Origin of the sequence: Desertivirga arenae, assembly GCF_017355785.1 — a bacterium.
In the GTDB taxonomy this organism is placed as follows: domain Bacteria; phylum Bacteroidota; class Bacteroidia; order Sphingobacteriales; family Sphingobacteriaceae; genus Desertivirga; species Desertivirga arenae.
Window position 1 is genome coordinate 1 of the sequence record NZ_JAFEWE010000021.1, and the last position, 57,671, is coordinate 57,671.

Here is a 57,671-nt window from a genome sequence, read left to right on the forward strand (position 1 = left end):
AATTCCTCAACAACCATCCGCTTAAATACTTCGCTGTACTTTTTCGACGAGCTTTCTCTTTTTTGTTTAATTACCTGATAACTCATATGTTGACTTTGTATTAGTCAACTTTTTTCAGGACGAGACATATTAAAAGAAAAGCCCGCTAATTAGCGGGCTTTTTTATATCTCAAAGTATCAATAGAAAAGTTCCTTACTCCCCTAGTTTAATTTGTATGGAGCTACCATAAAGAACTCTGGAATTTTAACTTCAAATGGTTCGTCATCGACAAGACGTTTCATTTCATAGGTGCCTTTCATACTTCCCATGTCCGTTTTCAGATTACAACCCGAAACGTATTCATGAAACGTACCAGGATCTATTACCGGCTGCTGCCCTACCACTCCCTCTCCTTCTACCTCCCTGTGAGCACCATTTGAATCAAATATATACCAATGTCTTCGCATTAGCTGTACACTATAATCGGTAAGATTTTCAATGCTAATTTTGTAGGCAAACATGTAATGATCGTTTGCCGGGTTTGAATATTCGGGCTGATAGATCGTTTCTACTGATACCTTTACGCCTTCAGTAATGTGTGTTACCATAACGTTTTCTTAATTTGATATTTATGGTTATTCAAAAATCAAGCCATCTCTGTTTCGAACTTGTTTTTTATTTCCTCAAGTATTTCTTCAATAAGTTCTAATGTATCTGCAGAAACTAATCGCATTCTATATTCTTTAAAGTTTGGAATGCCTTTGAAATAATTAGAGTAATGCCTCCTCATTTCAAATATCCCTGTTTTTTGTCCCTTCCAGGTAATTGATTTCTCCAGGTGAGTTCTGCAAACTTCTACTCTCTCAGCTAAGGATGGACCCTGAAGAATTTCTCCGGTTTTGAAAAAATGTTTAATTTCTCTGAATATCCATGGGTACCCTATGGAGGCGCGACCAATCATAATCCCGTCTATTTCATACTCCAGGCGCCAGTTTGCAGCTTTCTCCACAGAATCAACATCCCCATTACCGAAAATGGGAATTCCGATACGAGGATTTCGTTTTATTTCTCTTATTAAAGTCCAGTCTGCTTGTCCTTTATACATTTGAGATCGGGTACGTCCATGGATTGTAAGTGCTTTAATCCCTACATCCTGCAGCCTCTCTGCTACCTCATACACATTTTTTGTATTATCGTCCCAGCCAAGTCGGGTTTTTACAGTAACAGGAAGATGAGTAGACTCAACTACAGCTTTTGTCATCTTCACCATTTTATCAATATCTTGTAGTAAACTTGCACCCGCACCTCTGCAAGCAACATTTTTTACGGGACAGCCATAATTAATATCAATCAGATCAGGATCAGCTTTAGTAGCTATCTCCGTCGCAATCCTCATAGTTTCTATGTTACTTCCAAATATTTGAATTCCAATAGGCCGCTCGTATTCAAAGATGTCAAGCTTTTGTATACTTTTTGCTGCATCTCTGATCAATCCTTCAGAAGAGATGAATTCGGTATACATCATATCCACTCCGTTCTGCTTACACACAAACCTAAAAGGTGGATCACTTACATCTTCCATTGGAGCCAACAATAATGGGAATTCACCTAAATCTATATTTCCAATTTTTACGGACATGGGCTATTTTTAAACTACTATCTTTGCCTGATTTTATAATTGAGTTTGATATTGATTCTTGCCAGAATCAATACTTAATCCTCGTATTAAATTTGTCTAATTCGCAAAATTACAAATAATTACCTGATGATAGCTGAAAGCACTTCAAGTACTCGTCATCCTTTTGTTTCTTTATTAGGCCTGTTTCTATGGGTAGCTTTAGGAATGATAATATTTACTGTGCTGGGTATAATAGCTTGCGGAGTAATTTTTGGATTTGGCGATATTCTTAATATTAATAAAGGAGTTGGAAGCAATATAAATGCCCTTAAACTAGTTCAACTATTCTCATCTATAGGCACCTTCATTGTACCAGCTTTTGTATTTGCAAAGCAGGAAAGCAAGGATTCTTTCGAGTATCTGAATTTAAATAAGAGAACCGATCTTTTAATTCTCATCTCAGCGGTTGTTATTTTCTTCTCATTTACTCCATTTATAGAATGGACAATAGTTCAAAATTCTAAAATGAAATTACCAGGGTTCTTGAGTGATCTAGAGATCTGGATGAGGCAGAAGGAAGATGAGATGGCAGTTTTGACCCGGCAATTCCTGATAATGAAATCGCCTTCTGATTTGTTAATTAATCTTTTAATAATTGCTATCATCCCTGGTATCGGTGAAGAACTACTATTCAGAGGGTGTCTTCAAAAGATCTTATCAAAGTGGACAAAAAATTATCATCTTGGCATCTGGCTGGCTGCAGTAATCTTTAGCGCTATTCATGTTCAATTTTACGGGTTCATTCCTAGAATGTTATTAGGCGCCTTGTTTGGTTACCTTTTTCATTGGGGTAAAAATTTGGTAATTCCCATGATTGCACATTCTATTAATAACGGTACTGCCGTAATCGGGGCCTTCATTTTGCAAAAAAACGGGGAGTCTTTAGATAAAATAGATGAGCAAAATAGTTATCCCCTATACGTCGCTATCTTAAGTTTTATTGTAGGGGTAGGATTACTAGCTCTTTTTAAAAGTCAGCTTGAAAAAAAATCGATTGGCAATCAAACCGGCACCGATGTTTAAAAAGGTTTGAAAAATCCTTTTATTGAAAAATCTGGCTTTGACAGAAATATATATTAGATGAGGAATGATTGGATAAAGATTTATACTTCGAATGATTTTTATAAATCAGAATTAGTAAGACAAATATTGGTTGAACATGAAATCGAAGCAGTGTTATTAGACAAACAAGGCTTTCCATATAAAATTGGAGAGGTGGAGATTTACGTTCATCCGAACAATTTCCAGGAGGCTTTAGAAATAATTATTAAAAACGAACTATGAAGACAAGGGCTATAACAGGATTCTTCTTTGTATTAGTGATGCTGGCATCTGTATTAACCGGAGAAAAAACTTTTGTCCTTTTTTTTCTGGTATTGAGCTTATTATGTGTTAATGAGTTCTATGGTCTGGTGCAATCTGATGATGTAAAACCTCAGAGGTTTTTGGGAATAATTTTAGCAGCTGCTACATTTATTCCTGTTCTTGTTTACTTACTTACACGTGAGGGATTAGGGTATATCCTCATAAGTGCTCCGATTGCTATTATAACCTGTATAGCAGAACTTTATAAAAAATCAGAAAGGCCATTTCATAACCTTGCCTATACTTATTTTGGAGTAACTTATCTAATAATGCCTTTTGCTTTTTTTTCAGCATTAGCATTTTTAGATGGAACTTATAACTTTCATCTTCCACTAGGTTTCATGCTATTGCTATGGGCTAGCGATACAGGTGCTTATCTATTTGGAGTTAAACTTGGCAAGAGTAAATTATTTGAAAGGCATTCGCCTAAGAAGTCCTGGGAAGGTTTTTTTGGTGGGCTTTTCACCAGTTTATTAGTTGCGTTTATTTTAAGTACTCAGTATATTGAAATACCTACAATTCACTGGGCTATAATGTCACTACTAATTGTGGTTGGCGGAACTTTTGGCGACCTGGTTGAATCAATGCTTAAACGCAGTGTTGGAAAGAAAGATTCAGGTTCTATTCTTCCCGGTCATGGTGGTTTACTAGACCGTTTCGACGGATTATTATTTGCAGCACCTCTTGTTTTTGTATATTTATATTTTACCCTTTCTTTTTGATTAAATAATGACCAATACTCCGGAAAAAACTGAAGAGCAAATAGAAGAGCAATCATTGATTCAAAAAGACCGGTCCCTACTATATATGGGCGTTATTTTAGGTGTCATTATTTTGATAATGGGTTATCTGACTTTTTTTGTCGACGAGCCGTTAAAGCTATTCAGGGGAAAGGAAGAAGCTAATAAAACGGAAGATGTAAAAGAAGACGGAGATTCAAGTATCCTTGACGAGAGTTCTTCAATGAGTGACGAGGAAGTAAGGTCCTCACTTGTTAAATTCATCGAAGCATATTATTATGATGAGAAACGAGGTTATTTTGATCCTCCAAGCTACTTCGCCAGTATAACTGAAACTTTTTATAACTACCATAACTTAACCTACAGCAGGCTCAAAGATCTGTATTGGCAGCGTCGCAAGGATATGGAGAACTTGAAAAGGATATGGATCGTATCCTCTTTAAAGTTCGAACGCCAGGGAGATAGGATAGTAACCACCCACTGGGTTAAGGAAAACTATTTCAGGCCGTCAACCCGTGATCTTTACTCTGCCCACGTTCAATATGAATTTGTGATTGATGCGGATGGTAAGATTGTTTCTTTAAGAGATGTTGATGTTAAGAACGAAGAAGTTCATCCTATCCAACCTGATAGTATGGATTTGGCTCCCGTGGGCGCTGTAAGTCCTCAACAGGGAGCTATTACAGAACCTCCCGCTGCTGTGAATAATGAGAATAAAGTATTTAATACCAATGAGGTAGACGTTCAACCTGAATTCAATGGGGGGCAGAAAGAGTTGATAAAATATGTATCGTCCAACATCAAATATCCCGTTACTGCTCGTCAGGCCAATATACAGGGTAAAGTAATTGTAGCTTTCGTAGTGGAAAAGGATGGTTCTCTAAGTGATATAAAAGTTACTAAGGGAATTGGCGGTGGATGTGATGAAGAAGCTGTAAGACTAGTTCGTAACTCCCCGAAATGGAAGCCCGGAGTGCTAAAAGGAAGTACGGTTAGAACTAACGCCAACCTGCCTATAACATTTCAAACAGGTCAATAATCTAAATAATAAATGGGTTAAGATATACTTAACCCATTTATTTATACCATTACTCCTCCTGAAAGTTCTTCAAGTATAGAAATAGCTTCATCCAGACTTCTGATATCTTCGAAAGCTATTCGTAAAGTTGATTTTACTTCTTTTAAATTACATCTTCTTGGATGTTCTTTTACAAACTGAAGCACTCTTCCAAAAGCTTCACTCTCAAAGTATGAAGACTGTTGGTCAGAAACGAAATATCCTTTCAAAGAGTTCTTTTTGAAGGTAACTTTCTCAAATCCGATTGCCTTAGAAAGCCATTGAAGTTTTAAGGTATTTAAAAGTTCACGTACCTGTTTTGGAAGAGGTCCAAATCTGTCTTGTAATTGCTGGGCAAATTTATCCAGTTGCTCTTCATCTTCAAGCTTTGAAATATCGGTATAAAGGTTATAACGTTCCGTAATATTAGTAACATAACTATCCGGGATCAAAACTTCCAAATCAGTGTCGATTTGAGTAAAAGACACAATTGGGCGAGGCTTTTCGTCTTTAAACAAATCCTTGAACTCATCATCTTTTAGTTCCTGTATTGCCTCGTCCAGAATTTTATGATACATTTCAAACCCTATTTCTGCTATAAATCCGCTTTGTTCTGCACCTAATAAATTTCCACTTCCGCGTATATCCAGGTCCCGCATCGCAACGTTAAAACCACTTCCCAGGTCAGAGAACTCCTCAATCGCACTTAAACGTTTTCTGGCTTCAGGAGTAAGGGTTGATATTGGAGGACTCAGAAGATAGCAAAACGCTTTTTTATTTGATCTTCCTACCCTTCCCCGCATTTGGTGCAAATCACTCAAACCAAACATGTGTGCATGATTTATCAGGATAGTATTTGCATTTGGAATGTCAAGTCCTGCCTCAATAATTGTAGTTGCAACCAGCACATCATATTCCGCATTGATAAACTTAAGCATTACATCTTCTAATTCATCTCCCTCTAATTGCCCATGGGCGATTCCAACCCGAGCCTTTGGAACAAGCTTCTTAATTAATCCTCCTAGTTGAGCAAGATCCTGAACGCGGTTATGAATGAAAAATATTTGTCCATTTCTAGCAAGTTCAAACTCAACAGACTCTTTAATAAGCTTCTCATTAAATACATGCAGTTCCGTTACCACGGGCTGACGATTAGGGGGAGGAGTTGAGATGATAGACAAATCTCTTGCTCCCATTAATGAAAAATGTAATGTTCTTGGAATAGGTGTTGCTGTCAAAGTTAAGGTATCGACATTAGCACGGAACTGTTTAAGTTTCTCCTTCACACTAACTCCAAACTTTTGCTCTTCATCAATAATAAGCAGACCCAGATCTTTAAATTTAACATCTTTGCTTACAATTCTATGAGTACCTATGATAATATCAATTTTTCCGTCAGCTAATTTCTGAAGCGTTTCCTTAATCTGTTTGCTTGTTTTAAAACGATTAACATAATCGATATTGCAAGGGAAATCTTTTAAACGAGAATTGAATGTTTTGAAGTGTTGTAGGGCAAGGATTGTAGTTGGAACCAGGATAGCAACTTGCTTACTATCAGCAACTGCCTTAAATGCTGCACGAACTGCGATTTCTGTTTTCCCAAAACCCACGTCTCCGCAAACAAGACGGTCCATGGGGTGAGGCGATTCCATATCTTTTTTCACATCCGCTGTAGCCTTTTCCTGATCTGGTGTGTCTTCGTAAATAAATGAAGCCTCTAGCTCGGCCTGCAAATAGGTATCAGGATGAAAGGCATTACCAGTTTGGGCCTTTCGAACAGCATAAAGCTTGATCAGATCCCTTGCTATGTCTTTAACTTTTTTTTTAGTTGTTTTTTTAAGCTTTTCCCATGTATCAGTTCCAAGTTTATTCATTCGGGGAATAGTCCCTTCCTTTCCTGAATATTTAGAGATCCTGTTCAATGAATTAATATTCACGTAAAGCAGGTCGTTATCCGCATATATCAAGCGAATCATCTCCTGGGTTTTACCGTTGACCTCTACTTTTTCGAGTCCTGCATACTTTCCGATACCATGATCTATATGGGTGATGTAATCACCTGGCTTTAATTCCCTCAATTCCTTTAGGGTAATAGACTGAGAGCGTGAATAACCTTTCTTGAGCTTATATTTATAGTAACGATCAAATATCTGATGATCAGTATAACAGGCTATCTTTTGCTCATAATCAAGAAAACCTTCACGAAGGGATAAGTGAATCGGAGTAAACTTTACAGTCTTGTCAATATCATCAAAAATAGTGTACAAGCGTTCTGCCTGTTTCACTGAATCAGTGAATATGAAGTTGCTTATTTTTTCAGATTCGTTTTGTTTAATATTGTGTATCAGTAGGTTAAAATCTTTGTTGAAAGAGGGTTGAGGCTTAATTTCAAATTGTATAATTTCTGTAGCCTGATAGAAAAACTGTTTGCCAAATTCTACTATGGCAAAATCTCTTAATTGATCTGCCAGTAACTTCTCGTCCGTGAAATTGAACTTTGGATCGATCCATTCTGGGTTCTGCTGCTTGTCTGAGGCAGAGAGAGCTTTCCAGAGCTCGTTTGCTTTCTTGTAGCCGTCTTGCAGAATATCAAGGGTAAATTGAACATCTTTAAACCAGATGGAAGTGTCCTTATCAATGTATTCCAGCAAGGAGATATTATGTTCAGTTAAAAATTTAGATTGAACGTTAGGCACTATTGTAATACTTCTAACAGTTTCAATACTTAATTGCTCTTCTACATTGAATGTCCTGATACTTTCAATATGATCGCCAAAAAATTCAATTCTGTAAGGGTGATCATGAGAGAAAGAAAAAATATCCACAATTCCTCCCCGTATTGAAAATTGTCCGGGTTCGTAAACAAAGTCAACTCTTTCGAAGTCGTATTCAATTAAAAATTCATTTATAAAATCAATATTTAACTTATTTCCGGTCGAAATCTCCAGCGTGTTTTTTTCAAGAGAATCTCTGTTAATTACCCTTTCTGCAATGGCTTCAGGGTAAGTAACGATAAGCTTTCCAAATTCTGTAGCATGGATCAACTCATTAAGCACCTCTGCTCTTTGTAACACATTACCCGGATCAGGCTGAGTGAAATCAAAAGGTTTCCTATATGAAGAAGGGAAAAGAAGTATTTCTTTATCCATCAGATTTTCCAGGTCGCTAAGAAAATAGGCTGCCTCTTCCCTGTCGGGAAGTACAAATACCATGTGACTATGCTGAAGGAAGTAGAAGGTAGAAGCTACTACTGCATCACTTGATCCAACTAAACCTTTTACATGTACCCGGGGGCCTTTGCTTGCGTTAAGAGCAGAAGCAAGGCTTTCGACCTTTCGGTCATTTTTATATAGATCTAAAATATCCCTTACGTTCACAATACAAAATTCTGAAACAAATATACAAGCTGTGGTTAAGCTATTATGAAAATACTCTCCAGCTGCTTTTGTTTTACATCATTTAACTTCATTAAATTAAATCAAATGTAAATTGTTATATCTGTACGGAAGATAAAAGGAACAAATTCCTTAACTCATCTGTTAGAAATTTATCGACCAATGATGATTTAAAATTTGTTGTTATGAAAAACGCATTTAAATATGGTTCTATTATTGGGGTAATCAGTGGTGTTTGGATCTTTATTCTGCATCTGGCGGGTGTGTATGAAAACTCTTACCCAAGTGCCGATAAGGCTAGCTGGTTAGAATACTTGTCGATTATCATTCCTGTTACAGGTTTATATTTAGGGATTAAGAATTTCAGGAACCGCATAAACGGAGGACGGATGGAGTTCTTCGAAGGAATCTTCGAAGGCTTTAAAATAATGGTTTTTGGGGGGTTGATAGCTTGCTTTTTTGCAGCGGTTTATATTTCATATGTAGCACAGGATTTACAAATGGATTATATGGGAAGAGTTGGAGCAGCTGGTGTTATAGGCATTTTATCTACTCTTGTTATTTCTTTGCTTTTAATGAATAAGCAACATAATTTGTAGGTTAGCGATATTTGTTGATGAATTCTGTTGCTTATTTCTCTTTTTATTAATCTTATAATCCGCTTGTTCAGGTGGTTTAACTAATTATTACATTTGCGGATTATGGAATATATTAATAATCCTCAGGCTTTAACTCCTTTTTTAATTGCCACCCTTATCAAGTTGGTAATTATGGTTCTTTTCTGTCGTACTCAGGTAAGAACACTTGAATTAATTGAGCCTGAAAACCGGACCGTTCAACCTTGGTTAGTTTGGTCGCTTATCATACTGGAAAGTATACTTAGCTTTTTTGTGGTAATAGGTATGTCTAGATCGATAGCTAATGAATTAAAGAGCCGTAACTTTGAAGAAGAAGCTAATCCAGCACTAACTCCCGGACTTTTATATGCTGCACTGGGACTTATTTCTTTCATCATTCTCGGGTTAGAAATTAATGGTATGAAGGTTCCATCTTCTTACGCGCCTGTGGTGGCCGTTATAGGATTCAGTCAGATCTTTTTTATGGTTCAATACTGGTCTAAAGTTACCTGGTATAAAAAAATATTGGAGAATGATGACCAGGAAAACTATGGTGTTGAGGATAAGAACAGAGACGAAGAATAATGAAGTTACTTGAACTTACCTCCTACCTTGAAAGCCTCGCTCCTCTTGGTTATCAGGAAGAATATGATAATTCAGGGCTAATTGTTGGAGACCCGGAAACAGATATAACAGCAGCTTTAATATCTTTAGATTGTACAGAGGCTGTAGTAGATGATGCAATTAATAAGGGATGTAATCTTATCATCTCGCACCATCCTATCGTCTTTAAAGGTTTAAAGAAGTTTAATAATAGAACGTACATAGAAAGGGTAGTTATCAAGGCAATTCGTAATAATATTGCTATTTACGCTATTCATACAAATCTGGACCATATTTCTGGTGGTGTTAATGCTAAGATATGTTCTAAACTAGGTTTATCGAAAACAACGATCCTATCACCTAAAAAAGGAATATTAAAGAAGCTGGTAACATTCTGTCCTCTAAAAGAGGCTGATAGAGTACGTGAGGCCCTGTTCCAGGCAGGTGCAGGAAACATAGGAAACTATTCAGAATGCAGCTTCAATTCAGAAGGTTTTGGAACGTTTAAAGCTGGAGAAAATACAAATGCTTTTGTGGGCGATAAAGGGATCCAACATCATGAGCCTGAGGTCAAACTTGAAACCATTTTTCCCGAGGTATTTGAAAAACCAGTCCTCTCCGCACTATTCCGTGCTCATCCCTATGAAGAGGTTGCCTATGATATATATCCTTTGGCTAATTCGTACCAGGATATTGGTGCGGGAATGATAGGAGTGTTAGAAGAAGATATGGATGAACTGGCATTTCTAAAGCATGTTAAAGAAAATCTTAAAACGAAAGTTATCAGACATACAGCCCTACTTGGTAGAAGAGTAAAAAAGGTAGCTGTATGCGGAGGATCAGGCAGTTTTTTACTTAACAAAGCTATTTCTGAAGGAGCTGACGTGTTTATAACGGCGGATTACAAATATCACGAGTTCTTCGATGCAGAAAGTAAAATTGTAATTGCAGATGTGGGACATTTTGAAAGTGAGCAGTTTACACAGGAATTATTGTTTGAAATTATTCAGAAAAAATTTTCTAACTTTGCACTCCATTTAACAGAAGTAAATACAAACCCCATAAATTATCTAATTTAATGGAACAAACTGTCGAGCAAAAATTGAAAGCTCTGTTCGAGCTTCAAAACATCCATACAAAAATTGACAAGATAAGACAAGTTCGCGGAGAACTTCCAATGGAAGTATCTGATTTGGAAGACGAAGTTGCAGGTCTTGAAACCCGTATAAATAAAATAAAAGCAGAGCTTGACGATCTTGAAGATTCGATCGTAACACGTAAAAACATGATTCGTGATGCGCAGGCTGCCGTTAAAAAATACGAAACACAACTTAACGATGTAAAAAACAATCGTGAATACGATGCCATCTCTAAAGAAATTGAAATTCAGGGCCTGGAAATTCAGGTCTGTGAGAAGAAGATCAAGGAGCATGGTTTCGAGATAACTAACAAAACTCAGGTATACGACAAAGCATTAGCAGATCTTGAAGAAAGAAAGAAAGATCTTGATGCTAAAAAAGCAGAGTTGAATAACATCACGTCTGAAACTCAAAAAGAAGAAGACGATTTAAGTTCGAAGGCCAAAGAAGCTGAAAGTGATATTGAAGAGCGTTTGCTTGTTGCTTATAACCGTCTTCGCAATAATGCGAAGAATGGATTAGCTGTTGTAACAATTCAGCGTGATTCTTGCTCCGGATGTTTCAATCAAATTCCACCGCAGCGTCAGTTGGATATCCGTCAGCACAAAAAAGTAATTGTGTGTGAACATTGCGGCCGTATTTTAGTGGACGAGGCAATTGCCGGAGTTAAAGAAGAAGAAGCATTATAATTAAATCCAAATAAACGAAAACAAGCGGTTACTCATCAGTGCCGCTTTTTTTATGTCCTAGAATTTAGTTATTGTTATTACACGATCACTTGAGTACTCCGAAAACTTTCTTCCTGCGTCACTGCTAGCGTGGATCTTACTGACTCTGACCAACTAAGCCAGATGTATTCAGGGCCAATGACTACTAATAATGAATTCATAAAAAAAGGTCTTCAAACGGGGAGAATGAAGACCTTTAACTAACCAATTATAAACCGCTATAAAGATAAAAACAAGAGCTTTTAAAAAAGCCCTTTTAACAATCTTTAACATTCCGAAGTCTTTTAAAGCAAAAAGCCCTCACCGGTCGGCAAGGGCTTTAAGATCATATTTGGTTAGTTGAGCGGCTCAAAAATAACAACAATTATGATGTTCGCAAATTTTTATTAAAAAAGAGTATCAGTTTTAATAAAAAATAAATAAAACATTGGAGTGTCTATTTTTTTGTTAATAGACAATCGATTTCCATATTAATTATTCAAAATGCTTTTCTATTTCTTTACCTATTTCCTCCACTGGTATAGGATATTTTCCATATTGGTAACAGTCGCAAATCCACTCTCCTCCTGAATCTAATTTAATGTTATAACTACCATTACTATCAGTCACTTTAAAAGTTACCTTACCATTTCCCACTGGTTGTATGCGGTACTCTTTATTATCTAGTTTTACGTTGAATTCCATTTTTATAAACCTCCTTGAATAGTTTGCTTGAATTCTAACGGGTATAAATACTTGATGTTTTAAGTATTTTTACTATTTCATATTGTATTTCTACTCGAATTTTAGATGTCACTTATAATAATTACTTATTTAAAAACAATTTAAAGACGAAATGGTTACTGTTTTCTAGTCACGGAAGAGTGGCACTAATGGTGATTTTATGAAAGAAGGGGAAGTCTTAGAGAAGTTTTGTGTTCAACATTAAAAGCGACTACATGAGGAATTTTTACTCTTACCACTAAAATTAGCCCGCATGAGTTTAAGCGGGATGTTCTAAGCCTAAAGTATGATGTACAAGATAGACGCGTTGTCTGTCGTTTGTATTAAACAATTGATATAAGAATACATAAACACAGTTGTTCAACTAATTACACGTTGGATATCTGCTCAAAAACTACGACTCGTATTATTTATTATATGGAACAGGAAATCTTATTAGAAGGGGAACTAAACAGCATTCCTAAGAAAAATGGAGTTAAAGAAGACTCTCTTGACCTTAAAGAGCTTTTAAACGTTCTTTCTCAGGTTAAAAACGGGAAGCTTGATGTTCGTATGCCAGTAAAACAAGCAGGGATAAGTGGGAGGATATGTGAAGTCCTGAATGACATTATTGACATGAGTGAACAGTTTGTAACAGAGATCTGTACAGCTGAGAAGATTATTGGTAAGAAAGGCAATTTATCGAAACGGGTTGAAATGCCTGATGCACGCGGTCAGTGGGCTGTCGGTGTTAAGTCTTTAAATGGCTTAATAACTGACCTTACCTATCCTACCCTTGAAATAGCTGGCATGATTAATTCAGTGGCAAATGGTAACCTTTCAAGACAAATTCCTTTAGAAATAAATGGTCAGCCATTAAAGGGTGAGTTCCTCCGTATAGCAAAAGAATCTAATCAAATGCTCGAGCAGCTTCGACTTTTTACTATGGAGGTAACACGAGTTGCACGTCAGGTAGGAGCTGAAGGTAAGTTGGGGGAACAGGCAAAAATTAAAGGCGTTGCAGGTGTATGGGCGGAGTTGACAGACTCCGTGAATCTTATGGCTGGTAACCTTACTGCTCAAGTGCGTAATATTGCTGCTGTAACAACAGCAGTAGCGAAAGGTGACCTTACCCGTAAGATTACAGTAGAGGCAAAAGGAGAAATTCTTGAGCTTAAGAACACGATCAATACGATGGTGGATCAGCTGAACTCCTTTTCGTCGGAGGTAACACGTGTGGCGCTCGAGGTAGGTACGGAAGGTAAGTTGGGTGGACAAGCGAAAGTACCGGGAGTTGCGGGAACCTGGAAAGACTTAACAGACTCAGTAAACCGTATGGCTGGTAACCTTACATCTCAGGTTCGTAACATTGCAGGTGTAACTACAGCGGTTGCTAATGGTGACTTATCCAAGAAGATCACCGTGGACGTAAAAGGGGAAATGTTGGAGCTGAAGAAAACCATTAATACCATGGTGGATCAGCTGAACTCCTTCGCATCAGAAGTAACGCGTGTGGCACTTGAGGTAGGTACAGAGGGAAAACTGGGAGGTCAGGCGAAAGTAAAAGGTGTCGGCGGGGTTTGGAAGGATCTGACAGACTCCGTAAACCAGATGGGATCTAACCTTACCGACCAGGTACGTAATATTGCGGATGTAACCACGGCGGTAGCGAAAGGAGATCTTTCCCGTAAAATCACAGTAGATGCAAAAGGTGAGCTCTTAGAGCTAAAAAATACGATCAACACGATGGTGGATCAGCTGAACTCCTTCTCTTCCGAGGTAACTCGTGTGGCGAGAGAGGTAGGTACAGAAGGAAAGTTGGGTGGACAAGCAAACGTACCGGGTGTCGGAGGAACCTGGAAAGACTTAACAGACTCCGTAAACCAGATGGCTGGTAACCTGACAGGTCAGGTGCGGAATATTGCCGAGGTAACAACAGCGGTAGCAAAGGGTGACCTTTCCAAGAAGATTACGGTAGACGTAAAAGGGGAAATGCTCGAGCTGAAAGTGACCATTAATACGATGGTGGATCAGTTGAACTCCTTTGGTTCTGAGGTAACTCGTGTGGCACGTGAGGTAGGTTCTGAAGGTAAACTGGGTGGTCAGGCAAACGTACCGGGTGTAGGTGGTACCTGGAAAGACTTAACAGACTCCGTAAATAAAATGGCCGATAACTTAACGTCGCAGGTACGTAACATTGCCGAGGTAACTACAGCGGTGGCAAAAGGTGACCTTTCCCGCAAAATTACAGTAAATGCAAAAGGAGAGCTCCTTGAGCTTAAAAATACAATCAATACAATGGTGGATCAGCTCCGTGGTTTCGCATCCGAGGTAACTCGTGTGGCCCGTGAGGTAGGTTCAGAAGGCCAGCTGGGAGGTCAGGCCAACGTACCGGGGGTAGATGGAACGTGGAAAGACTTAACGGACTCCGTAAATAAAATGGCGGGTAACCTTACTGCACAGCTTCGTAACATTGCGGATGTATCCATCGCGGTAGCGAATGGCGACTTGTCCAAAAAAATTACAGTTGACGTACGAGGCGAGATCCTTCAGCTTAAAGAAACTATCAATACGATGGTGGATCAGCTCCGTGGTTTCGCATCCGAGGTAACACGTGTGGCCCGGGAGGTGGGTACCGACGGTAACTTGGGAGGTCAGGCATTCGTGCCTGGGGTAGCAGGTACCTGGAAAGACTTAACGGACTCTGTAAACCAGATGTCGTCCAACTTAACATCCCAGGTACGTAACATTGCTGAGGTAACAAAAGCGGTAGCATCCGGAGACTTAAGTAAAACGGTAATCATTGATGCGAAAGGTGAGGTATTGGAGCTAAAGAATACTATCAATACGATGGTGGATCAGCTGAACTCCTTTGCATCTGAGGTAACACGTGTAGCTCGTGAGGTAGGTACGGAAGGTAAACTGGGTGGTCAGGCACACGTAAAAGGGGTTGCCGGTACGTGGAAAGACTTAACGGACTCGGTGAACCAAATGGCTTCCAACTTAACGGTACAGATTCGTGGTATTGCGAAGGTGGCAACATCGGTAGCGAAAGGTAACCTGAAACAACGTCTATCCATCAACGCGATGGGTGAGGTAGCACAGCTGACCGACGCTATCAATGAGATGATTGATACACTAGCCGTATTTGCCGATCAGGTAACAACGGTGGCCCGTGAGGTGGGTGTGGAAGGTCGATTAGGTGGTCAGGCGAGTGTACCGGGAGCATCAGGAACCTGGAAAGACTTAACAGAAAACGTAAACCAGCTGGCACAAAACTTAACTGTTCAGGTGCGTTCAATCTCTGAGGTAGCATCTGCAGTAACAAAGGGTGACTTAACCCGGACAATCCGTGTAGAAGCAAAAGGAGAGCTGGAAGCATTAAAAGATACCATTAACCAGATGATTGCCAATCTTAAAGGAACAACCTTGAGGAACCATGAGCAAGACTGGCTGAAATCCAACTTAGCGAAGTTCACGCAGATGCTTCAAGGGCAGCGTGACCGGAACGCAGTAGCAAATAAAGTACTATCTGAACTTGCTGAACTGGTAAATGCCCGCTACGGAGCATTCTACATTTTAGAACAGCCGGAAGCTTCAGATGCCATGCTCAAAATGTTTGCTGCTTATGCGCATGATAATAAACGTACACTAAGCGAATCATTCTCTATTAATGAAGGGCTCGTTGGTCAATGTGCTTTAGATAAAGAAAGGATCTTATTAACGAATGTGCCGGGAGACTATCTGCAGATCAATTCAGGCATTGGAAGTGCAACACCTTCTGCCCTGGTTATCCTTCCGGTATTGTTCGAAAACAATATCAAAGCAGTAATTGAACTAGCGTCATTCGAAACATTTAGTCCAACCCACTTAGACTTCCTCGACCAGTTAACTGAGTCTATTGGTATCGTACTGAATAACATTGAGACGAATACACGTACAGAGGAACTCCTTGCCCAATCTCAGTCCCTTGCAAATGAGCTGAAAGCACAGCAGGAAGAGTTGAGACGTGCTAACGACGAACTTCACGATAAAGCACAACTTCTTGAGAAACAAAAGGAAGAGGTGGAGCAGATCAACAAAGAGGTCGAAGAAGCAAGAAGATCATTAGAAGAAAAAGCCGAGCAGCTCACGCTAACCTCCAAATATAAATCCGAATTCCTTGCAAACATGTCGCACGAGTTGAGAACGCCGCTCAACAGCTTACTCATCCTTGCGCAGCAATTGTTTGAAAACCACGAAGGGAACTTAACCGAAAAACAGATCAGGTACGCTAAGACTATCCACTCTTGTGGATACGACCTGATCCAGCTGATCAATGATATCCTTGACCTTTCTAAGATCGAGTCAGGGGTTATCTCGGCTGACATTATGCCTGTAAGCTTCCGTGAAATTGCTTCGTTTGTAGAAACTACCTTCAAACCAATTTCAGAAACTAAGAATCTTAACTTCGATATTCACATTGAAGAAGATCTTCCGGAAATTATGGAGACGGATATTCAACGTCTTAATCAGATCCTGAAAAACCTATTATCCAATGCCTTTAAATTCACTGAAAAAGGAAGTGTTAAATTAAGTATACAGAGACCAAGTGCATCTTTACGAAATCCGTTAACTGGAGTAGATCATGTGATTGCCTTCTCTATTGAGGATACAGGTATTGGTATATCTAAGAAAACGCAGGGAATTATCTTCGAAGCATTCCAGCAGGCAGAAGGTTCTACCAGCCGTAAGTACGGAGGTACTGGTCTTGGTCTTTCTATCTCGAAAGGTTTTGCGGAGCTCCTTGGAGGTACTATTACTGTGGAAAGCGAGCTTGGAAAAGGCAGTGCATTTACGCTCTTCCTGCCATTAAAGTATAAAGAAGGAACAAAACAGATAGGTGATTATGCAGCAGCAGCAGCTAGTACCTATCCTGCAGTGAACAAAACGACTCCAGAAGTAACAGAGTCGATTGTTGATGATGATAAACATAATATTCATCCTGGCGATAAAGTAATCCTAGTAATTGAGGATGACATTCGCTTCACTAAGATCATGCTTGACAAAGCTCACGATTTCGGTTTGAAGGCTGTCGTAGCTGTTAATTATATTGAGATCTTTGATGCAATCCAGAACTATAATCCAATTGCGATAACGCTCGATGTCAATTTGCCGGAGTCTAATGGATGGAAAATTCTTAAACTGCTTAAGAACGACTATAATTTGCGGCATATTCCTGTTCATTTAATTTCTGGAGAAGATAACAGAGCTCTTGCTTTAAAATATGGGGCAAAAAGTTTCCACCTGAAACCTTTATCCAATAAATCCTTAGATGAACTTCTTTCAGGTATCCTCAACTTTAGTGAGCGTAAAACGAAGAAAGTATTGCTTATCGAAGATGATAAAGAAGAGCTTCAGCGCATCTCTCAATTGTTGGAAAGCGAAAATACACAGGTTGCGACAGTAGAAAGTATGAAAGCTGGCTTGGAACAATTAAAGGAAGATCAGTTTGATTGTATTGTTTTAGATTACAATAAGCCTGATGCGGATCAGATCGCAAACCATCTCAACATTAACCGACAGTTCCAAACTTCAATCATTCTTTATTCCGAGAAAGAAGTATCTTCTGACCAATTGATTCACTTAAAGCGCGTAGCACATAAAATGATTGTGAAGTCACAAGGAACAGAAAAACAATTATTGAATGAAGTTTCCCGAATGCTTCACCTGGACATAAAAGGCCTACCTGAAGATAAGGTTAAGCTTTTGAATGAGGTTAAAGGCGATAAGGATATACTTGATAATAAAAAAGTTCTTGTAGTAGATGATGATGTGCGTAACCTGTTTGCACTAACAGCTGCATTTGAGCGTTCTCAACTGCAGGTGATAACTGCTGAAAGTGGTCGTGAAGCTCTTGAGATACTAAATGACAATAAAGATATTGACATAGTATTAATGGATATTATGATGCCTGAAATGGATGGTTATGAAACAATTCAATGGATTCGTAAGGAGCCAAAGAATAAGCAATTGCCTATTATTGCCGTAACTGCCAAAGCAATGATTGGCGACAGGCAGAAATGTATTGCGTCCGGAGCCTCTGATTACATTACTAAGCCTGTTAAGACAGATCAGTTGTTATCTTTGATGAAGGTTTGGTTATATCAATAGATCGATAAGCAACCTTATAGAATCTAAATTTTCTGAAGGGTTGTTTATTCTCCATTGATAAAAAATGAAACTTGTTTAAACCTGTAGGATAGTATTTTGTCATACAGGTCACCGATAAATATTACCTATGAGGATTAACCTCATAGGTTTTTTAACAATAATAGCAAACACGCACGCGAATTGGCTTCAGATACAATTAAGATTTTATTGGTAGATGACCGTGAAGACAACCTAATGTCTATGGAAATCGTGCTTGAGAAGGAAGGATACGCCTTTTCAAAAGCAACCTCTGGGATGGATGCGCTTAAAATCCTATTGAAGGAAGACGATTTTTCGTTGATCTTATTGGATGTAAAAATGCCAATTATGGACGGCTACGAAACCGCAGAATTGATCTATCAACGGGAAAAGCTTAAGCATATACCTATTATTTTTATCACTGGTCAGGATTACGAAGAGACTAATATTTTCAAGGGATATAAAGCAGGAGCGGTTGACTATATTCGAAAGCCTTTTAATCCCCAGATGCTCCGTTCTAAGGTTGCTGTATTCGCTGAACTCAATCAGAAGAATCAGCTTCTCAAGAAAGCACAGGAAGAGCTAAGGGAATCCAATGAGAATCTAAAGAAATTGAACCTCGATCTAGAGGACCGGGTGAAAGAGAGGACGATTGAGTTGGAAAACCTTAATAAGGAATTAAAAGATCTCAATCTGGCAAAAGACAAGATACTTTCAGTGATCTCTCATGATTTGAGGAACCCTTTTACAGCTTTATTAGCCTCATCTGAGAAGCTTTCAAGAGATATAGAAAAATTAGGTCCATCAGAGGTAAAGAACTTTTCTCAGGTAATTCATCGTACTTCAAAGAAAATACTTAATCAGTTGAATGAGCTGGTTGAATGGGCTAAAACTCAACGGGAGAAAACAAATTTCAATCCTTCCAGGCTCCAATTAGTTAAGGGAGCAAAAGAATCGATAGATGTCCTGCGAAATAATGCCGTACAGAAATCCATCCGACTCGAGAACGCCATTAAAGAAAATATTTTTGTAAATGCAGATGCCTTAATGCTTCGATCCATCTTGCAAAACCTTATAACTAATGCTATTAAATTTACACCTGAGGGTGGTTTAGTACAGGTTAGTGCAAAAGCAAATGAAAGAATGGTGGAAATATGCGTTAAAGATAGTGGAGTGGGAATGAATGATGAGATGAGAACAAGACTTTTTCAACAAGTAGCTCCCTCAATTAGCGGTACCAATAATGAGCAGGGAACAGGTTTAGGATTATTATTGGTTAAGGACTTTGTCACCCAACATGGAGGGACGATCAGTGTTGATAGTGAACTGGGCAAAGGCACTTGTTTTACGTTTACAATGCCTGTATTTAATGAGGACGCAAATATGGCTACAGCCTAAGTTAATTCTAATCAACCTTATTAATAATCCTATTTTTGAGATTATCAACACTTATATTTTTAGGGTTCTCGGTAGTGATCGTTCTTTCACTGGTAGATTCTTATGTTAATAATTTACTATCTGATAAGGTTAATCAAAACATTGTATTTCTTACGCGTTCAGAAGCTGTAATCAGGAATTCAAGTCGCTTGCATAAGAGTATAATCGAAATGCAGAGCGGATTTAGAGGATACTTACTTACAGATGAGCAAGAATTCTTACAACCCTATTTCTCCGGTTTAAAAGTTATTCCTAGACTTTTTAACGAACAACGTGCACTTATAAAGGAATCTGATGTTCAGTCAAGAAAACTAGATTCTATAGCTAGATTGCATCAGGAATGGATAAATTATGCTAACTCACTCATTGAGGCAAAAAAGGAATCTCTGGAAGAAAGCAGGGTTTCCAATCGCTACCAGTACCTTTTCGAAAACAAGCTTCGAAAGCAGGTAGGAAAAAAGATTAACGATAATATCGCCAGTATCTTTCGACGCTTTGATCGACTTGAATATCAAGTAAGGGAAAACCGTCGTGATCAGCTTTTGCTTTCCATTGATCGAACTAAAACCTTTTCGTTCATATTTTCGATGCTCACTGTTGCTGTTGGAGTTATGAGTGGAATTTATATTGTGCTGCTAATATCCCGTCGTATTAAACAGATGGTTAATTTAGCTGAAAGTATTTCTAAAGGACAGTTTATTCTGGTTAAGGACAATAAAAATGACGAATTAACTAGCCTTTCAAATTCCCTGAATATCATGTCAACAGAGCTTAGTAAGAACATTAGCGAGCTTGAGAAGAGAAATAGAGAGCTTAACCAATTTGCTTATGTTGTTTCGCACGATTTAAAGGCCCCTATAAGAGGTATTTATAATGTAGTACAATGGATCGAGGAGGATCTTGGAGAAGAAATATCCTCCGAAATGAGGAAGTATCTTAATATAATTCCTCAGCGCATTAATAGAATGGAAGATCTTATTCACGGTCTTCTGGACTATGCAAGAATTAGCAGGGATAAGCCTGTGAAGGAGGTTGTTGATGTTAATATAATGTTGCAAGGTATAGCCGAAATGCTAGTGCCCGAAAGCTTTCGACTAAACATTGACAAGATGCCAGTATTGTTTACAGAGAAGATCAGATTAGAACAGGTATTTAGTAATCTTATTAGCAACGCTGTTAAATACAGTAAAGGAGAAAATCCTGCCATTGAGATACAGTCTGAAGAGAAGTTGAATGCGTTTCAGTTTAAAGTTATAGACAATGGTATAGGAATCGATCCGCAATATCACTCGAAGATCTTTGAAATATTTCAAACATTACGGGAGAAACATGATAAAGAAAGTACTGGAATTGGTTTGGCTATCGTTAAGCGTATTATAGAAGAAAAACAAAGTACAATAAAAGTAGAATCGGAACCAGGTAAAGGAACAGCCTTTATTTTCACCTGGCCTAAAGACTAATATTTATGGAAGTAAGGAATATATTACTGGTTGAAGATGATGAGCTGGACGTGATCAGTGTGAAGCGCTCTTTAAGGAAGTTGGAACATTCCTATAATTTAGATACAGCATACAATGGAATAGAAGCTCTTGAAATTTTACAGCAGTGTAAGCTGCGTGAAAAACCCCTTCCTGATATTATTTTGCTTGATTTAAATATGCCAAAAATGAATGGTATTGAATTTTTGAAGGCGCTAAGACAGGATGAGAAGTTAAGGGACTTGAAAGTGTTTGTTATGACAACATCCGGAGATGAAGCAGACCGAAAAACCACCGAACAGTTAGGTGTATCAGGTTATCTTATAAAGCCTTTAAACTTTAATAATAATGACAAAAGAACCGATTCGTTGGAAGGCTTTTTCCAATTTCACTTGAGAAAGATTATTGCTCTGTAATATAATAATCACCTATTATGACCCGGTAATTTCTTCATCTTTTTAATTTGAATTTTGCTTTTCCAATCCGTTACTTTGATGCCAGAAAACAACTGGTGAAATAACCTGTAAGGGTTATTATAATCGCCGACTTGTTACTTAAAACATAAATTACACTTTAAAAAACAACTATGTATTCTGCTTTCTTAACTACACACTCTATCATCCGCTTCGCAGTAATTATAGCAAGCGTTCTTTCAATTCTGCTTGCGTTTGCGGGTTGGTTTGGGAATAAGGAGTATACTAAAGGGAACAAGGTATTGAATCTTCTTGCTTTGATTTCAGCACACCTTCAGCTTGTTGTTGGCTTAATATTATATTTTATAAGTCCTATAGTTAATTCAGCAGAGTTTGGAGCTGCAATGAAAAATAGTTCCCTGCGTTACTGGAAAGTTGAACACATGGCAATGATGATTATTGCGATCGTACTGATTACAGTAGGCTATTCAAAATCTAAAAGAGCTTTGGCCTCTGTAGATAAACATCGTACCATCGCTATTTTTTATACCATAGCTGTAATAGTAGTACTTGCAGCGTTGGCTATGAGTGGCAGAGGAATATTCGGAATGACTGTGGCTTAGTTTTCTTAGAGACCTTTAGTATCCTCAGATCGTCCTTTATTATAAAGACTTTGACAAAAAATTTGCTAATTAAAAAATCTTTACATTTTTTTGTATTCATGATGAACGCATTACATACTCAAAACTGGTGGTGGCAAAAAAGTATTTGCGCCGGATAAGGTATGTTTAATAGAGATATCAAGTAAAAGATCTTAATAAATATAACAACCCGACGCTAACAACGTCGGGTTTTTTATTTATCCCTATTAAACACTGTAACCAAAAGAATAAGATTTAGTAATAACAGTGACTTAAGTATAATCTTAACTCTTAAGTCTCAATGCAACCAAAAATGAAGTATATTTTAAATACTACCTATAAAAAACTTCTTGCAGACACCACCACCCCTGTAGCTATATATCTGCGTTTAAGAGATGTTTTTCCTAACAGCATATTACTCGAAAGTTCAGACTATCACAGCCGTGAAAATAGTATGAGTTACGTTTGCTGTGACCCTATCGGGGGAATACTTTTGGATAAGAATTCTTTAATAACCTACTTTCCAGATGGCAGGAAAAATGAAAAATCATCAGAGGGGATTAATCTTCAGGAAGAGGTTACCGCTTTTAGAAGTAGTTTTGAATCTAATTTAAAAGATAGCTTCAAATATATCTCAAGTGGCTTGTTCGGATATTTTGCTTATGAAACTATTGAATTCTTTGAAGATATAACGCTTACAACTGAACGAAAGGGAGAGCGTGATATACCTTTGTTACAATACCATCTGTACCGGTATGTTATTGCAATCGACCACTTTAAGAATGAGATGTACCTTTTCGAATCCAGGGCTTCAGAAGCAGAGCCTTCGGGGTTAGAAAGAATTCAATACTTAATTCAGAATAAGAATTTCCCAGAATATCCGTTTGAGACATCGGGTGACGAGACATCAAACTTCAGTGATGAGGGTTTCGTTGAAGTAGTTAATAAAATGAAGCAACATATCTTCAGAGGAGACGTTTTTCAGATAGTTCCTTCCAGAGCGTTTGCAAAACCATTCCAGGGAGATGAGTTTAATGTTTACCGAGCCTTAAGGTCTATAAATCCATCGCCTTACTTATTTTATTTTGATTACGGAAATTTTAAGCTTTTTGGATCTTCTCCTGAAGCACAGCTTACTATTAAAAACGGAGAGGCCTCCATCTATCCTATCGCCGGAACTTTTCGCCGTACGGGAAATGATGTATTAGATGCAGAGTTGGCAAAAAAACTAGAGAACGATCCCAAGGAGGTTGCCGAGCATGTAATGCTGGTAGATCTCGCTCGTAACGATCTCAGCAGACATTGTAATAATGTTAAAGTCAGGGCATTTAAAGAAGTACAATATTACTCGCATTTGATCCATCTGGTTTCAAAAGTTACTGGAAGCTTACAGGAAAAAGCTCATCCTTTTTATGTTGTGGGCGATACTTTCCCTGCAGGAACTCTTAGTGGAGCGCCAAAGTACATGGCTATGACTTTAATAGACCGATATGAAAACGGTCCAAGAGGATTTTACAGTGGAGCAATTGGTTATATGGGCTTTAATGGCGATTTTAATCATGCAATTATGATTCGTTCATTCATGAGCCGGAATAATGTCCTTCACTATCAGGCTGGGGCGGGTATTGTAGCAGATTCTGATCCTCAAAGTGAACTTAATGAGGTTAATACAAAAGTAGGTGCTTTGCGCAAGGCTTTAGAGCTAGCTGGTTCTATCGTAGCACAGGTGGAAAAGCCCGCCTAAAATTGGGTTAACTGGTTAAACAGGGAAAAGCCTTCCCTTATTAACCAAATAAATTAAAAATATTAAGATGAAGATATTAGTTGTTGATAATTACGACTCCTTTACGTTCAATCTTGTTCATTTACTGCATGAGTGTGGCCATGAACCGACCGTTTGGAGAAATGATAAATTTGAACTTAAGGAGGTAGAACAATTTGATAAAATTCTTCTATCACCAGGTCCCGGTATTCCTTCAGAAGCTGGATTATTGCAGGAGGTTATCAGAACCTACGCGCCAACTAAAAGTATCCTCGGCGTTTGTCTTGGGATGCAGGCAATGGGAGAGGTATTTGGAGGAAGCTTGTATAACCTATCCTACCCGGTTCATGGCAGAGCTACCGATATGCAGATTCTAGACGAAGAGGAACCTTTATTTAAAGGTCTCCCCGGATCTTTTAAGATCGGTCGTTATCATTCATGGGCTGTTAGTCGCGAAGGCCTGCCAGAAACTGTTAAAGTCACAGCAAAAGATGCTGAAGGGGTGATCATGGCTCTGCGGCATATTGAATATGATGTAAGAGGAGTTCAGTTTCATCCCGAATCGGTGTTAACAGAACATGGGAAAGAAATGATAGAGAACTGGTTAGTTCCTCATCCCTAAAGCGCAACTAAATAGCGCCTTGGCTTGTATAGGAGAAAGAAGGGCTGTTAGCAAGATCTTTCCTATAAATATTAATCAATAACAAAAAGGTAATCCGTATGCCCTTCTAAGGGACTAAGGACTCGGTATGAGAACAATTTACAAAGGACAAGGAAATACAATACTAGATAAGATAGTTATTCAGAAACACAAAGAAGTTGCTGAAGCCAAGGCATTAACACCAATTGTAAAGTTGGAAGAAGGTGAGCTTTTTCATCGAGAATGCTACTCAATGCGCCAGTTTATTTTAGACCCTGAAAGGACAGGCATTATATCCGAGTTTAAAAGAGCATCTCCCTCAAAAGGGATCATTAATGATAAGGTATTTGTTGAGGATGTTACGCAAGCTTATGCCGAGGCAGGAGCCTCTGCCCTATCTATACTTACCGATCCTCACTTTTTTAAAGGAAGTAATTTCGATGTCTTAAAAGCTCGCCCTGTCAATCAAATTCCGATCCTTCGTAAGGAATTTATTGTAGATGAATTTCAGATACTTGAAGCAAAAGCAATTGGTGCTGATATTATCCTTCTGATTGCGGCTATCTTAACTCCTGAAGAGGTAACCCGATTTGCAAGGCTTGCAAAGAGTGTGGGATTAAGCGTACTTATGGAAGTGCATAATCAGGAAGAACTAGATGCATGTCTTTGCGACGAACTAGATGCTGTAGGTGTTAATAACCGAAATCTTGCAGATTTTAGTGTTTCATTAGATCATTCGTACAATCTGGTTAATCAGATTCCTGATACTTTTCTAAAAATCTCTGAAAGTGGTATTAGTAATCCAAATACAATCAACGATTTAAGGAAAGCAGGCTTCAACGGTTTTTTGATTGGCGAGAACTTTATGAAGGAGCAAGATCCAGGAAAAGCGATAAAAGAATTTGTAGCGCAGCTCAGTTAATATTAATTTAAAATACATCAATCCTATTATCCTTATCACTGTTTAAATATACATGGGTAGACAAAAATTTTTTGATACAGCCATAAAGCCAGAGCGAGCAGTTCTGGTAGGAATAATAACTCCAGACGAGTCAGAAGAAAAAGAGAAAGAATATCTGGAGGAACTGGAATTTCTGGTAGATACTGCCGGAGGTGTTACAGAGAAATGGTTCACACAGAAACTATTAAGAGCAGACAGAGCTACATTTGTAGGTACCGGTAAACTCGAAGAAATAAAGGCTTACGTAAAGTCAGAAGAAATTGATATTGTAGTTTTTGATGATGAGCTTTCACCTTCTCAATTGCGTAATATCGAGAAAGAACTAGAGGTTAAGATACTAGACCGTAGTAATCTTATCCTTGATATTTTTGCCCGTCGTGCTCAAACTGCTCAAGCCAAAACGCAGGTAGAGCTGGCCCAGCTTCAATATCTTCTTCCCCGCCTTACCCGAATGTGGACCCACTTGGAAAGACAAAAGGGAGGTATCGGTATGCGCGGTCCTGGAGAAAGTCAGATAGAGACCGACCGCCGTATAATACAAGACAAGATTGCATTATTGAAAGAGCGTTTAACTATTATCGATAAACAAAACGCAACTCAACGCAAAAACCGTGGACAGTTGGTAAGAACGGCATTAGTTGGATACACTAACGTTGGGAAATCCACCATCATGAACATGATATCCAAATCTGAAGTGTTTGCCGAAAATAAGCTTTTTGCTACGTTGGATACTACAGTTCGTAAGGTGGTGATCGAAAATTTGCCATTTCTTCTTTCAGATACGGTCGGATTCATAAGGAAGTTACCCCATCATTTGGTCGAGTGCTTCAAATCAACCCTTGACGAGGTTCGTGAGGCGGATATTCTAATTCACGTAGTTGATATATCTCATCCAACGTTTGAAGATCATATTCGTGCAGTGAATGATACCTTAAAGGATTTGGGAGCAATAGACAAGCCTGTTATTACCGTATTTAACAAGATCGATGCTTACAAACCCGAAGGTAGAGAGGAAGGACAGCCAGTAAGTCTTGAGGAATTTAAAAGTACCTGGATGAGCAAGCATAATATGCCAGCAGTCTTTATTTCAGCCCTTGAGAAAGAAAACGTGGAGGAATTCAGATCACTTTTATACGAGAAAGTTAAAGCAATACATCAGCAAAGATATCCCTACGACAAATTATTATATCCTGATATCGAGGGCCAGGAAACAGAATAAACTCCACCTTTTTTAAAGATGGTATTTATCCACAAAAGAATAGAGGAGGCAATCATTTGTCTCCTTTTATATATACTTTAACAAAAAGGAGCAGGATGATGAATTCGAAAGCAACATTCGGCTCCAAATTCTCAAACCATTAAATGTTATTTCATTATGGAATCTAAACGTCAACAGAAGTTTGCAGGGGTAATACAGAAAGATTTAGCAGAGATCTTTCAACGTGAAGGAATGAGATATCTTCCTAATACTCTTGTAACTATTACTAAGGTAAGAGTTACTCCAGATCTAGCCCTTGCCCGCGTTTTTCTAAGCTTTTTCAACAATCAAAATACCTCTCTTTCATTAAATACTATTAAATCTCACTCAAACGAGATAAGATATAAATTAGGTAGTCGTATTAAAGATCAGGTGAGGGTAATACCTCAGCTAGAGTTCTTTGTTGATGATACTAATGAGTATGTAGAGCGAATGGATAAGATCTTTGATAAGATTAGTAAAGAGCCCCGGCAACCAGATCCGGAGGAGTAAAAAATGAAAAGGCACTCCAACGTGCCTTTTTTAATGTTCCTTAGTCTTTGTTTAAATTAAGCCTAACCTAATTGTAGCTGGTCCCTTTATTGAACTTCTTCAATTATCCCAGGTTCTTTCACCCTTCTTCATTTTATTTAATACCTTATGCAGTTCTCCATTTTCATTTTTTTCACCTGAAAGCCTTACTGCCTCGGCTTCCAGGGCAATTGCCTCTTGTTTTTTTCCTATTTTGTAAAGCAGGTTTGCATAGGTGTCCATAAACATAACTTCTCTCGCACTTGATCCTTCCAATGTTTTTTTGGACCAGGCAAGAGCATAGTTCAGCGATTTCTGATCGCTGTTTTTCTGGAAGATCTTCCATGCTACATTGTTAAGTTCATACTTGCTTACCTTTTCTGGATATTTTAAAAAGTACTCGTTGAAAACCTCGCAAAACTTAGCACTTTGGTCTGTCCAGTTGTAGTATGTCTTCTTGGCAGTTAGGAGAAGCTCTGTTGTATATTGAGGATAGGTTGAATTCAGGTCTTTTTCTATTATATCCCAATCAACGTCTTTTTTTACCTCTCCGGCAAATACCATCATTGCTCCATTTTGCTGTGGAGGACTTGTCCTTAGTTTTGGATATACATTTTCCTTAAGTATAATTGATTTAACGATTCCTTCACTGGCTCCCTTACCCAATACAGAGTCGGCTGCATTGGAATTATTCAAAAAAAAGGTGAAGCCGGCATCGGTACTTGATGAAGTTGCAAAAGGTAATAACTTAATAACCTCAGGTTTTGTCAAGTCAGGTTGAGTTGAGAAGTAGTCTTTCGCAACTACAGGAATAAAACCGCTGTCATATGCTTGTCTGGCAGCATTAATGAGTTTATAAAGGAAGTCTGGATCTTTTTTCCCAGCCTCATACTGGCGCTTCAATCCGTAGTATTGCCTGTCAGAATTTAATGCGTCCTTACCCTTGGCAATAAACTCTGAAGCAGGAGAAGAACCTACTGCCCTGTGCACCAATACACCATCAGAATTTAAAAATATATAAGTTGGATAAGCATTAATTTGGTAATCGTTTCCGATTTTTCTTGCGGCGCTGTACCATCTTCTGGTTTCCTCACTATCAGTTTTAGTTGAGTCCATTTGAACCTTGACATTAATGAAATTTAAATTGTAGAATTCTCCTACCTCTTTTAATGGAAAAACTTCTTTAGCCATCTGCTTACAAGGGCCACACCAGGTAGTAAAAGCATCAATAAAAATATATTTCTTCTCAGCCTTTGCTTTAGCCTTAATTTCTTCCCAGTTCTGGTTGTGTGCAAATTGAATTCCTGTGATTTCTTGTGAAAATCCTGAGGTTACAAAAAAGAGTAAGATGAGAGATAGGAGCTTTGTCATAGCTATAGGTTTTAAATGCGTTTTTCTACAATTAAGAAGATGTAATAGGTTTATATAAATGAAAGAAATTTTTCTTATAAAAACAAAACTATTAACGTATTAATTGAAGGGCAAATGTTATTACTAGGCAGGAAAGCAGTCAAGTTATTTTGATCCTTCGTTTTGGACTCCTGCTCGTGAAGGTTATTATTTATTCTAGCCACTCAAAGGCCAGATAAAAAGGAAATGGAGCTTGTTTATTATATACTTCCCATTACTATCATTTCATCCATAGTAGGATTTATACTTCCGCCTCTTGGCTCCAAAGTAACTGCAAAAGCTTGTGCGTTCTTTAGATTTTTCATTTTGATCATACCTGTGCTGTCTGCTTTCATGTCAAACACACCTAAGTCAACGGGTTTTCCGTCTACCAGGGCCCATAACTGGTACTGGTGCTTCTCGTCAGTGGCAGGCATTCTCAAAGAGGCTAGGTCAATCATTACCATTTCCTTTCTTGGACTAAAAGCAACCATCATTTTTGCTTCAGGAGCTTTTGGAAGGCCTTTTAATTCTACCATTTTAAACTCCTTAGGATTCTGATAAACATCCAAGGTATGTTTTACGTCTGATAGCTCTTTTTCTATATAATTTGCCCGGCTACTGAACTTCTGGTTACTGCTTTCGAGAATAGCTATTCGTTGATGTGATTCATTAAGTTGACTCCTCAAATTAACAATTGCCACGGTGCTCAACAACAGTAGAGCTACGGAAGCTGCAAAGGCATACTTATATACATTACTATTACCAGTAGTTCGTTCTGTTGCAGCAGGTAATACTTTAACTGGGGTTTCCTCTTTAAAGACAGTCTCTGTCCCTTGTTTAAAATCCAGAGTACCTAAAACTCGTTCCCTCACATTTTCCCTGGGTTCGAAAGAATGTTTCTCTGCGTATTTTTCTAATGCTTTTTCTATCTCATCAAGCTCATATCGTAACTCAGGATGCTTTTGGAGCATCAATTCAACCTCCTGCCTTTCGCCCGGAGACATGTCCCCTAAAGCGTAAAGCTCCAACACACCACTTTCGATATATGCTTTTAAATCTTCCACTTCTAATTAAATAACTTCCTCAGCGTATTAATTGCTAATCTAACTCTGGTCTTGACTGTACCCAAAGGTATCCCTAATTCTTCAGAAGCCTCAGAATGAGTATAACCTTTAAAATAAACTAGATCAAGAACTGCCTTCGACTCGGGTTTTAACTTATCAACCATTTCTTTAACACCTAGGGTCTCAGGGTTTAAAGTTGTATTGCGCTGATCATCAATTAAATTTACGGAATTTTCGAGATCCTGGTTTTTACTGTTATTACGAAAATCCTTAGATCTTAATTTGTCAACTGCTAAATTCCGGGCAATATTAACCATCCAGGTAAAAAGCCTTCCTTTCGTCTCGTCGAATGAATCAATAGAGTTCCAGATCTTAACGAAAGTTTCCTGCAATAAGTCTTGCCCAAGCTCCTCATCCTGTATTACCCGTAAAATAACACCAAATAAAGATGCGGAATACATATCATATAGTGCCTCTGCTCCTATCCGCTCTTTATCCCGAATAGCTTTGATCAGATCAGCTTCTGGTAATGATATCTTGTGTTTTTTGCTCAATGCTTATAAAAGTTTGCTTTTGACGTCAGCAGTATGCGAATGTCGGTTATTTTTTTTCAGAATCTCTATAAAAAGATTCAAAAAATATTTGAAGTGATTATCCTGCTATTGGAGCCTTTCCTCATTCCATTCCTGGATAAATAAAATTTTCAAAAAAAATTACTATTTCTCTTAACACCGAAATCCAGCCTAAGTTTTTCACCGTAAGTCAATTAAAAATAACCGATCCACTCAATATGAAAAATTTTAAACAAACAGAGGAGATGGCTTTTCTGAACGGTTCGGAAGAGCTACTGGATGCCCGGATGCAAAGGCGTTCCTTTTTGAAGTTTGCAGGCGCTGGAGCAGCAGGAATGGCGCTTGTAGCAGCGGGCTGTAAAAAGGACAATGATAACGATAATGGCATTCGTTTAGGTGAAGGCGACGTTGGTATCTTAAACTATGCCTATGCATTGGAACAATTGGAAGCCGCATTTTATACAAAGGTGGCAGCTACTCCTAATACAGGTCTAAGCTCTGCCGAAGCAGCCCTCTTTGTCGACATTAGAGATCATGAAATTGCTCACCGTGAATTCTTCAAAGCTGCATTGAAAGATAAAGCCATTGGTTCTTTAGAAGTCGATTTTAGCTCAATTAATTTCACCAGCAGAGATAGTATACTTGCCACAGCAAAAGCTTTCGAAGATTTAGGAGTTTCTGCCTATAATGGTGCTGGTAGATTGATCGAGAACGCAACGTATCTGCTGTTAGCCGGTAAAATTGTATCGGTAGAAGCAAGACATGCCGCTTTAATCCGCGACTTAATCTCCAACGGCAGCTTCGCTGATTCTTCAGTGGTAGATAGCAACGGTCTGGACTTATCCAGAAGCCCGGGTCAGGTTCTGGCCATAGCAAAAACCTATATCAAAACCGAGATCAGTTTAACAGGATTACCTAACTACTAATTTGAAAAGCCATGAATTTTCTAAACATATTAGATGAAATTGAGAAAATAGATGCAGACCTGACAGAGCGTTTGAGTCCCCGCAGAAAAGCTATACAAGCATTAACCGGATTTGGAGGAAAAGTGGCTTTAGCCAGTCTTCCCTTTGCATTGGGGTCAATGTTTAAAAAGGCCTATGGCCAAACTTCAACAACATCTCAAATTGTAGATGTACTTCAGTTCGCTCTAACCCTTGAATACCTTGAAGCAGAGTTTTATACAAGGGGTGTAAGTACTGCAACATTTGCTATTCCTTCAGATGCTGCCCGGGGAGCATTAACAACTATACGTGATCATGAGAATGCACATGTTAATTTCTTAAAAAGTACTATTAGTTCTTTAGGTGCAACACCTGTAGCGAAGCCAACTTTTGATTTTACTGCTCGTGGTACATTTCCTACGGTCTTTACTAATTATGATACATTTTTAGCGGTAGCTCAAGCGTTTGAAGATACGGGGGTGAGAGCTTATAAAGGCCAGGCGGGTAATTTACTTGGATCAAATGCAGTTCTTACTGCCGCTTTAAACATTCACTCCGTAGAGGCGCGCCATGCTTCACATATCCGTCAAATGCGTAAGGCTCGTGGAGCTTCTGTGAAACCATGGATAACCTCTAACGATACAGGAGGCATTGGGTCTGCTGTTCAAGCAATATATAATGGAGAAGAGCTTGATACCCAGGCAGACGTAAAAATCACCGGAATAGCAGGTATGAGTATTTCTGCAGCAGCAGCAACAGAATCGTTTGATGAGCCGCTAACCAAAAATCAGGTGCTCGCTATCGTTACTCCGTTTATAGTAGCATAAGTGAGGGATGATGTATAGTTTGGGGCAGCTGCAATTGTAGCTGCCCTTTTTATATAAGTTTAGCACCATTCGGTACCGGCCGTTCTAGGGCCGCAAGTACAATATTCCCATTTTCGTCGGCAAACCCGGTAACTAAAAACTCAGACATGAACTTTCCTATCTGTTTCTTTGGAAAGTTTATCACGCCGATTATTTGTCTTCCGGTCAACTCTTCTTTACTGTAATGTTTGGTGATCTGAGCACTGCTCCACTTTATTCCAAACTCCCCAAAATCCACTTTTACTTTGTAAGCTGGCTTCCGGGCTTCCGGAAAGTCCAATACTTCAAGAATAGTCCCTACCCTTAGTTCAACTTTCTCAAAATCTGCCCAATTTATTTCCTCCATTCTAATTACATAAATGAAAGCGCAATTTGCAATTGTTTACCAAAATGTCAAAAGCTGTTTTTCAATTTTGAATTACTCCATATTCTATCTAAGTTTAGAGTTTTTTAAGTATTAACTTCTACCTTATTTTTTGCTTTTTTAATGTTACGTGTAGATAGTTCGAAGCCTTGTAAGTTAGTTTATTCTTTATGCCAGCACGAGTTTCTGGGTTTTTTGATTGAGCCTCATGTAGTTCAGTTAAATCCTGACGGCGGTTTTTCATTAACCTATCAAAGGCTGTTTTCAACTACTGCTAACGAATTTGCTTCTATTCTTGATGATACAGATAAGAAGCTCATTAAACTTTTGGAAGAGACGGAGCAAGGGAGTATTATAAAAAGGTATTATAAAAAGCCTATACGCCCAATCGTTTACTTTTTAAAAATATTTGATGATAAGCTTTTTTCAGTTATTCGGCCAAAGATTGAAAAACGGCTTATTGAAGCATTGAGCCTTCTTGGAGATAAGCCTTTATATTTAATGAGTAAGGAAGGTTGGCCTGTAGAACGCAAGCTAGCGATAGCTTCAGAGCCTGCCACGGTTCTCTTTCATTTCAGAAGAAGTGAGGAAGAAACCCGGTACTTTCCTACTATTAAGTATCAGGGATTGCGGATCGAATTTATGTTCCGGGATGCCCAGGTGGTTTGTAACCAGCCTGCTCGTTTGCTGCTTGAAGATGTTCTCTATCATTTTGAAGGAGATCTTGAGGGGAAAAAACTTCAGCCCTTTTTAAATAAGCGTTACATTTCCATTCCTAAAGCATCAGAGAAAAACTACTTCGAACGTTTTGTAGCTCCGCTAATTGAGAAGCACCATGTTTACGCGGAGGGCTTTACCATCAACACCGAAAAGTTTGATGCCCGGCCTATATTGAAAGTGGTTTATGTTGAAGGTGGAATATCGCAATTGCAGCTCTATTTCAAATATGACCATTATGTATTTGCTGCCGGTAGTGAGAGTAAGGTTTCGGTAAGGATGGAAAAGAACGGGGACGATTATATCTTCCACCGGATAAAGCGATCTACCAATTGGGAAAAAATCAAATTAGATGAGCTGTTGGCCAGAGGCTTAAAAACTACTTCATCGCTTTTCGTTACCCTCGAGCCAGGACAAAGCAGTTTGGCAGAACAAGATGCTTCGTTTTCTATAATTGACTGGCTGAATGAAAATCATGATGAGCTGGTGGCTATGGGATTTGAATTTGAACAACCAGAAGGGGGCAAGCGGTTTATATTTGGTACTAATAAGATTAATCTTGAAGTGACTGAAAGCAATGATTGGTTCGATCTGAATGCTATTGTTTATTTCGGCACTCATCGGATACCTTTCATTGATTTAAGAAATCATATTCTTAACCGGATCCGGGAGTTTATTCTTCCGTCTGGAGAAATAGCCGTTATTCCAGAAGTCTGGTTTACCCAATATGGCAACCTTTTAAGCTTTGCTGAAAAAGGTGATGAAGGTTTGAAGCTTAAGAAGCACCATTTAGGTCTTCTGGCTGATTTTGCCAATAGTGAATTAGCTAGCATTACTATTGACAGGAAATTACAGCAGTTAACGAACTTCGAGCAGATTGAAGAAGCGGATTCACCAAGAGATTTTAAAGGAACATTAAGACCCTATCAGAAGGCCGGGTATAACTGGTTCCATTTCTTACGGAAATTTAATTTTGGAGGATGCCTTGCAGACGATATGGGATTAGGTAAAACCGTGCAAACGCTTTCTCTACTTCAAAAGGTAAAAGAAGAAAATGCAGATAAAGGTACTTTTGTAACCTCTCTTATCGTCATGCCGACATCCCTGATTTATAATTGGATGAAGGAGGCTGAGAAGTTTGCCCCAACTCTTAAGATCATGGCACACACCGGAAGTTCGCGGTCGAAAGATATCTCTACGTTTGCCCGTTACGATGTCGTGTTCTCTACTTACGGAGTTGCCCGTGTAGATGCAGAAATGTTATCGGGTCTCTTTTTCCATTATATTATTCTGGATGAAAGCCAGAATATAAAGAACCCCTCATCCAAAGCCTATAAGGCTGTAAAGCAACTCAAGTCTCAGCATAAGTTGATCCTCAGCGGAACGCCGGTTGAAAATTCGGTGAATGACCTTTGGGCACAGATGTCATTTATCAATCCCGGGCTTTTAGGATCTCAGCATTTCTTTCAGGAGACCTTTGTAACGCCCATCGAAAAGAAAAAAGACGAAGAAAAAGCCCGGAGGCTACAAGCCCTTATAAAGCCATTTATTCTGCGAAGAACAAAAGACCAGGTGGCAACCGAGTTGCCAGCTAAGTCTGAGCAGGTGTTCTATTGCAGCATGAGTGAAGATCAATTGGATTACTACGAGAAGATCAAATCTGAATATCGTAATGACCTGTTGCAGGCCCTGGAAGATGGAACGTTTGCCAAATCGCAGGTCCAGGTATTGCAGGGATTAACAAAGCTTCGCCAGATAGCAAACCATCCGGCCATGCTCGACAAGGATTATGAGGGCGAATCAGGCAAGTTCGAAAGTGTGGTCAATACTTTAGAGAGTGTTCTGGCCGAAGATCACAAGGTACTTGTCTTCTCTCAGTTTGTAAAGCAGCTCGACATTTATCGTAATTACTTCGATGAGCGGGGTGTGAAATATTCTTACCTTGACGGTTCTACCCAAAACCGTGGAGATATCGTTCAGGAATTTCAGGAGAACGGAGCTATCAAGCTTTTCCTGATCTCCTTGAAAGCAGGTGGTGTTGGATTGAATTTAACAGAAGCAGATTATGTGTTTCTCCTCGATCCATGGTGGAATCCGGCTGTAGAACAACAGGCAATAGATCGTGCCCATCGTATCGGTCAGAAAAAAAGCGTCTTCATTTATAAATTCATTACCAAGGATACGGTAGAAGAAAAGATCCTTGCGTTACAGAATAGAAAGCGCCTAGTGGCAGAGTCGCTCATTACTACGGAAGAAAGTTTTGTAAAGTCATTAACGGCTGACGATATCAGAGACATCCTTAATTAGGAATTTAAGAAAGCCATATACTGCTCTCTGCTGATAAATTCTGCTCCCATACTCTCCAGGTGCTCTGTATGCACCTGGCAGTCTATCAATTGATAGCCCTTATGTTGGCACATCCAGATCAGTGCTGATTTAGAAGCGTTGCTTATCCTGGAGAACATACTTTCTCCACAAAACACCTTTCCTACCCTTACCCCGTAGAGACCACCAACAAGTTCATTGTTAAACCAAACTTCTACAGAATGTGCAAAGCCTGCCTTATGAAGTTTATTGTAGGCTTCCTGCATTTCCTGCAAGATCCAGGTCCCGTCTTGGCCTTCTCTTTCAGCCTCAGCACAAGCCATAATAACTTTTGAGAAAGCCCTGTCTTCGGTAATGGTAAACTTACCCGACTTCAAAACTTGTTTCATGCTCTTGCTCACTTTGACCCTATCTGGAAATAATACAAATCGTTCGTGCGGAGAGTACCACAAGATTGGAGTTTCTTCGGAATACCATGGGAAAATACCAAGATGGTAGGCTTGGAGAAGTCGTTCTTCAGTTAGATCTCCACCCACTGCCAGTAAGCCGTCTTCTTCTGCCAGCTCTACAGGTGGAAATTGAATATCATCGTCATTAAGGCGAAAGATCATTGAATGTTAGCAATGTTTGAATTGGAAGCCTCATCTTTTACAGTTTTCTGCAATTTGCTTATCAGCCTTGTTGCTTCCCAAATTTTTTACAAAGGTAAAATCTTCGCACGCACCTTCCTTATCACCTTGTTTCAATTTCTGATTTGCCTGACGAATAAGCCTGTCTAGAAATTTCTCGTCAAATCCCAGTTGTTCCTTTATTTCGATGATTCTTGCTTCATCATCCGAACTGTAATTACCTTCATTCTTGCGCTGGTAATAGTTCGTTACTACCTTCGTCAAATCTTCATGAGCCCTATAGGCAGCAATTGCCTCCTTGATTTCATCAGCTGACTTAGCTTCACAATTATATTCCCGCAAAGAAAAATTAATTGGAATAGTTAGAAATTGCGTCGTATCAAAACTTGTAGGTACTACCCATTTTCCGGAAGTTAAACGTGTTACCCTAAGGGCCTCGTCATCGAGGTCAATGCCCATTCCTTTAGTAACTTTCGATTCAATAATCCTTCCCTTTTTATTTAAACGAAAGCTTATCTGGATAGTACCCTGCAAGCAATTAAACTTAGAGTATTCAGGATAGATGATCGATCTGCTGATTAAACTGTTTAAGCTGGCCGCTCCTCCCTTAAATTCAGGGATATCCTCTCGCCGAATATTAAGAAGAGAGAGTAGAGCGGTAAGCAGTACCAGTAAATAGTTGATGATCATGACCTAATATACTAATAAACTTAAGATTCTCATAAAAGAGTTTCTTACACGCTGTTACTAGTCAACCTCCGATTCTTAGTAATGATCGTCTATTTTCTAAGACTAAAATCCCCTTTTGGCAGTTCTTCCTCCATACCCGGTATTGGAGGTTGCTCCCTTACCTTATTGGCTATGCTTTTGCCCTGCTTTTTCCATAGATCCTTAAACTTAGCTTGGATCTCAGGACCAGAATAACTTAATGGATTTATGGGTACTTCTCCCACAACAGCCTTTTCCTTTTCCAGTCTGTTGGTGTTTTCTGGCTCTTCCTGTGCAGGAGCCTGCCATCCGCCAATTATTCCACCCGGACTCCAGGCTTTATTATTAACCCGTGTATAGCCATCAAAAGAATCGCAGTTGTAAGCGTAAATAAACATGCCAAGCAAAACCAGGCGGCCTTGAGGGATTGACTGAAGAACCTCTATTTCACCACCTTCAAATCCTTTTCCCTTCTCTATTTTGATTTCTTTATTACTTAGGTAGCTTGCAAGGGAAGTTTTGAAATTGAAAGATATGGCCATCAACCGGATTACATAATGACTTCTAGCAGGTCCGCGGAGATCATTGTCGGTAAACGCGGGAATATTAACCAGTATCCTTCCATCTTCAGTTAATCTAACCTGTGGTTTTACTCTCAGACAATCCTCCAGCGTGGAATTTTTATTAAACTGAAAACCTGAAAACATATCAGGATCGCCATCATGAATATCTCTTTCGCCTCTGCGCTTATGGGTAGCAGTTTTTATACTTTTTAAAGTTAGTGCGGTAAGGCGATTAGCCATTCCGCCGTCATTTGCTTTGTAACCAGGAAAAAATACAGCCCGAAAACTTGCTGCAGTGGTAGCAGCCAGTCCGAACTCCAGACTTGCTTCTCTGCTGGCGAGGCTTTGCTTAACTTTTGAAGGCTTGATTTGTGCAATCTGCATTCCCCGGTAAGAACGGTACAAGATATTGTCTACGGGGCCGTGCAAAATTCCTTTCTTATCAACGATAGCCATAAGGTCTGAATTATAGAGTGAAACAATGTTCGAGCAATATAAAAGCTATTGTCAAAAGAAAAAATGTTTCAAATCACATTTGGGTTTTAACCGCAGTAACACCTGATTATCCCCCGGCTTTATATGTTCGCTGTCTTTTCCCTGCTTAACTTCGGGATAAATCCACATCTACTGATAAAAAGGTGGACTCATCAGGGATATATGGAGGATAAAAGATGCAGACATACAAAGGCAGGGCAAAAGAGAACTAAAAGAGGTTTTAGCGTTGCATACTATTAGATGGAAGATTTATAGGAACTTATTAAGAAAGGTAGAGGTGTCAAGATAACGACGTTCAGCTGCAGTTGAATACTTTAGCTGTGGAATAACAATTTCCGGATTTAGGTAGACAAAAAGGAGCAATGTTTCAGCATTGCCCCCTCTCTGATTTAAATCAATTACTTCTTTTTCGATCTCGCATATTCTTTAACCTGCTTGATCAATCTTAATTTGAAATAAACGATTAAAGCAATAGCCGCGGCGAATGTTGCTACTACTAAATAATTAGTATGCTTAATTCCCCATACAAGGCATAAGCCAAAAGCAAATATTGCAAGGTTATAAACAACGTTTAAAATGATCTTCCCAGTCATTAGTAAACTGGCATATTTGGATCATACTTATCTTTCCAGGCTAAAATTCCACCCTCCAAGTTGTACAAATTATCGTATCCCAATTGTTGCTCCAATTGCATAATTGCTGCAGCACTCCTTTTTCCGCTACGGCACTGTACAATTACAGGCTTGTCTGTAGCAATTTTATCAGATTCAATCAGAATTCCTGCTAATGGAATATTTTCGCCTCCCAGGTTTGATACCTCGTACTCAAACGTTTCGCGTACGTCGATCAGTTGAAAGTCTTCACCGTTATCTATTTTCTGCTTTAATTCTTCTACTGTAATTTCGTTCATCGTTAAGGATTTTGGAGTTCAAATATAGGATTAATACAAATTGTATAAAGGTTTAAGGCTCAGCAAACAATTTATTTTACTTTCACTTGTAACAAGTAGTATCGCTGGTCGTTTTATTAAATATTTATTCTCTACGCTTTCATGAAGAAAATTAACGATTTTTTCTGGTTTTGTTCAGGCGCACATATTGGTACACTTAAACGATTTCCAACAGAACACAATAAATACGTAGGCATTGGTGCCACTATCTTTTTTACAGCCTTATTTGCTGCATTGTCGGGAGGTTATGCTATGTACTTTGTCTTTTCAGGAAGTACTGGTGCCGTATTTTTCGCTTTGCTTTTCGGTGCGTTATGGGGGCTGGCGATCTTCAATATGGACCGTTATATCGTATCAAGCATCAGCAAGAATGCCTCCACAAATAAACAGATTCTTCAGGCTACCCCGCGTGTTCTTCTAGCCATTATGATTGGTATTGTGATTTCCCGGCCGTTGGAATTGAAGATCTTTGACAAAGAGATCAGGCAAAAACTCAAGATCAGTTATCTGGGAGGACAACGATCTAAACTCGATACCTTAAATAGCACTTTTGCTAAAAAATACTCTGCAGAATTAGGTAAGATAGTAGATTTAAGAGCAGAAAGAGATTCTTTAACGAATGATATCAATCGTTCGCGATATCAATTGAATCAGGAGATCTTTGGTGATAAAACTAACCAGACTTCTGGTAAAGTAGGTTATGGTACTTATGCTAAGCAGAAGGAAGCCGTTTTGACTCAAAAAATGACCAGACTGGAAGCTGTAAGGTCTGAAATGGCGAAGATGGAGGAATTGATCACCCGAAGAAAAGAACTGGAAGGTATTGCTTCTGAACGTATGTTTAGTGGGAAGCAACTCGATAGTCTGGCGGATGTGGCTGGTTTTGCTGATCGTAACTGGGCTCTCGGTCAATTAAGTTTTAATAATGATGGAAGCAGGGATACAGGAACATATCTGGCCATTACTTTTATTGGCTTGTTATTTATTCTGTTTGAATGTCTCCCTGTTTTTGTAAAGCTGATGAGCAATAGAGGACCGTATGACATAGCTTTACAAAATGTTGAAGATTCGTCCGTTTATGGTTCGTTTAAAGATAAAGATGCAGATGTTGCGGTGGTTGATGGTGTATATGATACGAAGGTAGAAACGGAAATTGATAAGCAGAAGAAGATAATAAGAGGTCGTTCTGCCCGTGAACTAGAAAATTATTCCTGGGATTAAAATACATTTGCTACTAAATTCACTCCTCTGATCTATATGATGAAACGATTTCTTTCTGTCGTGGGATTTGCTGCTGTTCTTAGCGCTTGTTCTGTTCAAAAGCCTACACAACTTGTAAAAGACAAGGACGTGGAACGCATAATAAAAACACTTTCTGCTGATGATATGCAAGGACGCGGTATTTTTACCCCTGGAATAGATAGAGCGGCAAGTTTTATTGAGGCAGAGTTCAAGGCGATCGGATTAAAGCCACTAAATGGACTCTCCGGCTTTAGGCAGGATTTTTCAATGAACAGGATCGCACCTGCTTCTTATCAGATTAGTATTAACGGAAAAGCGGTAGAGAAGGAAAACGTGTTCTATATTTCAGATAAGCCTTCCTTGAGTTGGAGCAAGCCAACAGAAGTGGAAATCCAGTATATTAAGGCAAATGAATCCTTTACCAGCAGGTATAAAGCAATAATGCAATTGAATAAACCTGTTTTGGTTTATGTAGACGAGGCGCTATTCTCTGCCTTTAAGCGGTTCCGCGACCATTATATGGAAGAAAGGGTTGTAGGTGAATTTAGTCCTGTAGATGCCGTTTTTGTTCTTGGCAATGAAAATTCGGTTGAATCCTTTTCAATTAACCTTACGAACACGATCAGTAAGGCTCCGCTTTTCAATGTAGCGGGAATGCTGCCTGGTAGATCCAAAGCAAATGAATACGTTATTTTTTCTGGTCATTATGATCACTTAGGTGTTATCGAAGCGGTTGAAGGAGATTCTATAGCCAATGGTGCAGATGACGATGCTTCCGGTATTACGGCAGTTATAAGTCTTGCTAAGTACTATAAGCAGTTAAATAATAATGAGCGCACCTTGATCTTTGCGGCCTTTACTGCCGAGGAAGTAGGGGGTATTGGTTCGCAATATTTTTCGAGGCAACAAAATCCGGATTCCGTAATGGCTATGTTTAATATCGAAATGATAGGGAAAGATTCGAAGTTTGGGAAGAACTCGGCCTTTATAACCGGGTATGAGAAATCAGATTTCGGTCAGATCCTTCAGAAGAACCTTCAAGGTACTGAATTCAAATTCCATCCAGATCCTTATCCAGAGCAGAATTTATTCTACAGGAGTGATAACGCAACCCTCGCCGCCCAAGGTGTTCCTGCTCATACGATTTCCACCGATCAAATAGACCAGGATAAGTTTTATCACACAGTAAATGATGAACTTTCTACACTAGACATTGCAAATATCGTCTCAACCATTAAAGCAATTGCCCTAAGTTCAAGAAGCATAGTAGCCGGTACAGATACTCCACGGAGGATTGAAAAACTTAAAGAGTAAGAGACTAGTTTTCGACCAAAGTTTTTCTCATCACGTAATCATTCAAGACAAAATGATGGTAAGGTATATCTACTTCTTCAAGAATTTCGAAACCTATGCGCGTGTAGAAATTAAGTGCAGGATTATTTCGATTTACGTTCAGATCAAGAAAGCTTGCCTTTGCTCCTTTTGCTTCATTCTCTATAAAACTTAGCAGTTTAGATCCTACTCCTTTTCCTTGTTGAGAGCTAAGAATGTAGAGTTTATGGACCTTATAAGCAGGCAGGTTTGGCGTAAATGAGGCAAAGCCAACAGATTCCTCGTTCTCTTCTGCCAGAATAAAAATGGCCCCTGCTTGAATTTGCTGCTTCAATGAGGCGATAGAATAGATGTCAGCCAACATGAAATCTATTTGTTCATTACTTAGTATCCCCTTATAAGCCTGGTTCCAGATTTCTTCTGCCAGTTTATTTACTGTGTCAAGATCTTCCAGACGTGCTGTTCGAATATTCATTTATAATGCTTCTCCTACAAAAGTAAAGGGTTGTTCGAAGGTAAGGGTATAAAAGCCATCTTTCTCTGTCCTATACTTCTGCTCTGTCATTTTTATTAAGCCAGAGGTCTTAAGGTTCTTTACTCCATGTAAGATAGTTATTTCTTCTCCTTCTGCTTTCCACTTACTGAATCCTGAGTTGACTGGGAAGATGCGTTGATGCGGTGTCAAAACCACCAGGTTAATTCTCCCTATGTATAGAATATAGTCTTTTTCACAAAAGCTAGCGTCTATAATGTTTACAGAAGGGTATTGCTCGCCCACCAGATACTTCAGTGCATCTTGAAGGGGATTATTTTCAGTGCGAATGATTAAAGTGCTTTCTTGAAGATGGGTATGAAGCGGAGAGGTAACGATGGCATCAACCTTAATACCCAGGGAATCCACATGTTCGTATTCAGATTGGCTCGCGATAACCGTAGGGCTCCACTCCAGTAGCTGGCCCAGGTGCTCGAAATCGAAGTCAGTTAAATCCATGATCAAAAGGGCAGGTTCCTGCTTATCGCGCACTATATGATGTGATGACATACAACAAATTTATAGAAGAATTTAATAACAGATAAAATTATAATTTGCTGTAAGAATTGCAAACCAGCAGCGACTAACTAATAAAATTGAATCAGTTCAATTCAAACTCTAAAGTATTGAAAGAAGAATTTCTACAGGCGATTGATGAACATCAGGGTATTATCCTTAAGGTTTGCAGAATGTACTGTTCGGATAATTCGGACGCAGAAGACTTATATCAGGATATTCTTTTAGCTCTGTGGAAGGCTTGGCCTAAGTTCAGGAGAGATGCGAAGATCAGTACCTGGATGTATAGGGTAGGTTTGAATCAGGCTATCAGCAGATTAAGGAATTCAAAAAGAAATGTTCCACGTGAATCCTTAAATTTTGTTCATGATACTATTCCGGCAAATGAACAAAATCGCCTGGATATACAATTCGACAAGGAACTACAGACTGCAATAGCAGCTTTAGGTAGGTTTGATAGGGCTCTTTTAATGCTATATCTGGATGAGAAGACTTACAGGGAAATAGCAGAAATTTTAGGTGTTTCTGAAAGCAATGTGGGGGTTAAAATTAATCGCATAAAAAAACAGTTGAAGGAGAAGATTAAGCCTTGATTATGGAGTTAGACGAATTAAAAGCCAGGTGGCAACAGGAATCAGAAAAAAATATAGACATAAATAATCAATCTATGGAACAGTTAGAGACAATTTTGAGACAAAAGACTTCAAGTACGCTTGGTCATATTAAAGAAAAGTACAAAGGGATAATTTCCTATCTAATGGTGGGACTTTTACTTAATATTATTGTAAGTCCTTTTTTGCATTTCCTTTTGGGAGATGAGGGCCCGGTATTCCGCTTAACCTTTAATGGTTTATTCGCCCTGGTTACATTTCTAACACTGGGCTTGATCGTAGTATTTTTTTATTGGCTCAAGTACTCGGCATTTAATACAGAGGTAGCTGATACTGATGTGAGAACGACCTTAGAACAAAAGATCAGAGCATTGAGAAGGTCTTTAAGGCATGAGCTTACCCTCATTATAGGCATTTTTATTAGCATTTTTATTATTGGAAGAGCTAGCTCACAGTATTTAGGTAATGGCAGCTTTAGTGATATTTTCAGGAAAGACATCCTTCTTTCTTTAGGTGCCGGAGTGCTTATTCTTATCTTTTACATAGTAAAAAGGGTAAAGGCATATAATAGTTATATTAGGAAGCTAGAAGAGTATTTAGCGGAGTTTGAGGATAAAGGAAGTTTCTAGTTCAGATAAAGAGCAGCCTCAAAATAAATCCATTTGTTTCCCTCCTTTGGGCGTAAACAAACTTAGATTGTAAGAAGGCATATTTCTTTCTTTTAAAAACCTGTTAACAGAGATTTTAAAAAGTTGATGTATGCTTTCTGCAATTTTTCCATCTCCCCGCATCCTATTTCCCCAGCGACTGTCGTTTAAACTTCCGCCATGACAGCTGGCAATCATATTCAATACTTTCTCTGCCCGGTCCGGATAGGCTTTGTTTACCCAATCGGTAAATATTTCAGCTATAGCTCCATTCAATCGTACCAGAGTAAATATAGCATCCTTAATTCCTTCATCGGCTGCTGCTTTTATTAACGTTGGAATTTCATCACTATTGAGGCCTGGCACTATCGGGGCCATCATTAACCTTACGGGAATATTTTCTGAAGCCAGTTTGTTAATCACCATTAATCTGCTTTGAGCGGTAACCGTCCGAGGTTCCATCTTTTGCCTTAGGCTTTCATTAAGTGAGTTTATAGTCACCGTTACATGCACAAGATTGAGTTTTGCCAGTTCTTTAAGTAGATCGATGTCTCTTGTTATAAGGTTGTTTTTGCTTATAAGGCTTACGGGATGTTTATATTTTAAGAATACCTCCAGGAGAGATCGTGTAATTTTTAGCTTTCGTTCAATGGGCTGGTAGCAGTCAGTATTGCCAGACAGCATGATTGGTTGAGGTTCGTAACCCTTTTTATTGAAGAACTGTTCCAGTAGGGATGCTGCATTTCGCTTTACGATTATTTTTCGCTCAAAGTCAAGACCAGCGCTAAAACCGTAGTATTCATGTGAATTGCGGGCGTAACAGTAGATACAGCCATGTTCACAGCCTTGGTAAGGATTTATGGAAAAATTAAAGTTAAGGTCTGGACTGTTAGAAATACTAACAATACTTTTTGCATCCTCTTCGATCAGTTGGGTTGTAACATTCTCATGCAACTGTTCGTCGAGTCCCTCAATATGCTCAGTGATATATTTATTTTTTAAAAAACGGTTATGAGTATTAACCTGCGCACCTCTTCCCTTAAAATATTCGCTATTATCTTCAAACGGCATTATACAAAATTGCTAATAATATTAGCAATTTGCAATTTAAGTGAGGTTGTTTTTTACCGCATATAAGGCTAATCCAACCCGGCTTTTCACCTGTAATTTCTCGAATAAGCTATCGCGGTAATTATCTATGGTCCTTACACTTACAGACATCTCGTCGGCAATTTCTTTGTAAGTGAGTTCTGTGGCAATGTATTTTAAGAATTCCAGCTCACGCTGATTAAGTTCTGTTTTTGATGAAACAACATCTGCTTCTGGTTTTTGAAGCTGTTTCATCATATGTTCAGTAACAAACTGAGGATAATAATATCTCCCGGCGGCTACTGTATCCAGGGCTGCTTTAAATTCTTCAGGCTCGCTATCTTTGAGTAAGTAGCCTTTTATTCCATGCTTGAGAAGAGTAAGCACCGTTTTTTCATCTTCAGCCATTGAAAGGATGATTGTTTTAATACCTGGCTCGAAGGTATGCAGCCATTTTGCGGTGCTTACTCCATCCATCACGGGCATACTCAAATCCAGGAATAACACTTCGGGTTTTTCTCCTGAATTCAGCTTCTTAATAAAATCGTCGCCGTTACTGGCTTCAAGAATTATTTCATACTCTTTGAAATGTTTGATCAGACTTTTTATCCCACTTCTAAATAGGTTATGATCATCTACAAGCGCAACCTTAATTGGCATTTAGAATTTATTTGTCGGTTTTAATCTCTAAACTAATTTTTGTACCCGACCCAGGAGAGCTTACAACATCCAGTTTTGCCCCTATCAGTTTTGCTCTATAGTTAATACTTCGTAGACCAAGACCCTCTTTTAGGGTGTCAATTTCAAAGCCTTTTCCGTCGTCGGTAATACTTATAGTTAATAAAGATAGTCCATAAATCAATTCCACAAAAACATTTTTTGCTTCAGCATGCTTCAAAATATTGTTTATGCACTCCTGAAAGATCCTAAAAAGGAATATTTCGGTTTGAGGATCAAAGGTATGCGCATCCCCTTCCTGCTGAAATTGTAACTGTAGAGTTGTGCTTTTTTTGAGGCGTTCCACTTCAGTTAAGATAAGTTCTGCAATAGATTTCCCTCCTAAAGCTTCTGAGTGCATACTATGAGCCAAGCTGCGAACATCTTTAATTACTTGAGCAACCAGGTTTTTAGTCTCCTTTAACTCAGGATCGGGATTTAACGCAAGATTTAGTTTGATAACAGAAAGTAATTGTCCAATATGGTCGTGGATCTCTGCAGCGATATTATTCATCGTTTGGTCTTTGATCTCCAACTCAGATTTAAGGAGCTCCTGATTGAAGGCCTGCTCCATCTCCTTTATCTGGTGTTGATGCCTCAAATATCTTTTTTGATAAGAAAGAACGAAGAATACGATCGTGGATACAAGCAGGAACATTAAAAATGTCCCTGATAGAATTATGAGAGTGATTTCCGAGATGTCGCTGAGCATATAAATCCAATACTATATAAACTATACATAATGATATTCAAAATATGAATAATGGTATATAACTGTTTTGCCAGATCCATACTTACATGCATTATATAGTTAAGCAATCCCATAAAAAAGATATTGCATGGATAGAACACAAGTATTCCGGTACTTATCCAGAACATGGGTACGCGCAGCAATGGTTCAGGGTTGTTGTCATTTAGTAATTGATGATAGAATAGTAACACCGTAACAGTAACTAACATGCAGGAAAAGGCAAAGGTGTAGTTATTGAAAGTGTTAAGTCCCTGGAAAAATAGCCAGTTGCTTAGATATATCAGAGCTGTGACTCCAGCAAATAGAAGCAATAAGTTCTTTATTTTATGAGAAAAAAATAAGCGTCTGTATAGAAGAAAAATAGATGAAAATTCAATTACACCAAAAAGGTTAAACATCCAAAGATTATTCTTTAGGAAATGCCCTACAATTTCTACGATTGCAGTAAGAACAAGAAGTAAAGCAAAGCCCTTTAGATGGAAGGGTGACCTTTTAAAATGGTAAAGCCCTATCAAGGCGCTTAGAAAAATTGTGATAAGGTAAATTTGTTTTAACATTCCAGTCTGTTAACAGAGGGGTGGACACATGGCGCCATTGTCATAAGCAATAACGTTATCCTTATCCACCTCAAGTGAATCATCATTTGTTGCAGTTAAAATCACATTATGCAGTCCTACACACTCATCTGGGATAGGAACGCCCTGCCGGTCTTCTGGCACTACGCCGTAATGGATTTCAAGGCCAAATTTATCAGAATTTTCTTCTGTTGCCCCTGCTGCCTTAAATAATTCATCAATGGTCTTTTTGGAGAACCAGATTTTTCTGGTGTCGTCAATACCAAGTTGTTCTTTGATCAGATTTAATCTTTTCTGTTGATACTCATCTTTCATCGCTTGATAAAGCGAAGTGGGAATTGGGCTTCCCGGCTTTCTTTCTGCCATAAAAATTGTTGGGTTAATGAATGTGTAAAGTTATTTTACAGCAACGAAAAAAGGAAAAGGTTTTTTAACCCTGCAGGAATGGATGTTGGGAGGAGGCCATAGGCTGTTAAGGTTCGGGTTTCACGTTCTTAAAATAGGGTGTTTTACCTAATTGATCGATAATGCTTTTAGGCTGAGATTTGTGTTAACGTTTTGCCCTCATCTACCTATTGGCTTAAATTATCCCAACTGTTTTATTACAGTTGGGATGCAAGAGCCTTATTAAACCAAACAATTATTGTTATGAACTGGAAAAAAGGTTTTTACATTTTACTCGGCATTGTTGGAGTAGTATTATTAATGACTAAGATCGGAAACAGCAGCAGTCCTGATGTATTAGACAGGTATTCATTATTCACTACTCACGCTAAAGCTAAGTAGTACTTCTTTAATGTACTACCTGAGTTGAATCTTGCTGATCATTGTCTTTGTTAAGGTCTTTGCTGCACTTCAAGCCTCCTTCTGTCATTATTACATCTAATGGGCTAGACCAGTCATCCTCTTTCGTCTGGCAATCCCAGACATTAACATTTCTTATGTGTTGAGCAACTTCGCGATCTATTAATAATCGTGTTCCCAATGGGATCTTCACTATCAGGTTTAGTTCCTGAGCGCGAAATGGTATTTGATTATTTATTTTGAAGTGCTTATCAAACGTAAGCGTTGAATCTTGTTCAATCCACGTATATGCAATGCTCTGTGCATTTTTCAACGCCGCTTCTAGATTTTTTCCCCTGGCTTTGTATTGTTTCACAAGGATGGGAGTACTTGAATCACTATTTTCAATGTTGATATCTACATCCAGATTATCGTCGAAGCCCTCGTCGTCATCACTGATGATCTGGCCTTTAAAATTCTGGTTGAGGTTCAGGCTTAAACTATCCTGTCTGCTTAGAGACCTGCTGCGGTTAAGTTTTAAATGATAAGTGCCTTGTTTAGTGATTGGAACTTCTTGTTCGATGGCCGCATCTACTTTAAACTCGGATGCAATTTTAGAACCATAATAAACGGCCATCCCAAATCCGGTCAACCATAGGATGAGCATGGCAAATGCGCCGGTTTTAGAAATAAGCCTGTAATTAAAGATTACGCGAATGGCAAAAGATATTAAAGCGATAAGAGGGATTGAAAGAAGGACAAATGCGCTAAAAATAACTTCAGATTGATATCGGGGACTAACTGTGTTTAATATAAAATTATAAGCTTCTCCGTCTTTAAAGAATCCGATACCAAAAATTAGAGCTCCTATAAGTCCAATAAGTGCCATAGAGCCAGCAATAGCGATAAATAAACCCAAGGTTTTTACCACTATTTTCACAATTCGCCCAATAAAGTTAACAATGCTGCTGATTGCACTACCAATAGAATCGCCGGTCCTTGAATGGCTACCCATTCTCTCATTTCTGTTAAAGCTATCGCCATCGGTCTCAAAGTTTTTTTTGAAGCTTTGTAAATTAATGGGTTCTCCCTTCATTGCCATTTTCTCTTGCCTGCTGCGTGCTTCGGGTACTACTATCCATAGAATGGCATAAAGTATAACGGTTGTGCCGGTTGTAAAAGCTAAAATGACCATAATTATTCTTATCCATTTAGCCTCAATATCCAGGTAGTAACCCAAGCCAGAACATACCCCTGCTATATGTTTATCATCCGGGTCGCGTAAAAGACGTTTTTCTGTAGAAGTTGTATTTGAAGTACTTCCTCCTTCTTCCATAGGATAGTCAAAGTCGTTCACTGAACCCATAACACCTATCACTTCTTCAACGTCCTGCAGTACGATGACTTGTTTATTTGGAGCAGCAAGACGCTCATTGAACATTTCAGCCAAACGATTTTCGATATCGGTGATGATTTCATCGCTATCCGCTGAATAGGCAAAATGCCTTTTAACTTCAGTCATATAGCTTTTCAGTACTTCGTATGCGTCTTCCTCAATGTGAAAGACAATTCCGTTTATGTTGATGATTATAGTCTTATTCATGATTTTAAGAGTTTAGTAGTTTATGTGGTGGGGGTTCTTCCTTCAAGGGAAGTGTTAACAGCAAAGACGAGTTCCGTCCAGGTATGATCGAGTTGCGTAAGTACTTCCCTTCCTGCAGGAGTGAGGGTATAGTATTTTCTTGGCGGGCCCGAAGTTGATTCTATCCAATTATATGAAAGGAGGCCATTATTCTTAAGGCGTGTTAATAAGGGATAAAGCGTTCCCTCCACAATAAGTAACCTGGCTTTTTTTAATTCGCCGATTATATCAGAGGCGTAAATTTCACCTTTTGAAATAATTGATAGAATACAATATTCAAGTATCCCCTTTCGCATTTGGGTTTGTGTATTTTCTACTATCATAACATTACAAAGATATATGTTTTGTTTGGTACTATGCAATGCATACTACCTTGTTTGTAATTTTTTTTATTTTTATAATTAAAATGTGGTCTGGTTTGTAATTTTTTAATTTTTTTAAACGAAAACATCTTTGTTTTCCAAAAATTAAGGAAACTTTAATTTGCGATAGTAGAATAAAGAGTACATTTTTATAACGGCAAAACACATAGATAAAAAATGGGCAAATTTTTATCCTGTTTACTTCTTGTGCACTTAGTGGTCCTTTCTGCTGTAGCCCAGCAGAGAAACGTTAAGGGCAGTGTCATCTCAAATGACAATAATGAAGTTCTACCAGGAGTAAGTATTAAGGTTAAAGGGAGTAGAACTGTTACGCAGACAGATGCTAATGGCGAGTTTCAACTAAATTTAGCAGGTAGCAATGATTTGGAACTGGCCTATGTGGGCTATCAAACGCTAACCATTAGGGTTGGGGAATCAGATAGCTTTATAAAGGTTAAACTTATTCCGAATGAGGCTTCTTTAAAGGAAGTTATTATTACGAGTTATAGCAGGGAGAAACGAGCTCAATTTTCTGGAGCAGCTTCTGTTCTTACTGCCCAACAGATTAATCAGGTGCCGGTTGGATCTTTTGAGCATGCATTGCAGGGGCAAGCTGCGGGAGTATATGTTACTGCAGGCTCGGGGCAACCAGGATCAGCTGCAAGGTTAATAGTAAGAGGTGTTAGTACCATTAACGGATCTACAAACCCTTTATTTATCGTAGATGATGTTCCCACAGAAAGTACTATTGTTTATGCAATAAATTCTGCCGATATACAATCTGTCACTGTTCTTAAAGATGCCGCGGCTACTGCTTTATATGGATCGCGAGGATCAAACGGCGTAGTCGTTGTCACTACAAAACGAGGAGCCGTTGGACCTCTGAAATTCAACTATAATTCTCAGTTGGGGGTAAGTGTGAAGAACAATGATAATTATAGTATGATGACTTCCGCCCAACGCCTTCAGTTTGAGGAAGAAGTAGGGCTAGAATCACCGGATACCTGGAGGAGCGTTTCTGTTCCAGGATGGAACTTCTCTGAAAGAAACCCAGCTAATCTTAATCTTTCTACGGAAGCTAAAGCTAGAAATACTGGTATCCTTGACAGCTTAAGAAATATTAATACTGACTGGCGAGACGTGTTTTTCAGGAATGGAAAATATCAGCGCCATAATGTAAGCGCAGCGGGAGGCTCTGAGAAATTTAGATTTTTCAGCTCGGGCGAGTATTTTGACCAGGATGGAATTGCTGAGGAGTCTTATATGAAACGCTACTCTTTTCGAACCAACCTCGATTTCACAGAGAAAAGATTTTCTGCTAACATAAGTCTTGGTTTGGGATACTCAAGAACAAGCGGGATAGAGAATGAAAACAACTCTTCATCCTTTAATCCTTTTGCCTCTGTTTACTATGCACTTCCTTATGAGCAACCTTATATTAATGGAATGTTGTACCATCCCGGAAATGCCAACTCTGCACCTGTTTCCATTCTGGATCAAAGGGAAGGCTCTTCAGCTATTGAGCGGATGTTGGATGGGACAAGTTCAAGTGACCTTATTAAAGCAATGTTTACCACAAAGCTTCAATATAAATTAACTAATGATCTTTATGCCACAACAACTTTAGGTGTTGACTTTCGTGATCTGGATTTTATCAGGACACTATTGACTAGACCAGTAGCAAGTTTGCCAGCAAAACTAGGTTCGTATACAGAAGTAGTGAACAGGAATCTGCAGTATGTTTCCACCTCTGGGCTTAATTATAAGAAAGCCTGGGCAAGCAGACATCAGCTTGACTTGAAGGCATTATTTGAACTAAATAGATTGAAGTTTAAGTCGACAACATTTGTTGGCAATGGGATTAATCCTAAACTGATCGGATCTCCTGCGGGGATTCCTAACAGCACATCTGCTCCTTCTATGGCTACAGGAAGCAGAACACAAAGTGCTTTAGTGTCATTGATCGGTTTAGCTAGTTATAGTTATAACCAAAAGTATTCTGTAAATGTGAATTATAGATATGATGGTTCCTCCGTCGTTGGAAGGGAAAATAGATGGACTGGCTTTTATTCTGCCGGACTTAATTGGAATGCCAAAGAGGAGAATTTCTTAAAGGATATCTATTTTCTGGATGGCTTAAAATTCAGGGGTAGCTATGGTAAAACAGGGTCACAGTTCCCAGGTAATTTTAACGCTTTTTCTACTTATGAAACTACGAAGTATAGCGGCTCAACAGGGATAGTTGCTAACTCGCCCGGAAACTCAGATTACGATTGGGAAATTACTCATCAACTTAGTACGGGAATTGATTTTTCTTTGTTGAAAAACCGGATTTACGGTTCTTTCGATTGGTATAATAAAATCTCGTCGAACTTGTTTATCGATCAGCCATTATCTTCCACCTCTGGGTTCATCACTTCAAGGATAAATGCTGGTAAAATGAGGAATAGAGGATTTGAGGGCGAACTATCAGGAGATATCGTTAGTAAGAAGGATTTCTTTTTAAGAGTAGGCGCAAGCTTTAATTATAATCAAAATAAAGTACTTGATCTTGGCCAGGTTAACGATTTTATTGTGGGCACCACTATTGTTCGTGAAGGACTCCCTTTTGGCACTCAGTACGCTGTTAAATGGGCAGGCGTTTTTATGCAGACTGGCGATGCAATGTACTATAACAGAGATGGAACTATCACCAGTACTTATGACCCGACTAATCAAAATGTTACAGGCTTCGGCTCTTATATTCCACCATTCGTTGGCGGATTTAATTCGACTATTAAATATAAAGATTTCTCTCTAAATGCTTTGTTTTCTTTTGTGAATGGATACTATCGATTAAACAATGAACCATTGTATAATGAGAGTCCCTCTTTTGCTACGTCAAATAAATCGACCGCTCTTTTGAGAAGATGGAGGAACCCTGGAGATATTACAGATATTCAGCGATATGATAGAAATAGTACACGAAGATTATCATCAAAAGATATAGAGGATGCCTCCTATATCCGTTTTCGAAATCTAACACTTGGTTATACAGTTCCTAAAGATCTGATTTCCAAAGTGGGTGTTAAAAGTGCTATGTTGTATGTGCAGGGTCAGAATTTATATACCTGGACTAAGTGGACTGGATTCGATCCGGAAGACAATAATAATATTGCCATCTTCGAATATCCAACTGCCAGAACTTTTTCTTTAGGATTGAATGTTAATTTCTAAGAGCACCATGATTAATAGATATATAAAGTGTTTGATTGCGGGTACGGTGTTTCTTACAGCTACTGCCTGTAATAAAACCCTGGATATTTTACCTACAGATACCATTGTGGCCAATGTTGCCATTCAAACTATGTCTGATTTGGATCAGGCAGTGGCCGGAGTGTACGGCACTTTGGGAAATACGAATGTGCAGTACAGAACTGTTGGTAATGCAGACATCATTCTAAGTTCTCTAATGTCTGATGAAAATTATTTGCCTGCTGAGAATGTGTCAGGAAATGGCGTTAATATGTATAAGTGGCTCCTTCATCCAGACGAACAAAATACATGGGCAAACTGGGGCAGTTCTTTGACTCCTACAAACCCGGTAATCTTCACGGGTTCAAATTATGCGGTTATAGATCGGGCTAATCGGGTCTTGCGGGTTATAGATGCGGTGCCCACAACTACTAATGAAGAGTTGATAAGAAAGGCAAGACAAAAAGCAGAGCTTTTAACAATTCGAGCTTTTTGTCATTTTAGAGTGTTAAAGAGCTACGCCGAGAATTATGAGCCGCAATCTCTCGGAATTCCTTACATGGAAAGCATCAATGACGCTCCCGGAGCTGTCAAGCCTTCACGTTTAACGGTGGGTGAAAGCTTTGAAAAAATAGAAAGTGACCTTGAGGCAGCAAGATCGATATATCCTTCTGGTACTGTAACTGATGTAACACGCCTGTCAAAGTTAGCAGTATATGCATTAAAAGCTCGTGTATTTCTATATGAGAAAAAATGGGATAGCGCGGCAGTAGCGGCAACCGAAGTCATTAATACTATACCTCTAGCAACACGTGCACAATTTCCTGGAATATGGACAGATGCTAATAATAGTGAGGTGATCTGGAAATTAAAAAAGGATGTTGATAATGATAGGATTGGTTCGTTCTACCGAACTTCTGCAGGTATAGTGGAATATGCTGCTTCGCCAAAACTTGTCAACTTATTCGATCAGGCCGCAGATATCCGCTTCGCTTCTTATATTAAAATAGATAACACCAGGGGTAACAATAAAAGTCCTTATCTGGTTAATAAGTATGCCTATAATACGACCAATGTTGGGCTTGCGGATTTAAAATTGATTAGAGTTGCCGAAATGTACCTGATAAGGGCCGAAGCTTATGCAGAGAGTTCGAATGCTCCCGGTGGTCTTGCTTTAGCAAATAGCGATCTTAATGCCTTAAGGAGTGCCAGGATTGAGAATTATGTTCCGACAAGCTATAATAAGGAAAACCTAATTGATGAGATTTACCAGGAACGCTTTAAAGAATTGGCTTTTGAGGGTCATAGATATTTTGATTTAAGAAGAAGGTCAAAGGAAATTAACAGAACCCCTCTTGCTGCAGATGATGCGGGTGGATCTAAAACTATTCTAAAACCCACAGATAAGGAATATTATCTTCCAATTCCAGGCTTTGAGTTGAGAGCTAATGAGAATATGGTTCAAAATCCTTTATATAGATAAAATAGTATTGAAATAAGCTACCGAAGCCGCTACTGAAATAGCGGCTTTTTTTATTTTTTCAAGTTTCAAATGTGAGACTGACCAAAACCAGGAATTATTCAAAAGTCAAAACTTTTCAAAATTGTTACGGTTGTATACCTTAGATAAGGCCTATTCTTATCAGACATAGTGACTTGATAATTAACGATAAAACCTTTTTTGCTAGCGGGACTTCTTGGGAAATATAAAAATTAATGCGTTTAATCATTTTTTGTTGCTGAAATAAGGGAAACCTTTGGGAAATAGTTCACAACCTTTAACTATATCTTATATAGTTCATACTAAAGTTTGTTAACCATTGAGATATTAATAAAAAAAATATAAAATATTTTCAAGTTTTATATTTTATCACATATATTTATAATTCGATCATTAATTTAAAAAGAGAGTATGAGAAAAAATCTATTCAGTTTCTTTCTCTTGCTGCTATTTATTACTAACGTAATTGCGCAAGAGCGTACCATTACCGGTACAGTAACGGACAAAGGTGACGGCCTACCGTTGCCCGGAGTAAGTATAAGGGTGAAGGGTGGTACAACAGGAACTCAAACAAATGCAAATGGTAAGTACACCCTAAGAATTCCGGGTGATAACACCACAATTGTATTCAGCTACATTGGTTATGCTAATTCAGAAGTAAACACTGGCTCAAGAACGGTGGTGGATGTTGCTTTAGGTACTGATGCGAAGCAGTTGGGGGAAGTTGTTGTGACTGCTCTGGGGATTGAGCGTCAGAAAAAGGAACTTGGATACGCTGCAACAACTATCACTGGCGAAAATCTAACAAACGCCAATGCCGTAAATGCAATTAATGGTTTGCAAGGTAAAGTATCTGGGCTAAATGTTACTACTATTAGTAGTAGTGTTAATGAGGAAGTCCGAATTACGATGCGCGGTATGAGATCATTAACAGGTAATAATGATCCATTGTTAGTATTGGACGGGGTGCCGATGGCTGTAAGTTATTTAAGTGCCCTGAATCCTAATGACATCGAAAATGTTTCAGTTTTAAAAGGATCATCTTCTGCAGCAATTTACGGTCCTGATGCACGAAATGGGGTTATTGTAGTTACAACTAAGAAAGGCTCAGCATCAAAGCCTGTAGTTACATTTAGCAATTCAACTCAATTTTCTAGTATTTCTTTCTTTCCGAAACTTCAGACCCAATTCGGGCAAGGAGGTTACGGCGAATTTATACCATATGAGAACTGGTCTTGGGGTCCAGCTTATGATGGTTCGACGGTTAATTTAGGTCGTGATCTTCCAAACGGAGGACAGCAGACTGTAACTTATAGTCCAACAGACGAACGTAAAAAATTCTTTAATACTGGAGTTACGATGCAGAATGACGTTTCCCTGTCTGCGAAGGATTTTTATTTGAGTATCCAGGATGCTAGAATTAAAGGTGTTGTTCCTGATGATGAGAACCGCAGAACTGGTGTGAGATTGAATGCGTCAAGGGAGTATGGGAAATTTAGAGCAGGATTGAACGTTAACTATGTTCAAAATAACTTTAAGCTCTTTAATGACGATGCCATGTCTGATTATTTCACCGGCTTGGGCCAGGGGGGATATGATGGTTTGATGAATGCTATATATAGCACTCCAGCGCACATTCCTATTTCAAAATATAAAAATCTTAACGATAGATTTTCTACCTATAGTGGTTATTATAATGACTATGGCTTGAACCCATATTTTGCAATAGATAATTGGAGAAACGAGGGTAAAAGGCAAGAGATTTTGGCAAATCTTGACATGACTTTAAAGCCTACCAGCTGGGTGAGTTTAACGTGGCGTCCATCTATATCCTCTAGGAATACAGCTGAACGCATGTTTTCAAGAGGAGAAGTTGCGGACGATTACGCTATAAATGTTAGATCTCTTGGCAGTATACCTGCAAATCTTTCTGAAAAATCGATTAATTTAAATCGTTTATCTTCTGAATTATTTGCTGAGGTTAATAAAGATATTAATAGTGATTTTAAGGTAAGAGGAATTCTAGGCACATATGTTCGCCAGAACCAATCCCGTACTACAACAGTTGGTGCTTCAAGCCTTGTTGTTCCTGATTTATATAATTTAACTAATCGTACAGGGATCCTTACTGGAACCTCTCCAGAATTTAAGTCTAGGCTATTCTCCGTTTATGGAAGTGCGGGTTTAGGTTATAAAGGTTGGGCTAATATTGAAGTAACAGGCCGTAATGACTGGACTTCTGTACTTGCTATTGGAAACAACTCATATTTCTATCCAGGAGTGAGCGGTTCACTAGTTCTAAGTGATGCTGTTCCTTTGCTGAAGTCAAACGATATTTTATCTTATTTAAAGGTACGGGGAGCATGGAATAAAACAGGAAACGCAGATATTGATCCTTATCAATTAGCTGCCAGTTTCACTCAGCCTACTTATACAGGGTTTCCGTTTGGAGCCAATGCTGGATTCACTGCGGCAAGTACAACATACGATGCTAATCTAAAGCCAGAGTTTATTAATAGTACGGAAGCAGGAATTGAAACCGGATTCCTCAATGGAAAAATTAACCTTGAAGCCACTTACTTCTTCCAAAAGAATACGGATCAGATAATCAGCGTAAGAACTTCAGAAGCTACTGGTTATACTTTCGCAAATCTTAATGCTGCGTCATTTAATAATAAAGGAGTTGAGTTAGATCTTCGATTAACTCCATTGGTTAAGTTCCGTGATGGTAATGTTCAATTCAGAGCAAATGCAACTTATAATGATTCTGAAGTAACTAGTATATATTCAGGTCTTGACCAACTAAACATTGGAGGATATCTAAAGTCAGGAAACTATGCTATAGTAGGTCAACCTGCCATGGTTATTAAGGCGAACGACTATAGAAGGGATAGCCAAGGTCGCGTAATTGTAGATAGCTTTACCGGTTACCCAACGGAAGATCCTAACTTGAAGCAGTTCGGCCGGACTCTACCGTTATGGATCGTGGGTCTTAATCCATCAGTTAATTGGAAGGGATTGAATTTGTCAGCATTATTTGAGTATAAGGGTGGTCATGAGGCGTCTTTCTGGGTGATGGGAAGTGATATGACCTGGACTGGTGTTTCAGCCGCTTCAGCTAGGAATAACAGGGAAAGATTTGTAATGCCTAACTCTGTGATTGCAGATCCTGCTAATCCTGGTTCTTATATTCCTAATACCAATGTAGCTGTAAGCAATGTAAATGATTTCTATACCAGTGTTTATCAAAACGTAGCATCCAATTTCATAGTAA

Annotated in this window: 51 protein-coding genes (1 of these 51 running past the window's edge); 29 read left to right on the forward strand and 22 right to left on the reverse strand. The window is 38.7% G+C overall.

Annotated elements, in window-relative coordinates:
• Positions 1-201: 201 nt before the first annotated feature.
• A complete protein-coding gene (gene apaG / locus J4N24_RS24290; RefSeq protein ID WP_207536336.1) occupies positions 202-588 on the reverse strand; it encodes a Co2+/Mg2+ efflux facilitator ApaG/CorD in 387 nt (128 codons plus the stop codon).
• A 38-nt stretch (positions 589-626) separates the two neighbouring features.
• On the reverse strand, positions 627-1,619 hold the full coding sequence (dusB, locus tag J4N24_RS24295) for a tRNA dihydrouridine synthase DusB (protein ID WP_207536337.1): 993 nt from the start codon (positions 1,617-1,619) through the stop codon (positions 627-629).
• 126 nt (positions 1,620-1,745) lie between these two features.
• Between dusB and J4N24_RS24300 the strand changes: the two genes are divergently transcribed.
• From J4N24_RS24300 to J4N24_RS24315, 4 genes are read left to right on the forward strand one after another with little or no spacing between them, the layout of a single operon-like run.
• Positions 1,746-2,681 carry a CPBP family intramembrane glutamic endopeptidase gene (locus tag J4N24_RS24300; RefSeq protein WP_207536338.1) on the forward strand — a complete coding sequence of 312 codons (936 nt, stop codon included), beginning with the start codon at positions 1,746-1,748 and terminating at the stop codon, positions 2,679-2,681.
• A gap of 57 nt (positions 2,682-2,738) precedes the next feature.
• The gene (locus J4N24_RS24305) at positions 2,739-2,942 is read left to right on the forward strand and encodes a putative signal transducing protein (protein WP_207536339.1); all 204 of its coding nucleotides are present in this window, start codon (positions 2,739-2,741) and stop codon (positions 2,940-2,942) included.
• The gene (locus J4N24_RS24310; protein WP_207536340.1) at positions 2,939-3,745 is read left to right on the forward strand and encodes a phosphatidate cytidylyltransferase; all 807 of its coding nucleotides are present in this window, start codon (positions 2,939-2,941) and stop codon (positions 3,743-3,745) included. The genes J4N24_RS24305 and J4N24_RS24310 overlap by 4 nt, the downstream gene beginning before the upstream one ends.
• Positions 3,746-3,752: 7 nt before the next feature.
• Positions 3,753-4,802: an energy transducer TonB gene (locus J4N24_RS24315; protein WP_207536341.1), complete on the forward strand. Its 1,050-nt coding sequence runs from the start codon at positions 3,753-3,755 to the stop codon at positions 4,800-4,802.
• A gap of 41 nt (positions 4,803-4,843) precedes the next feature.
• On the opposite strand, the gene mfd is transcribed toward J4N24_RS24315, so the two are convergent.
• Positions 4,844-8,197 (reverse strand): transcription-repair coupling factor, encoded by a 3,354-nt coding sequence (gene mfd / locus J4N24_RS24320; RefSeq protein WP_207536342.1) that lies wholly within the window; start codon positions 8,195-8,197, stop codon positions 4,844-4,846.
• A gap of 203 nt (positions 8,198-8,400) precedes the next feature.
• Between mfd and J4N24_RS24325 the strand changes: the two genes are divergently transcribed.
• The 4 genes from J4N24_RS24325 (at position 8,401) to J4N24_RS24340 (ending at position 11,263) form a co-directional block, all read left to right on the forward strand.
• Positions 8,401-8,814 carry a DUF4199 domain-containing protein gene (locus J4N24_RS24325; RefSeq protein WP_207536343.1) on the forward strand — a complete coding sequence of 138 codons (414 nt, stop codon included), beginning with the start codon at positions 8,401-8,403 and terminating at the stop codon, positions 8,812-8,814.
• A 102-nt stretch (positions 8,815-8,916) separates the two neighbouring features.
• Positions 8,917-9,417 (forward strand): hypothetical protein, encoded by a 501-nt coding sequence (locus J4N24_RS24330; RefSeq protein ID WP_207536344.1) that lies wholly within the window; start codon positions 8,917-8,919, stop codon positions 9,415-9,417.
• Entirely contained in the window at positions 9,417-10,514 is a 1,098-nt protein-coding gene (locus J4N24_RS24335; protein WP_207536345.1) for a Nif3-like dinuclear metal center hexameric protein, read from the forward strand. The genes J4N24_RS24330 and J4N24_RS24335 overlap by 1 nt, the downstream gene beginning before the upstream one ends.
• The gene (locus J4N24_RS24340) at positions 10,514-11,263 is read left to right on the forward strand and encodes a zinc ribbon domain-containing protein (protein WP_207536346.1); all 750 of its coding nucleotides are present in this window, start codon (positions 10,514-10,516) and stop codon (positions 11,261-11,263) included. Before J4N24_RS24335 ends, J4N24_RS24340 begins: the two co-directional genes overlap by 1 nt.
• Positions 11,264-11,776: 513 nt before the next feature.
• On the opposite strand, the gene J4N24_RS24345 is transcribed toward J4N24_RS24340, so the two are convergent.
• On the reverse strand, positions 11,777-11,986 hold the full coding sequence (locus J4N24_RS24345) for a hypothetical protein (protein WP_207536347.1): 210 nt from the start codon (positions 11,984-11,986) through the stop codon (positions 11,777-11,779).
• A gap of 456 nt (positions 11,987-12,442) precedes the next feature.
• Between J4N24_RS24345 and J4N24_RS24350 the strand changes: the two genes are divergently transcribed.
• The 10 genes from J4N24_RS24350 to rbfA all read left to right on the forward strand — a co-directional run bounded on the left by J4N24_RS24350 (position 12,443) and on the right by rbfA (position 27,257).
• Complete coding sequence (locus J4N24_RS24350) at positions 12,443-18,157, forward strand: HAMP domain-containing protein (protein ID WP_207536348.1); 5,715 nt, start codon at positions 12,443-12,445, stop codon at positions 18,155-18,157.
• A gap of 180 nt (positions 18,158-18,337) precedes the next feature.
• Positions 18,338-19,573 carry a hybrid sensor histidine kinase/response regulator gene (locus tag J4N24_RS24355; RefSeq protein WP_207536349.1) on the forward strand — a complete coding sequence of 412 codons (1,236 nt, stop codon included), beginning with the start codon at positions 18,338-18,340 and terminating at the stop codon, positions 19,571-19,573.
• A 35-nt stretch (positions 19,574-19,608) separates the two neighbouring features.
• Positions 19,609-21,072 (forward strand): sensor histidine kinase, encoded by a 1,464-nt coding sequence (locus tag J4N24_RS24360; RefSeq protein WP_207536350.1) that lies wholly within the window; start codon positions 19,609-19,611, stop codon positions 21,070-21,072.
• 5 nt (positions 21,073-21,077) lie between these two features.
• On the forward strand, positions 21,078-21,506 hold the full coding sequence (locus J4N24_RS24365; protein WP_207536351.1) for a response regulator: 429 nt from the start codon (positions 21,078-21,080) through the stop codon (positions 21,504-21,506).
• A gap of 170 nt (positions 21,507-21,676) precedes the next feature.
• A complete protein-coding gene (locus J4N24_RS24370; protein WP_207536352.1) occupies positions 21,677-22,126 on the forward strand; it encodes a cytochrome B in 450 nt (149 codons plus the stop codon).
• Between the two features lie 331 nt (positions 22,127-22,457).
• On the forward strand, positions 22,458-23,888 hold the full coding sequence (locus J4N24_RS24375; protein WP_207536353.1) for an anthranilate synthase component I family protein: 1,431 nt from the start codon (positions 22,458-22,460) through the stop codon (positions 23,886-23,888).
• A gap of 67 nt (positions 23,889-23,955) precedes the next feature.
• Positions 23,956-24,528, forward strand: a complete 573-nt coding sequence (locus tag J4N24_RS24380; RefSeq protein WP_207536354.1) for an anthranilate synthase component II — start codon at positions 23,956-23,958, stop codon at positions 24,526-24,528.
• 127 nt (positions 24,529-24,655) lie between these two features.
• On the forward strand, positions 24,656-25,468 hold the full coding sequence (gene trpC / locus J4N24_RS24385) for an indole-3-glycerol phosphate synthase TrpC (RefSeq protein WP_207536355.1): 813 nt from the start codon (positions 24,656-24,658) through the stop codon (positions 25,466-25,468).
• A gap of 52 nt (positions 25,469-25,520) precedes the next feature.
• Positions 25,521-26,726, forward strand: a complete 1,206-nt coding sequence (hflX, locus tag J4N24_RS24390) for a GTPase HflX (RefSeq protein ID WP_207536356.1) — start codon at positions 25,521-25,523, stop codon at positions 26,724-26,726.
• Positions 26,727-26,882: 156 nt separating this feature from the next.
• On the forward strand, positions 26,883-27,257 hold the full coding sequence (rbfA, locus tag J4N24_RS24395) for a 30S ribosome-binding factor RbfA (protein WP_207536357.1): 375 nt from the start codon (positions 26,883-26,885) through the stop codon (positions 27,255-27,257).
• A gap of 99 nt (positions 27,258-27,356) precedes the next feature.
• Here rbfA and J4N24_RS24400 read toward each other — a convergent pair whose 3' ends face one another.
• From J4N24_RS24400 to J4N24_RS24410, 3 genes are all read right to left on the reverse strand, one after another.
• Positions 27,357-28,646, reverse strand: coding sequence for a thioredoxin family protein (locus J4N24_RS24400; protein ID WP_207536358.1), 1,290 nt, complete (start codon positions 28,644-28,646; stop codon positions 27,357-27,359).
• Positions 28,647-28,885: 239 nt separating this feature from the next.
• On the reverse strand, positions 28,886-29,731 hold the full coding sequence (locus J4N24_RS24405; protein ID WP_207536359.1) for an anti-sigma factor: 846 nt from the start codon (positions 29,729-29,731) through the stop codon (positions 28,886-28,888).
• Positions 29,732-29,733: 2 nt separating this feature from the next.
• A complete protein-coding gene (locus J4N24_RS24410) occupies positions 29,734-30,285 on the reverse strand; it encodes an RNA polymerase sigma factor (protein ID WP_207536360.1) in 552 nt (183 codons plus the stop codon).
• Between the two features lie 236 nt (positions 30,286-30,521).
• On the opposite strand from J4N24_RS24410, the gene J4N24_RS24415 reads away from it, so the two are divergent.
• Together J4N24_RS24415 and J4N24_RS24420 are read left to right on the forward strand one after the other, a co-directional pair.
• The gene (locus J4N24_RS24415; RefSeq protein WP_207536361.1) at positions 30,522-31,229 is read left to right on the forward strand and encodes a ferritin-like domain-containing protein; all 708 of its coding nucleotides are present in this window, start codon (positions 30,522-30,524) and stop codon (positions 31,227-31,229) included.
• 11 nt (positions 31,230-31,240) lie between these two features.
• Positions 31,241-32,074 carry a ferritin-like domain-containing protein gene (locus tag J4N24_RS24420; protein ID WP_207536362.1) on the forward strand — a complete coding sequence of 278 codons (834 nt, stop codon included), beginning with the start codon at positions 31,241-31,243 and terminating at the stop codon, positions 32,072-32,074.
• 49 nt (positions 32,075-32,123) lie between these two features.
• On the opposite strand, the gene J4N24_RS24425 is transcribed toward J4N24_RS24420, so the two are convergent.
• Positions 32,124-32,459, reverse strand: a complete 336-nt coding sequence (locus J4N24_RS24425; RefSeq protein ID WP_207536363.1) for a tRNA-binding protein — start codon at positions 32,457-32,459, stop codon at positions 32,124-32,126.
• Between the two features lie 141 nt (positions 32,460-32,600).
• On the opposite strand from J4N24_RS24425, the gene J4N24_RS24430 reads away from it, so the two are divergent.
• On the forward strand, positions 32,601-35,501 hold the full coding sequence (locus J4N24_RS24430) for a DEAD/DEAH box helicase (protein ID WP_207536364.1): 2,901 nt from the start codon (positions 32,601-32,603) through the stop codon (positions 35,499-35,501).
• Here J4N24_RS24430 and aat read toward each other — a convergent pair.
• The 5 genes from aat to J4N24_RS24455 all read right to left on the reverse strand — a co-directional run bounded on the left by aat (position 35,498) and on the right by J4N24_RS24455 (position 38,824).
• Positions 35,498-36,130 (reverse strand): leucyl/phenylalanyl-tRNA--protein transferase, encoded by a 633-nt coding sequence (gene aat / locus J4N24_RS24435; protein ID WP_207536365.1) that lies wholly within the window; start codon positions 36,128-36,130, stop codon positions 35,498-35,500. The genes J4N24_RS24430 and aat overlap by 4 nt on opposite strands.
• 30 nt (positions 36,131-36,160) lie before the next feature.
• Positions 36,161-36,838, reverse strand: coding sequence for a TonB family protein (locus tag J4N24_RS24440; protein ID WP_207536366.1), 678 nt, complete (start codon positions 36,836-36,838; stop codon positions 36,161-36,163).
• 89 nt (positions 36,839-36,927) lie between these two features.
• Positions 36,928-37,875 (reverse strand): hypothetical protein, encoded by a 948-nt coding sequence (locus J4N24_RS24445; protein WP_207536367.1) that lies wholly within the window; start codon positions 37,873-37,875, stop codon positions 36,928-36,930.
• Between the two features lie 437 nt (positions 37,876-38,312).
• Positions 38,313-38,507 (reverse strand): DUF6358 family protein, encoded by a 195-nt coding sequence (locus tag J4N24_RS24450; RefSeq protein WP_207536368.1) that lies wholly within the window; start codon positions 38,505-38,507, stop codon positions 38,313-38,315.
• The gene (locus J4N24_RS24455; RefSeq protein WP_207536369.1) at positions 38,507-38,824 is read right to left on the reverse strand and encodes a rhodanese-like domain-containing protein; all 318 of its coding nucleotides are present in this window, start codon (positions 38,822-38,824) and stop codon (positions 38,507-38,509) included. Before J4N24_RS24455 ends, J4N24_RS24450 begins: the two co-directional genes overlap by 1 nt.
• A gap of 141 nt (positions 38,825-38,965) precedes the next feature.
• Between J4N24_RS24455 and J4N24_RS24460 the strand changes: the two genes are divergently transcribed.
• Together J4N24_RS24460 and J4N24_RS24465 are read left to right on the forward strand one after the other, a co-directional pair.
• On the forward strand, positions 38,966-40,084 hold the full coding sequence (locus tag J4N24_RS24460) for a DUF4407 domain-containing protein (RefSeq protein ID WP_207536370.1): 1,119 nt from the start codon (positions 38,966-38,968) through the stop codon (positions 40,082-40,084).
• A gap of 36 nt (positions 40,085-40,120) precedes the next feature.
• Complete coding sequence (locus J4N24_RS24465; RefSeq protein ID WP_242691798.1) at positions 40,121-41,419, forward strand: M20/M25/M40 family metallo-hydrolase; 1,299 nt, start codon at positions 40,121-40,123, stop codon at positions 41,417-41,419.
• 4 nt (positions 41,420-41,423) lie between these two features.
• Here the strand turns inward: J4N24_RS24465 and J4N24_RS24470 are convergent, their stop codons facing one another.
• Positions 41,424-41,912: a GNAT family N-acetyltransferase gene (locus J4N24_RS24470; RefSeq protein WP_207536371.1), complete on the reverse strand. Its 489-nt coding sequence runs from the start codon at positions 41,910-41,912 to the stop codon at positions 41,424-41,426.
• A complete protein-coding gene (locus J4N24_RS24475; RefSeq protein ID WP_207536372.1) occupies positions 41,913-42,479 on the reverse strand; it encodes a thiamine pyrophosphokinase in 567 nt (188 codons plus the stop codon).
• 86 nt (positions 42,480-42,565) lie between these two features.
• Here J4N24_RS24475 and J4N24_RS24480 point away from each other — a divergent pair, with 86 nt between their 5' ends.
• Positions 42,566-43,078, forward strand: a complete 513-nt coding sequence (locus J4N24_RS24480; RefSeq protein WP_242691799.1) for an RNA polymerase sigma factor — start codon at positions 42,566-42,568, stop codon at positions 43,076-43,078.
• A gap of 2 nt (positions 43,079-43,080) precedes the next feature.
• Positions 43,081-43,725: a hypothetical protein gene (locus J4N24_RS24485; RefSeq protein ID WP_207536373.1), complete on the forward strand. Its 645-nt coding sequence runs from the start codon at positions 43,081-43,083 to the stop codon at positions 43,723-43,725.
• Positions 43,726-43,743: 18 nt separating this feature from the next.
• On the opposite strand, the gene J4N24_RS24490 is transcribed toward J4N24_RS24485, so the two are convergent.
• From J4N24_RS24490 to J4N24_RS24510, 5 genes are all read right to left on the reverse strand, one after another.
• Complete coding sequence (locus tag J4N24_RS24490) at positions 43,744-44,814, reverse strand: PA0069 family radical SAM protein (RefSeq protein ID WP_207536374.1); 1,071 nt, start codon at positions 44,812-44,814, stop codon at positions 43,744-43,746.
• A gap of 36 nt (positions 44,815-44,850) precedes the next feature.
• Positions 44,851-45,492 (reverse strand): response regulator, encoded by a 642-nt coding sequence (locus J4N24_RS24495; protein ID WP_207536375.1) that lies wholly within the window; start codon positions 45,490-45,492, stop codon positions 44,851-44,853.
• A 7-nt stretch (positions 45,493-45,499) separates the two neighbouring features.
• Positions 45,500-46,150, reverse strand: a complete 651-nt coding sequence (locus tag J4N24_RS24500) for a sensor histidine kinase (protein ID WP_207536376.1) — start codon at positions 46,148-46,150, stop codon at positions 45,500-45,502.
• Between the two features lie 77 nt (positions 46,151-46,227).
• Entirely contained in the window at positions 46,228-46,857 is a 630-nt protein-coding gene (locus J4N24_RS24505) for a hypothetical protein (protein WP_207536377.1), read from the reverse strand.
• Positions 46,858-46,866: 9 nt separating this feature from the next.
• Positions 46,867-47,241 (reverse strand): hypothetical protein, encoded by a 375-nt coding sequence (locus J4N24_RS24510; RefSeq protein ID WP_207536378.1) that lies wholly within the window; start codon positions 47,239-47,241, stop codon positions 46,867-46,869.
• Between the two features lie 282 nt (positions 47,242-47,523).
• Between J4N24_RS24510 and J4N24_RS24515 the strand changes: the two genes are divergently transcribed.
• Positions 47,524-47,661 carry a hypothetical protein gene (locus J4N24_RS24515; protein ID WP_207536379.1) on the forward strand — a complete coding sequence of 46 codons (138 nt, stop codon included), beginning with the start codon at positions 47,524-47,526 and terminating at the stop codon, positions 47,659-47,661.
• A gap of 7 nt (positions 47,662-47,668) precedes the next feature.
• Here J4N24_RS24515 and J4N24_RS24520 read toward each other — a convergent pair whose 3' ends face one another.
• Positions 47,669-49,261: a PspC domain-containing protein gene (locus J4N24_RS24520; protein WP_242691800.1), complete on the reverse strand. Its 1,593-nt coding sequence runs from the start codon at positions 49,259-49,261 to the stop codon at positions 47,669-47,671.
• Positions 49,262-49,281: 20 nt separating this feature from the next.
• Positions 49,282-49,623: a PadR family transcriptional regulator gene (locus tag J4N24_RS24525; protein WP_207536380.1), complete on the reverse strand. Its 342-nt coding sequence runs from the start codon at positions 49,621-49,623 to the stop codon at positions 49,282-49,284.
• A 216-nt stretch (positions 49,624-49,839) separates the two neighbouring features.
• Here J4N24_RS24525 and J4N24_RS24530 point away from each other — a divergent pair, with 216 nt between their 5' ends.
• The 3 genes from J4N24_RS24530 to J4N24_RS24540 form a co-directional block, all read left to right on the forward strand.
• Complete coding sequence (locus tag J4N24_RS24530; RefSeq protein ID WP_207536381.1) at positions 49,840-52,878, forward strand: SusC/RagA family TonB-linked outer membrane protein; 3,039 nt, start codon at positions 49,840-49,842, stop codon at positions 52,876-52,878.
• 7 nt (positions 52,879-52,885) lie between these two features.
• The gene (locus J4N24_RS24535; protein ID WP_207536382.1) at positions 52,886-54,379 is read left to right on the forward strand and encodes a RagB/SusD family nutrient uptake outer membrane protein; all 1,494 of its coding nucleotides are present in this window, start codon (positions 52,886-52,888) and stop codon (positions 54,377-54,379) included.
• Positions 54,380-54,808: 429 nt separating this feature from the next.
• On the forward strand, positions 54,809-57,671 hold the 5' portion of the coding sequence (locus J4N24_RS24540; RefSeq protein ID WP_207536383.1) for a SusC/RagA family TonB-linked outer membrane protein. Its footprint extends 263 nt past the window's final position; 2,863 of the gene's 3,126 nt are visible here — the first part of the coding sequence; it begins with the start codon at positions 54,809-54,811; its stop codon lies beyond the right edge, outside the window.

Bases quoted from the DNA above. Each gene is read 5' to 3' on its own strand.
- trpC (WP_207536355.1), top strand. From the start codon at position 24,656: ATGAGAACAATTTACAAAGGACAAGGAAATACAATACTAGATAAGATA.
- J4N24_RS24340 (WP_207536346.1), top strand. From the start codon at position 10,514: ATGGAACAAACTGTCGAGCAAAAATTGAAAGCTCTGTTCGAGCTTCAA.
- J4N24_RS24460 (WP_207536370.1), top strand. From the start codon at position 38,966: ATGAAGAAAATTAACGATTTTTTCTGGTTTTGTTCAGGCGCACATATT.
- J4N24_RS24470 (WP_207536371.1), bottom strand. From the start codon at position 41,912: ATGAATATTCGAACAGCACGTCTGGAAGATCTTGACACAGTAAATAAA.
- J4N24_RS24530 (WP_207536381.1), top strand. From the start codon at position 49,840: ATGGGCAAATTTTTATCCTGTTTACTTCTTGTGCACTTAGTGGTCCTT.
- J4N24_RS24310 (WP_207536340.1), top strand. From the start codon at position 2,939: ATGAAGACAAGGGCTATAACAGGATTCTTCTTTGTATTAGTGATGCTG.
- apaG (WP_207536336.1), bottom strand. From the start codon at position 588: ATGGTAACACACATTACTGAAGGCGTAAAGGTATCAGTAGAAACGATC.
- J4N24_RS24325 (WP_207536343.1), top strand. From the start codon at position 8,401: ATGAAAAACGCATTTAAATATGGTTCTATTATTGGGGTAATCAGTGGT.
- J4N24_RS24485 (WP_207536373.1), top strand. From the start codon at position 43,081: ATGGAGTTAGACGAATTAAAAGCCAGGTGGCAACAGGAATCAGAAAAA.
- J4N24_RS24375 (WP_207536353.1), top strand. From the start codon at position 22,458: ATGAAGTATATTTTAAATACTACCTATAAAAAACTTCTTGCAGACACC.
- J4N24_RS24465 (WP_242691798.1), top strand. From the start codon at position 40,121: ATGATGAAACGATTTCTTTCTGTCGTGGGATTTGCTGCTGTTCTTAGC.
- J4N24_RS24380 (WP_207536354.1), top strand. From the start codon at position 23,956: ATGAAGATATTAGTTGTTGATAATTACGACTCCTTTACGTTCAATCTT.
- J4N24_RS24450 (WP_207536368.1), bottom strand. From the start codon at position 38,507: ATGACTGGGAAGATCATTTTAAACGTTGTTTATAACCTTGCAATATTT.
- J4N24_RS24520 (WP_242691800.1), bottom strand. From the start codon at position 49,261: ATGAATAAGACTATAATCATCAACATAAACGGAATTGTCTTTCACATT.
- J4N24_RS24420 (WP_207536362.1), top strand. From the start codon at position 31,241: ATGAATTTTCTAAACATATTAGATGAAATTGAGAAAATAGATGCAGAC.
- J4N24_RS24330 (WP_207536344.1), top strand. From the start codon at position 8,917: ATGGAATATATTAATAATCCTCAGGCTTTAACTCCTTTTTTAATTGCC.
- J4N24_RS24335 (WP_207536345.1), top strand. From the start codon at position 9,417: ATGAAGTTACTTGAACTTACCTCCTACCTTGAAAGCCTCGCTCCTCTT.
- J4N24_RS24510 (WP_207536378.1), bottom strand. From the start codon at position 47,241: ATGGCAGAAAGAAAGCCGGGAAGCCCAATTCCCACTTCGCTTTATCAA.
- J4N24_RS24490 (WP_207536374.1), bottom strand. From the start codon at position 44,814: ATGCCGTTTGAAGATAATAGCGAATATTTTAAGGGAAGAGGTGCGCAG.
- dusB (WP_207536337.1), bottom strand. From the start codon at position 1,619: ATGTCCGTAAAAATTGGAAATATAGATTTAGGTGAATTCCCATTATTG.
- J4N24_RS24315 (WP_207536341.1), top strand. From the start codon at position 3,753: ATGACCAATACTCCGGAAAAAACTGAAGAGCAAATAGAAGAGCAATCA.
- J4N24_RS24425 (WP_207536363.1), bottom strand. From the start codon at position 32,459: ATGGAGGAAATAAATTGGGCAGATTTTGAGAAAGTTGAACTAAGGGTA.
- J4N24_RS24455 (WP_207536369.1), bottom strand. From the start codon at position 38,824: ATGAACGAAATTACAGTAGAAGAATTAAAGCAGAAAATAGATAACGGT.
- J4N24_RS24305 (WP_207536339.1), top strand. From the start codon at position 2,739: ATGAGGAATGATTGGATAAAGATTTATACTTCGAATGATTTTTATAAA.
- J4N24_RS24495 (WP_207536375.1), bottom strand. From the start codon at position 45,492: ATGCCAATTAAGGTTGCGCTTGTAGATGATCATAACCTATTTAGAAGT.
- J4N24_RS24345 (WP_207536347.1), bottom strand. From the start codon at position 11,986: ATGGAATTCAACGTAAAACTAGATAATAAAGAGTACCGCATACAACCA.
- J4N24_RS24370 (WP_207536352.1), top strand. From the start codon at position 21,677: ATGTATTCTGCTTTCTTAACTACACACTCTATCATCCGCTTCGCAGTA.
- J4N24_RS24415 (WP_207536361.1), top strand. From the start codon at position 30,522: ATGAAAAATTTTAAACAAACAGAGGAGATGGCTTTTCTGAACGGTTCG.
- aat (WP_207536365.1), bottom strand. From the start codon at position 36,130: ATGATCTTTCGCCTTAATGACGATGATATTCAATTTCCACCTGTAGAG.
- J4N24_RS24505 (WP_207536377.1), bottom strand. From the start codon at position 46,857: ATGTTAAAACAAATTTACCTTATCACAATTTTTCTAAGCGCCTTGATA.
- J4N24_RS24445 (WP_207536367.1), bottom strand. From the start codon at position 37,875: ATGGCTATCGTTGATAAGAAAGGAATTTTGCACGGCCCCGTAGACAAT.
- J4N24_RS24350 (WP_207536348.1), top strand. From the start codon at position 12,443: ATGGAACAGGAAATCTTATTAGAAGGGGAACTAAACAGCATTCCTAAG.
- J4N24_RS24535 (WP_207536382.1), top strand. From the start codon at position 52,886: ATGATTAATAGATATATAAAGTGTTTGATTGCGGGTACGGTGTTTCTT.
- J4N24_RS24430 (WP_207536364.1), top strand. From the start codon at position 32,601: ATGTTACGTGTAGATAGTTCGAAGCCTTGTAAGTTAGTTTATTCTTTA.
- J4N24_RS24300 (WP_207536338.1), top strand. From the start codon at position 1,746: ATGATAGCTGAAAGCACTTCAAGTACTCGTCATCCTTTTGTTTCTTTA.
- J4N24_RS24440 (WP_207536366.1), bottom strand. From the start codon at position 36,838: ATGATCATCAACTATTTACTGGTACTGCTTACCGCTCTACTCTCTCTT.
- J4N24_RS24475 (WP_207536372.1), bottom strand. From the start codon at position 42,479: ATGTCATCACATCATATAGTGCGCGATAAGCAGGAACCTGCCCTTTTG.
- J4N24_RS24400 (WP_207536358.1), bottom strand. From the start codon at position 28,646: ATGACAAAGCTCCTATCTCTCATCTTACTCTTTTTTGTAACCTCAGGA.
- J4N24_RS24525 (WP_207536380.1), bottom strand. From the start codon at position 49,623: ATGATAGTAGAAAATACACAAACCCAAATGCGAAAGGGGATACTTGAA.
- rbfA (WP_207536357.1), top strand. From the start codon at position 26,883: ATGGAATCTAAACGTCAACAGAAGTTTGCAGGGGTAATACAGAAAGAT.
- J4N24_RS24365 (WP_207536351.1), top strand. From the start codon at position 21,078: ATGGAAGTAAGGAATATATTACTGGTTGAAGATGATGAGCTGGACGTG.
- hflX (WP_207536356.1), top strand. From the start codon at position 25,521: ATGGGTAGACAAAAATTTTTTGATACAGCCATAAAGCCAGAGCGAGCA.
- J4N24_RS24515 (WP_207536379.1), top strand. From the start codon at position 47,524: ATGAACTGGAAAAAAGGTTTTTACATTTTACTCGGCATTGTTGGAGTA.